The sequence below is a fragment of the Actinomycetospora chibensis genome (assembly GCF_028737215.1).
GTDB lineage: Bacteria > Actinomycetota > Actinomycetes > Mycobacteriales > Pseudonocardiaceae > Actinomycetospora > Actinomycetospora chibensis.
On record NZ_JAQZAM010000002.1, the window covers coordinates 230,687 to 286,350 of the forward strand.

At 73.8% G+C, this 55,664-nt stretch carries 59 protein-coding genes (2 of these 59 running past the window's edge); 32 read left to right on the plus strand and 27 right to left on the minus strand.

Annotated features, from left to right (window positions below; genetic code table 11):
* Positions 1-205, plus strand: partial view of a serine/threonine-protein kinase gene (locus tag PH189_RS03555; protein ID WP_274187370.1) — the end only. Its footprint begins 1,208 nt before the window's first position; the window shows 205 of its 1,413 coding nt (coding positions 1,209-1,413); its start codon lies beyond the left edge, outside the window; it ends in the stop codon at positions 203-205.
* A 2-nt stretch (positions 206-207) separates the two neighbouring features.
* Positions 208-2,154 carry a Stk1 family PASTA domain-containing Ser/Thr kinase gene (pknB, locus tag PH189_RS03560; RefSeq protein ID WP_274187371.1) on the plus strand — a complete coding sequence of 649 codons (1,947 nt, stop codon included), beginning with the start codon at positions 208-210 and terminating at the stop codon, positions 2,152-2,154.
* Between the two features lie 9 nt (positions 2,155-2,163).
* Here pknB and PH189_RS03565 read toward each other — a convergent pair whose 3' ends face one another.
* The gene (locus tag PH189_RS03565; RefSeq protein ID WP_274187372.1) at positions 2,164-2,814 is read right to left on the minus strand and encodes an aminodeoxychorismate/anthranilate synthase component II; all 651 of its coding nucleotides are present in this window, start codon (positions 2,812-2,814) and stop codon (positions 2,164-2,166) included.
* A 78-nt stretch (positions 2,815-2,892) separates the two neighbouring features.
* Here PH189_RS03565 and crgA point away from each other — a divergent pair, with 78 nt between their 5' ends.
* Positions 2,893-3,147, plus strand: a complete 255-nt coding sequence (gene crgA / locus PH189_RS03570) for a cell division protein CrgA (protein WP_116708157.1) — start codon at positions 2,893-2,895, stop codon at positions 3,145-3,147.
* A 52-nt stretch (positions 3,148-3,199) separates the two neighbouring features.
* Entirely contained in the window at positions 3,200-3,748 is a 549-nt protein-coding gene (locus PH189_RS03575) for a PH domain-containing protein (RefSeq protein ID WP_274187373.1), read from the plus strand.
* Here PH189_RS03575 and PH189_RS03580 read toward each other — a convergent pair.
* Together PH189_RS03580 and PH189_RS03585 are read right to left on the minus strand one after the other, a co-directional pair.
* Positions 3,662-4,369, minus strand: coding sequence for a rhomboid family intramembrane serine protease (locus tag PH189_RS03580; protein WP_274187374.1), 708 nt, complete (start codon positions 4,367-4,369; stop codon positions 3,662-3,664). The two genes, PH189_RS03575 and PH189_RS03580, sit on opposite strands and share 87 nt — an antisense overlap.
* Before the next feature lie 202 nt (positions 4,370-4,571).
* Positions 4,572-5,096, minus strand: coding sequence for a peptidylprolyl isomerase (locus tag PH189_RS03585; protein WP_274187375.1), 525 nt, complete (start codon positions 5,094-5,096; stop codon positions 4,572-4,574).
* Between the two features lie 133 nt (positions 5,097-5,229).
* Between PH189_RS03585 and PH189_RS03590 the strand changes: the two genes are divergently transcribed.
* Positions 5,230-6,021, plus strand: a complete 792-nt coding sequence (locus PH189_RS03590; protein WP_274187376.1) for a hypothetical protein — start codon at positions 5,230-5,232, stop codon at positions 6,019-6,021.
* A gap of 92 nt (positions 6,022-6,113) precedes the next feature.
* Here PH189_RS03590 and PH189_RS03595 read toward each other — a convergent pair whose 3' ends face one another.
* On the minus strand, positions 6,114-7,550 hold the full coding sequence (locus tag PH189_RS03595; protein WP_274187377.1) for an alpha/beta hydrolase: 1,437 nt from the start codon (positions 7,548-7,550) through the stop codon (positions 6,114-6,116).
* Positions 7,547-7,831 (minus strand): hypothetical protein, encoded by a 285-nt coding sequence (locus tag PH189_RS03600; RefSeq protein WP_274187378.1) that lies wholly within the window; start codon positions 7,829-7,831, stop codon positions 7,547-7,549. The genes PH189_RS03595 and PH189_RS03600 overlap by 4 nt, the downstream gene beginning before the upstream one ends.
* 120 nt (positions 7,832-7,951) lie before the next feature.
* Between PH189_RS03600 and mug the strand changes: the two genes are divergently transcribed.
* From mug to PH189_RS03630, 6 genes are all read left to right on the plus strand, one after another.
* The gene (mug, locus tag PH189_RS03605; RefSeq protein WP_274187379.1) at positions 7,952-8,509 is read left to right on the plus strand and encodes a G/U mismatch-specific DNA glycosylase; all 558 of its coding nucleotides are present in this window, start codon (positions 7,952-7,954) and stop codon (positions 8,507-8,509) included.
* A gap of 29 nt (positions 8,510-8,538) precedes the next feature.
* On the plus strand, positions 8,539-9,522 hold the full coding sequence (locus PH189_RS03610) for an NADPH:quinone reductase (protein WP_274187380.1): 984 nt from the start codon (positions 8,539-8,541) through the stop codon (positions 9,520-9,522).
* A 92-nt stretch (positions 9,523-9,614) separates the two neighbouring features.
* Positions 9,615-11,369 (plus strand): GMC oxidoreductase, encoded by a 1,755-nt coding sequence (locus PH189_RS03615; protein ID WP_274187381.1) that lies wholly within the window; start codon positions 9,615-9,617, stop codon positions 11,367-11,369.
* Positions 11,370-11,552: 183 nt separating this feature from the next.
* Positions 11,553-12,266 (plus strand): dipeptidase PepE, encoded by a 714-nt coding sequence (gene pepE / locus PH189_RS03620; RefSeq protein WP_274187382.1) that lies wholly within the window; start codon positions 11,553-11,555, stop codon positions 12,264-12,266.
* Positions 12,267-12,318: 52 nt separating this feature from the next.
* On the plus strand, positions 12,319-15,273 hold the full coding sequence (locus tag PH189_RS03625; RefSeq protein ID WP_378015012.1) for an FAD-binding and (Fe-S)-binding domain-containing protein: 2,955 nt from the start codon (positions 12,319-12,321) through the stop codon (positions 15,271-15,273).
* A gap of 6 nt (positions 15,274-15,279) precedes the next feature.
* A complete protein-coding gene (locus tag PH189_RS03630; RefSeq protein ID WP_274187384.1) occupies positions 15,280-15,600 on the plus strand; it encodes a DUF5313 family protein in 321 nt (106 codons plus the stop codon).
* A gap of 40 nt (positions 15,601-15,640) precedes the next feature.
* Here the strand turns inward: PH189_RS03630 and PH189_RS03635 are convergent, their stop codons facing one another.
* Positions 15,641-17,104 carry an alpha/beta hydrolase gene (locus PH189_RS03635; protein WP_274187385.1) on the minus strand — a complete coding sequence of 488 codons (1,464 nt, stop codon included), beginning with the start codon at positions 17,102-17,104 and terminating at the stop codon, positions 15,641-15,643.
* Positions 17,105-17,124: 20 nt separating this feature from the next.
* On the minus strand, positions 17,125-18,648 hold the full coding sequence (locus PH189_RS03640) for an ArnT family glycosyltransferase (RefSeq protein WP_274187386.1): 1,524 nt from the start codon (positions 18,646-18,648) through the stop codon (positions 17,125-17,127).
* 119 nt (positions 18,649-18,767) lie between these two features.
* Here PH189_RS03640 and PH189_RS03645 point away from each other — a divergent pair, with 119 nt between their 5' ends.
* From PH189_RS03645 to PH189_RS03655, 3 genes are all read left to right on the plus strand, one after another.
* Positions 18,768-19,517 carry a BglII/BstYI family type II restriction endonuclease gene (locus PH189_RS03645; RefSeq protein WP_274187387.1) on the plus strand — a complete coding sequence of 250 codons (750 nt, stop codon included), beginning with the start codon at positions 18,768-18,770 and terminating at the stop codon, positions 19,515-19,517.
* A gap of 77 nt (positions 19,518-19,594) precedes the next feature.
* Complete coding sequence (locus PH189_RS03650; protein WP_274187388.1) at positions 19,595-20,287, plus strand: MT-A70 family methyltransferase; 693 nt, start codon at positions 19,595-19,597, stop codon at positions 20,285-20,287.
* Positions 20,288-20,438: 151 nt separating this feature from the next.
* On the plus strand, positions 20,439-20,678 hold the full coding sequence (locus tag PH189_RS03655) for a helix-turn-helix domain-containing protein (RefSeq protein ID WP_274187389.1): 240 nt from the start codon (positions 20,439-20,441) through the stop codon (positions 20,676-20,678).
* On the opposite strand, the gene PH189_RS03660 is transcribed toward PH189_RS03655, so the two are convergent.
* On the minus strand, positions 20,675-21,238 hold the full coding sequence (locus PH189_RS03660; protein ID WP_274187390.1) for an ester cyclase: 564 nt from the start codon (positions 21,236-21,238) through the stop codon (positions 20,675-20,677). The genes PH189_RS03655 and PH189_RS03660 overlap by 4 nt on opposite strands.
* An 83-nt stretch (positions 21,239-21,321) precedes the next feature.
* On the opposite strand from PH189_RS03660, the gene PH189_RS03665 reads away from it, so the two are divergent.
* Positions 21,322-21,939, plus strand: coding sequence for a hypothetical protein (locus PH189_RS03665; RefSeq protein ID WP_274187391.1), 618 nt, complete (start codon positions 21,322-21,324; stop codon positions 21,937-21,939).
* Between the two features lie 19 nt (positions 21,940-21,958).
* Here PH189_RS03665 and map read toward each other — a convergent pair whose 3' ends face one another.
* Together map and PH189_RS03675 are read right to left on the minus strand one after the other, a co-directional pair.
* Positions 21,959-22,744, minus strand: a complete 786-nt coding sequence (gene map, locus PH189_RS03670; protein ID WP_274187392.1) for a type I methionyl aminopeptidase — start codon at positions 22,742-22,744, stop codon at positions 21,959-21,961.
* A 108-nt stretch (positions 22,745-22,852) separates the two neighbouring features.
* Positions 22,853-24,334, minus strand: coding sequence for a flavin-containing monooxygenase (locus PH189_RS03675; protein ID WP_274187393.1), 1,482 nt, complete (start codon positions 24,332-24,334; stop codon positions 22,853-22,855).
* A 248-nt stretch (positions 24,335-24,582) separates the two neighbouring features.
* Here PH189_RS03675 and PH189_RS03680 point away from each other — a divergent pair, with 248 nt between their 5' ends.
* The 6 genes from PH189_RS03680 to PH189_RS03705 all read left to right on the plus strand — a co-directional run bounded on the left by PH189_RS03680 (position 24,583) and on the right by PH189_RS03705 (position 29,724).
* Positions 24,583-25,224, plus strand: coding sequence for an AraC family transcriptional regulator (locus tag PH189_RS03680; RefSeq protein ID WP_274187394.1), 642 nt, complete (start codon positions 24,583-24,585; stop codon positions 25,222-25,224).
* A gap of 10 nt (positions 25,225-25,234) precedes the next feature.
* Positions 25,235-25,612: a VOC family protein gene (locus tag PH189_RS03685; protein ID WP_274187395.1), complete on the plus strand. Its 378-nt coding sequence runs from the start codon at positions 25,235-25,237 to the stop codon at positions 25,610-25,612.
* Positions 25,613-25,660: 48 nt separating this feature from the next.
* Positions 25,661-26,068, plus strand: coding sequence for a thiol-disulfide oxidoreductase DCC family protein (locus tag PH189_RS03690; RefSeq protein WP_274187396.1), 408 nt, complete (start codon positions 25,661-25,663; stop codon positions 26,066-26,068).
* Between the two features lie 129 nt (positions 26,069-26,197).
* A complete protein-coding gene (locus PH189_RS03695; protein WP_274187397.1) occupies positions 26,198-26,608 on the plus strand; it encodes a VOC family protein in 411 nt (136 codons plus the stop codon).
* Between the two features lie 56 nt (positions 26,609-26,664).
* On the plus strand, positions 26,665-28,533 hold the full coding sequence (locus PH189_RS03700; RefSeq protein WP_274187398.1) for a helix-turn-helix domain-containing protein: 1,869 nt from the start codon (positions 26,665-26,667) through the stop codon (positions 28,531-28,533).
* A 147-nt stretch (positions 28,534-28,680) separates the two neighbouring features.
* Positions 28,681-29,724 carry an alcohol dehydrogenase catalytic domain-containing protein gene (locus PH189_RS03705; RefSeq protein ID WP_274187399.1) on the plus strand — a complete coding sequence of 348 codons (1,044 nt, stop codon included), beginning with the start codon at positions 28,681-28,683 and terminating at the stop codon, positions 29,722-29,724.
* Positions 29,725-29,796: 72 nt separating this feature from the next.
* Here the strand turns inward: PH189_RS03705 and PH189_RS03710 are convergent, their stop codons facing one another.
* Positions 29,797-30,399, minus strand: coding sequence for an amphi-Trp domain-containing protein (locus tag PH189_RS03710; RefSeq protein ID WP_274187400.1), 603 nt, complete (start codon positions 30,397-30,399; stop codon positions 29,797-29,799).
* Between the two features lie 150 nt (positions 30,400-30,549).
* Here PH189_RS03710 and PH189_RS03715 point away from each other — a divergent pair, with 150 nt between their 5' ends.
* Positions 30,550-30,795: a hypothetical protein gene (locus tag PH189_RS03715; protein ID WP_274187401.1), complete on the plus strand. Its 246-nt coding sequence runs from the start codon at positions 30,550-30,552 to the stop codon at positions 30,793-30,795.
* Between the two features lie 418 nt (positions 30,796-31,213).
* Here PH189_RS03715 and PH189_RS03720 read toward each other — a convergent pair whose 3' ends face one another.
* The 4 genes from PH189_RS03720 to PH189_RS03735 form a co-directional block, all read right to left on the minus strand.
* A complete protein-coding gene (locus tag PH189_RS03720; RefSeq protein ID WP_274187402.1) occupies positions 31,214-32,089 on the minus strand; it encodes an HTD2 family dehydratase in 876 nt (291 codons plus the stop codon).
* Entirely contained in the window at positions 32,086-33,273 is a 1,188-nt protein-coding gene (locus PH189_RS03725) for a CaiB/BaiF CoA transferase family protein (RefSeq protein WP_274187403.1), read from the minus strand. The genes PH189_RS03720 and PH189_RS03725 overlap by 4 nt, the downstream gene beginning before the upstream one ends.
* Positions 33,274-33,324: 51 nt before the next feature.
* On the minus strand, positions 33,325-34,080 hold the full coding sequence (locus PH189_RS03730; protein ID WP_274187404.1) for an enoyl-CoA hydratase-related protein: 756 nt from the start codon (positions 34,078-34,080) through the stop codon (positions 33,325-33,327).
* Between the two features lie 80 nt (positions 34,081-34,160).
* Positions 34,161-34,493: a VOC family protein gene (locus tag PH189_RS03735; RefSeq protein WP_274187405.1), complete on the minus strand. Its 333-nt coding sequence runs from the start codon at positions 34,491-34,493 to the stop codon at positions 34,161-34,163.
* A gap of 64 nt (positions 34,494-34,557) precedes the next feature.
* Between PH189_RS03735 and PH189_RS03740 the strand changes: the two genes are divergently transcribed.
* Positions 34,558-35,028 carry a GNAT family N-acetyltransferase gene (locus PH189_RS03740; RefSeq protein ID WP_274187406.1) on the plus strand — a complete coding sequence of 157 codons (471 nt, stop codon included), beginning with the start codon at positions 34,558-34,560 and terminating at the stop codon, positions 35,026-35,028.
* Positions 35,029-35,136: 108 nt separating this feature from the next.
* On the opposite strand, the gene PH189_RS03745 is transcribed toward PH189_RS03740, so the two are convergent.
* The 5 genes from PH189_RS03745 to PH189_RS03765 all read right to left on the minus strand — a co-directional run bounded on the left by PH189_RS03745 (position 35,137) and on the right by PH189_RS03765 (position 40,173).
* Complete coding sequence (locus tag PH189_RS03745; protein WP_274187407.1) at positions 35,137-35,898, minus strand: SDR family NAD(P)-dependent oxidoreductase; 762 nt, start codon at positions 35,896-35,898, stop codon at positions 35,137-35,139.
* Positions 35,899-35,923: 25 nt separating this feature from the next.
* Positions 35,924-36,961, minus strand: a complete 1,038-nt coding sequence (locus PH189_RS03750; protein WP_274187408.1) for a transketolase family protein — start codon at positions 36,959-36,961, stop codon at positions 35,924-35,926.
* Positions 36,958-37,836 carry a transketolase gene (locus PH189_RS03755; RefSeq protein WP_274187409.1) on the minus strand — a complete coding sequence of 293 codons (879 nt, stop codon included), beginning with the start codon at positions 37,834-37,836 and terminating at the stop codon, positions 36,958-36,960. Before PH189_RS03755 ends, PH189_RS03750 begins: the two co-directional genes overlap by 4 nt.
* A gap of 27 nt (positions 37,837-37,863) precedes the next feature.
* Positions 37,864-39,273, minus strand: a complete 1,410-nt coding sequence (locus PH189_RS03760) for an MFS transporter (protein ID WP_274187410.1) — start codon at positions 39,271-39,273, stop codon at positions 37,864-37,866.
* Positions 39,274-39,513: 240 nt separating this feature from the next.
* A complete protein-coding gene (locus PH189_RS03765; RefSeq protein ID WP_274187411.1) occupies positions 39,514-40,173 on the minus strand; it encodes a GntR family transcriptional regulator in 660 nt (219 codons plus the stop codon).
* 374 nt (positions 40,174-40,547) lie between these two features.
* Here PH189_RS03765 and PH189_RS03770 point away from each other — a divergent pair, with 374 nt between their 5' ends.
* The 6 genes from PH189_RS03770 (at position 40,548) to PH189_RS03795 (ending at position 45,828) form a co-directional block, all read left to right on the plus strand.
* Positions 40,548-40,886, plus strand: a complete 339-nt coding sequence (locus PH189_RS03770) for an ArsR/SmtB family transcription factor (RefSeq protein ID WP_274187412.1) — start codon at positions 40,548-40,550, stop codon at positions 40,884-40,886.
* Positions 40,887-40,909: 23 nt separating this feature from the next.
* On the plus strand, positions 40,910-42,355 hold the full coding sequence (locus PH189_RS03775; protein WP_274187413.1) for an ABC transporter substrate-binding protein: 1,446 nt from the start codon (positions 40,910-40,912) through the stop codon (positions 42,353-42,355).
* A gap of 131 nt (positions 42,356-42,486) precedes the next feature.
* Positions 42,487-44,043, plus strand: coding sequence for an amidase (locus PH189_RS03780; protein ID WP_274187414.1), 1,557 nt, complete (start codon positions 42,487-42,489; stop codon positions 44,041-44,043).
* A 56-nt stretch (positions 44,044-44,099) separates the two neighbouring features.
* The gene (nthB, locus tag PH189_RS03785; protein WP_274187415.1) at positions 44,100-44,795 is read left to right on the plus strand and encodes a nitrile hydratase subunit beta; all 696 of its coding nucleotides are present in this window, start codon (positions 44,100-44,102) and stop codon (positions 44,793-44,795) included.
* Between the two features lie 8 nt (positions 44,796-44,803).
* A complete protein-coding gene (gene nthA / locus PH189_RS03790; protein ID WP_274187416.1) occupies positions 44,804-45,412 on the plus strand; it encodes a nitrile hydratase subunit alpha in 609 nt (202 codons plus the stop codon).
* Positions 45,409-45,828 carry a nitrile hydratase accessory protein gene (locus tag PH189_RS03795; RefSeq protein ID WP_274187417.1) on the plus strand — a complete coding sequence of 140 codons (420 nt, stop codon included), beginning with the start codon at positions 45,409-45,411 and terminating at the stop codon, positions 45,826-45,828. Before nthA ends, PH189_RS03795 begins: the two co-directional genes overlap by 4 nt.
* A 33-nt stretch (positions 45,829-45,861) precedes the next feature.
* Here PH189_RS03795 and PH189_RS03800 read toward each other — a convergent pair whose 3' ends face one another.
* From PH189_RS03800 to PH189_RS03825, 6 genes are all read right to left on the minus strand, one after another.
* Positions 45,862-46,419: a hypothetical protein gene (locus tag PH189_RS03800; RefSeq protein WP_378015007.1), complete on the minus strand. Its 558-nt coding sequence runs from the start codon at positions 46,417-46,419 to the stop codon at positions 45,862-45,864.
* Between the two features lie 44 nt (positions 46,420-46,463).
* A complete protein-coding gene (locus tag PH189_RS03805) occupies positions 46,464-47,258 on the minus strand; it encodes an FAD:protein FMN transferase (RefSeq protein ID WP_274187419.1) in 795 nt (264 codons plus the stop codon).
* Entirely contained in the window at positions 47,255-47,734 is a 480-nt protein-coding gene (locus PH189_RS03810) for an FMN-binding protein (RefSeq protein ID WP_274187420.1), read from the minus strand. The genes PH189_RS03805 and PH189_RS03810 overlap by 4 nt, the downstream gene beginning before the upstream one ends.
* Before the next feature lie 6 nt (positions 47,735-47,740).
* Positions 47,741-49,150, minus strand: coding sequence for a ferredoxin reductase family protein (locus PH189_RS03815; RefSeq protein WP_274187421.1), 1,410 nt, complete (start codon positions 49,148-49,150; stop codon positions 47,741-47,743).
* 65 nt (positions 49,151-49,215) lie between these two features.
* The gene (locus PH189_RS03820; protein ID WP_274187422.1) at positions 49,216-50,640 is read right to left on the minus strand and encodes a HAMP domain-containing sensor histidine kinase; all 1,425 of its coding nucleotides are present in this window, start codon (positions 50,638-50,640) and stop codon (positions 49,216-49,218) included.
* Positions 50,637-51,338 (minus strand): response regulator transcription factor, encoded by a 702-nt coding sequence (locus tag PH189_RS03825; protein WP_274187423.1) that lies wholly within the window; start codon positions 51,336-51,338, stop codon positions 50,637-50,639. Before PH189_RS03825 ends, PH189_RS03820 begins: the two co-directional genes overlap by 4 nt.
* Positions 51,339-51,390: 52 nt before the next feature.
* Here PH189_RS03825 and PH189_RS03830 point away from each other — a divergent pair, with 52 nt between their 5' ends.
* From PH189_RS03830 to PH189_RS03840, 3 genes are all read left to right on the plus strand, one after another.
* Positions 51,391-52,632 carry an AI-2E family transporter gene (locus tag PH189_RS03830; RefSeq protein WP_274187424.1) on the plus strand — a complete coding sequence of 414 codons (1,242 nt, stop codon included), beginning with the start codon at positions 51,391-51,393 and terminating at the stop codon, positions 52,630-52,632.
* Positions 52,633-52,812: 180 nt separating this feature from the next.
* On the plus strand, positions 52,813-53,307 hold the full coding sequence (locus PH189_RS03835) for a hypothetical protein (RefSeq protein ID WP_274187425.1): 495 nt from the start codon (positions 52,813-52,815) through the stop codon (positions 53,305-53,307).
* Between the two features lie 203 nt (positions 53,308-53,510).
* Complete coding sequence (locus PH189_RS03840; protein WP_274187426.1) at positions 53,511-54,995, plus strand: serine/threonine-protein kinase; 1,485 nt, start codon at positions 53,511-53,513, stop codon at positions 54,993-54,995.
* A gap of 137 nt (positions 54,996-55,132) precedes the next feature.
* Here PH189_RS03840 and PH189_RS03845 read toward each other — a convergent pair whose 3' ends face one another.
* On the minus strand, positions 55,133-55,664 hold the 3' portion of the coding sequence (locus tag PH189_RS03845) for a LysR substrate-binding domain-containing protein (protein ID WP_274187427.1). Its footprint extends 365 nt past the window's final position; the window shows 532 of its 897 coding nt (coding positions 366-897); its start codon lies off the right edge, out of view; its stop codon occupies positions 55,133-55,135.

The following is a 55,664-nucleotide window of genomic DNA, read 5'->3' on the forward strand; positions in this document are numbered from 1 at the left end:
CGTGTCGGTCAACCCCGTCGACTACGTCGGGCGACCGGCGTCGGTGGCGGCGGCCGCCCTGCAGGACTCCGGACTGGAGGCGGAGGTCGGCACCGTGCTCGGCGGCGAGCCGAGCGACCCGTCCCGGTGCCGGGTGCTCTACCTGTCGCCGACGGGTGACGTTCCGCGCGGTGAGACCGTGTCCGTCACCTGTCAGGAGTTCTGAGGATGACCACCCCGCGGCTGCTGTCCGAGCGCTACGAGCTCGGACCGGCGCTCGGCTACGGCGGGATGTCCGAGGTGCACGGGGGGCGGGACGTCCGTCTCGGCAGGGACGTGGCCATCAAGGTCCTGCGCGCCGACCTCGCGCGCGACCCCCAGTTCCAGATCCGGTTCCGTCGCGAGGCCCAGAACGCGGCGGCGCTGAACCACCCGGCGATCGTGGCGGTCTACGACACGGGCGAGGCGCCCACCGACGACGTCCCGCTGCCCTACATCGTCATGGAGTACGTGGCGGGGCGGACGCTTCGCGACATCGTCAAGACCGAGGGCCCCATGGAGCCCTTCCGCGTCTGCGAGGTCCTCGCCGACGTCTGCGCGGCCCTCGACTTCTCCCACCGGCACGGGATCATCCACCGCGACGTGAAGCCGGCCAACATCATGATCACGCCCGCAGGCGCGGTCAAGGTGATGGACTTCGGCATCGCGCGCGCCCTCTCCGACGCCCAGCCCGCCGTCACCCAGACCGCCGCGGTGATCGGCACGGCCCAGTACCTCTCGCCCGAGCAGGCCCGCGGGGAGTCGGTCGACGCCCGCTCCGACGTGTACGCCACCGGCTGCGTGCTCTTCGAGCTGCTCACCGGCCGGCCGCCGTTCACCGGCGACTCCCCGGTCGCGATCGCGTACCAGCACGTGCGGGAGGACCCGCCGGCCCCGTCGGAGATCAACCCGCGGGTGCCGCCGGAGCTCGACGCGATGACGCTGAAGTCGCTGGCCAAGAACCCGGCGAACCGCTACCAGAGCGCCGACGAGATGCGCGAGGACTTCTACCGCGTCCTGTCCGGCGAGCGCCCCGGTGCGCCCATGGTCATGACGGCCGAGGAGCACACCGAGTACATGACCGGGAGCCAGCCGGTCGCGCCGTACGACGGCGGCTATGGCGGTCGCGACGACGAGGTCGACGAGTTCGAGCAGTGGCAGGCCGAGCAGTCGGAGGCCCGGCGCAAGCGCGGCCGCCGACGGGCGATCGCTTTCGCCGCCGTGCTCGCGCTGCTCGCCGCGCTGGCGGGCGTGTACTTCCTGTTCTCGCCGTCGGCCAACACGATCGCGGTGCCGACCGTGGTCGGCCAGCCTCAGGCCGCGGCGCTGCAGTCGCTGTCCACGGCGGGGCTGCGACCGACCGTCGTCCCGGTCGCCTCCCCGCCCGACCAGGTCGGCCAGGTGGTCACCACCAACCCCACCGAGGGCATCGAGGTCGCGCCGGGCAGCGTCGTCGAGCTGCGCGTCGGACGTGGCCCCGACCCCGTCCAGGTCCCCGACCTGCAGGGACAGACCGCCAACGAGGCCCAGGCCACCGTCCAACGTCTCGGGCTGAGCCTCGCCCCGGTGCCTCAGCAGCGGGAGGTCGACGACGAGAACCAGGTCGGCCGCGTGCTCTCCCAGGAACCCTCGGCCGGGCAGTTCCTGACCCCGGGCACCCCGGTGCTGCTGACCATCGGCCGGCAGCGCGAGACGTTGCGCGTGCCCGACGTCGTCGGTCAGACCCGGCAGACGGCGACCACGACCCTCGAGGGCGTCGGACTCCGGGTGACCGTCTCCGAGGTGGACGACAGCCGGCCGGCGGGCACGGTCACCGACACCTCGCCGGGCGCCGGCGCCACGGTGTCGCGCAACTCGAGCGTCACGCTCGAGGTCTCCCGCGGGAACACGGTGTCCATGCCGTCGATCGTCGGGCAGACGCCGTCGGAGGCCGCGCAGACCCTGTCGCAGGCCGGCTTCAACGGCTCGATCTCGCAGACCTCGCAACAGGTCTCCGACCAGTCGCAGGTCGGCAAGATCCTGAGCCAGAACCCCACGGCGGGCAGCGAGGCCGAGGCGGGCGCCACCATCCAGGTGGTCGTCGGCTCCGGGGGCAGCGACGGCGGCTTCGGCGGCGGGCTCTTCCCCGGCAACTGAATCCCCGGGTCAGGCGGGCGGGGCGGCTGCGAGGGCCAGCGCACGCAGGCCCTCGGTGAGGTCGTGCACGACCCCGTCGTCGACGGGGTGGCCGCAGGCGTCCATCCAGGTGGCGAGCAGCCGGTGGCCGTCCTCGGTGAGCACCGACTCGGGGTGGAACTGCACGCCCTCGAGCGGGAGCTCGCGATGGCGCATGGCCATGAGCACCCCGTCCTCGGTCCAGCCCGTGGGCTCCAGCTCGGCGGGCAGCGTGTCGGGCCGGACCGTCAGCGAGTGGTAGCGCGTGGCGGTGAAGGGGGTGCGCAGGCCGGCGAGCACGCCGGCGCCCTCGTGGTGCACCAGCGACGTCTTGCCGTGCCGCAGCTCCGGGGCGCGCTCGACGACGGCGCCGTGCACCGCGCCCAGCGCCTGGTGGCCCAGGCACACCCCGAGGACGGGGCGGGCGACGGCGGCGCAGCGCCGGATGACGTCGTTGCTCGCGCCCGCGTCGTCGGGGGTGCCGGGCCCCGGACTGATCAGCACGCCGTCGACCTCGTCGACGAGGTCGACCACGCCGTCGGCGTCGTTGCGCAGCACCACCGGGTCGGCGCCGAGCTGCGCGAGGTACTGGACGAGGTTGTAGACGAAGCTGTCGTAGTTGTCGACGACCAGGACGCGCATACCCCGAGCGTACGGGCCCGGGAGGCCGGGCCGGGTGCACTAGACTGCGGTGAGCAATCCCGCCCGATCGGAGCCGACGTGCCCAAGTCCAAGGTCCGCCGCAAGCCGGCCTACACCCCGCCGCCGAAGGCCGGGCCCGCCCCCGCAGGTCCGTCGCACCCGGCGTACGTCGTGGTCATGCTCGGCGTCGGCCTGCTCGGGCTGGCGTGGCTGGTGGTCAACTACCTCGCCTCCGAGTCGATCCCCTTCATGCAGGACCTCGGGCCCTGGAACTTCCTCATCGGCTTCGGCCTCATCGTGGTCTCGCTGCTGATGACCATGAAGTGGCGCTGAACCACACCGATGTGATTCGTCCACCGCTGTGGACACACCCTGTGGACACGTCGTGAGTGAGCCGTCGCAGTGGGCGGCCCCGTGGACCGCCGTCGTCCTGGGTGCCGTGGCGGCGCTCGGGCTCGGGGCGTGGGCCGTCGCGGCGACGGACCCGCCCGGGCGCCTGCTCGTCGGGCTCGCCGCCCTCGCGGTCCTGGCCGTGACGGCCGTGGGCGCGTTCGCCCGACCCCGGTTGCGGGTCGACGACGCGGGCCTCGCGCTGCGCGGGGTCACCGGCACGCGCCGGTGGCCGTGGGAGCACATCGACGCGGTGCGCGTCGTGCGGATGCGGCGGATGGGCCTGCCGGCGGCGTACCTCGAGGTGGAGGCGCGGGACGGCGCCCCGGACGCCGTGCCGACCGACCGGCTGCTCGTGCTCGGCCGCCTCGAGCTCGGCACCGATCCGGTGGACGTCGCCGAATCGCTGCAGCGCCACCGGGCCCGCGCGGGACGCCGGGCGGCGGGCCGGCCCGATCTAGAGGGTGAGCACCCGGAGCGCGATGAGGACGACGAGCACGGCGGCGATCCCCCCGACGGCCCAGAGCCCGGCCCGCGGGTCTGAGCGTGCCGGTCCGTGCACCAGCGCGGCGGCGACGAGCAGGCCGGTGACGAGCCCGCCGAGGTGCCCGAGCACCGACAGCCCCGGGATCGTGAAGGTCAGCACGACGTTCAGCCCGATGGTCAGCAGCGCGGGCGTCGGCGAGAGCTGGAGTCGGCGCAGGACCACGACGAGCGCGCCCATCAGGCCGAACACCGCTCCGGAGGCGCCGGCGACGGGTCGGTCCGGGTCACCGAACAGCATGATCGCCGTGGACCCGCCCAGCAGCGAGACCCCGTAGAGCAGCGCGTACCGGAGCCGCCCGAGCACGAGCTCGAGGTCCCGGCCCAGCACCCACAGCGCGAACATGTTCACCGCGACGTGCAGCGGACCGATGTGCAGGAAGCCCGCGGTCAGCAGGCGCCACCACTGCCCGGCCGCGACGTCGGCGGGCACGAGCCACGTCGCCTCGACCCACGGCGACGTGTAGTTCTCCCACGCGCTGCCCGCCGAGAGGGCCGTCAGCACGAAGACGACGACGTTGACGGCGACGAGGGTGATCGTGACGACCGGCGTCGCATCCGGACGGGCGCGCCCGCCACCGACGGTGCGCGGGGCCCGCGTCGTGCGGGCGGCCTCCGCCACGCAGTCGACGCAGTGCGCGCCGACCGGGGCCGCGCGTAGGCAGTCCGGGCACGCAGGACGCCCGCACCGGGTGCAGGCCAGGGCGGTGGGCCGGTCGGGGTGCCGCACGCAGTACGGCGCCGCGTCCGGTCCCGCCGTGGGCCGGGATCCCGGGGATCCCGGGGGTCCCGGCACTGTCACGGCGTCCTCACGACCGAGCTCCTCAGTCGATCTCGACCGAGGTGATGACGATGTCCTGCACCGGACGGTCGCCGGGGCCGGTCGCGGTGGCCGCGATCGAGTCGACGACGTCGCGCGAGGCCTGGTCGGCCACCTCGCCGAAGATCGTGTGCTTGCGGTTGAGCCAGGTTGTCGGCGCCACCGTGATGAAGAACTGCGAGCCGTTGGTGCCCGGCCCCGCGTTGGCCATCGCCAGCAGGTAGGGGCGGTCGAAGCGCAGGTCGGGGTGGAACTCGTCGGCGAACTTGTAGCCGGGCCCGCCACGGCCGGTGCCCGTGGGGTCACCGGTCTGCAGCATGAAGCCCGCGATGACGCGGTGGAAGATGGTCCCGTCGTAGAACGGGCCGGAGCTGCCACCCTTGGCGTTGGGCTCGGTGTACGACTGCTCGCCGGTGGCCAGGCCCGTGAAGTTCGCGACGGTCTGGGGCGCCTCGTTGGGGAACAGCCGCACGGTGATGTCCCCGTTGGAGGTGTGCAGCGTTGCGGTCGGGGTGTCGGCGGAGGTCACGGGCCCATCGTGCCACTAGGACTGTGAGCACCTTCGAATGGAGTAGCGGGTGTGACGTCCCGGCGGGTCGGGCACCTGCACAAGTGGGGCCGGGGCATCATGGCCGCCCCACCGACGAGTGAGGTGACGTTTCTTGAGCAGCAAGACACTGATCGGCGCCAGGGAGGACCTGGACGATCTGCGCAAGGAGGGCCGCAAGGCCCGGAAGAAGGCCGAGAAGCGCGCCCAGAAGGCCGCTGACCAGGCCCGCAAGGACCGCGAGAAGGCTCGCAAGCAGGGCCAGAAGAAGCGCGCCGAGGTCCGCAAGGACGTCCGCAAGGCCGCCGACGAGGCCCGCCAGCGGGTGCTCGACGCCCGCGCCGAGGCCCGCCAGCGTGCCGAGGAGGCGCAGGAGGAGGCCCGCAAGCGCGCCCAGGAGGCCCGCGCGGAGACCCGCAAGCGCGCCAACAAGGCCGCGAAGGACGCCCGCAAGCAGGCCCAGGCGTACGCCAAGGACGCCCGCAAGCGCCTCGAGCAGTCGGCCGTGCCGACCTCGGCGGACGAGCTGCGCGACCTCGGCGAGACCGTGCGCGGCCAGCTCGAGGAGGGCCTGACCTCGGCGCGCAAGGAGCTCGCGGCCCGCATCGAGCCCGAGGAGCCCACGAAGCGCCGCCGCTGGGGCCTCTGGCTCGTCGTGCTCGCCGTGCTCGGCGCCGGCATCGCCGTCGTGGCCACGCGCCGCGAGCCGGAGCTGCCGCCCCCGCCGCCGCCGGCCCCGCGCCCGAAGCCGGCCACCTCGGCCGGCCCGGTCTCCGGTGCGACGCCCACGTCGCCCGCCGCGAGCGCCCAGGAGATCCCGACCCACACCGCCACCGACGCGGTGAGCGGCACCAGCCCGAACGGCGCGGTCTCCTCCGACAAGCCCGCCACGGGCGGCAAGGACTAACCCGCCCCCCGCAGCACGCTCGTCGGCACGGCACGGCCCGTCCCCGGTCCCTCCCGGACCGAGGACGGGCCGTCGGCGTGCACGCACCCGGCTCACCCGCCCACCAGGCGACGCAGCCGATCCCCGGCGCCGACCCCCCGGTCGAGGACCGCGTCCTGCGGCCGACCACCGACCACCGCGGCCACGTTCGCCGCGCTCGTGGTGCCCGGCGTGAGGTAGGCGCCGTGGCCGCGTGACTCGGCCAGCACCCGCCCGTCGGGCAGCACCACCTCGCGCGCCGAGAGCCCGGTGACGCCCGGCATCCGGTTGGGATCCGGGCCGAACCACGCGGTGTCCGCGACGGGGTCGCCTGCGGCCTCCACCACCCACGCGTGCCCCGGCGGGCGACCCGGCACCTCCCCGACGCCCGGGCTCCCGAGGTACACGACGTCGTCGACGCCCTCGGCGCCGCCCGGCGCCCCCTCCGAGGACAGGGCGGCGGCGGTGACCACCGAGCCGTACGAGTGCCCGATCGCCGTCACGTGGGCCTCGCGCCCCGGCCGGGCGGCGTCCAGTCCGTCGAGGAACGACGCGAGCCCCGGGGCACCCTCCTCGGCGGGCGCCCGGCCGAGCACCGACCGGTCCGGATCGGCCACCTCGTGCGCCTGCGGCGCGTCGTAGCCGTACCAGGCCACCGCCGCGGTGCCCGGCCCCGCCGCGGCGGCCAGCGCGTCGAGCTCCCCGAGACGGCCTGGCAGCTCGTCCACCCCGGTGGTGAAGCCGGCGGTGAACACCCCGACGTGGGCGGCGGCGTCGACGTCGCCGCGTGCGACGGCGGCGCGGACGCCCGACCCGCCGTCCGCCGGGGCATCGACCTCGAGATCCAGCAACGCCCGGCCCGGCGCGTCGACCGCGGCGGCCACCGCCCCCAGACGCGCGAGCCGCGCCCGGACCTCGTGCAGCTCCCATCCGATCGACGCCAGCTCCACCGGGTCCGCCGTGCGCACGAGCCGGTCCCGCACCGCCTGCTCCTCGCGCCGCGCGTCCTCCCGGGCGCCGGCGAGCACCACGCGGTTGGCGCGGTCCCGGACCGCGGCCGGGAGCCCGTCGAGGCCGCCGACCAGCGCCGGGCGCTCGCGCTCGAGGACCGCCCGGGTGTCGGGGTCGAGCCCGGCCCACCACCGGGCGACCTCGCCGGGCTCGGGCCCGCGCCCGCCCGTGACGCCGGTCGGCGGCGGGCCCGCGGGCGTGTGTCCGGCGCCGTCCAGGGCTCCGGCGAGCGCGGCGTCCACCACGGCCGGCGGCACGCCACCGGCCAGGGCCACGGTCGCCGTCCCGAGGGCGGCGAGCACGCCGTCGACGTCGGCGAGCAACGCGGCGTGGCGCTCCCGCAGCGACGTCCGCGCGCCGGCGGCCGCGCCCGCCGCCGCACCCCGCCATCCGGGCACCGGCCCCGCGAGCACCTCGCCGGCCCGGGCCAGCGCCGCCCGCGCGACGGCGAGCCGCGCGGCTGCGGCGCCGGGCAGCGCCGTGGTCAGGGTGGTGGTCACAGCGCGCCCGGCCCGGCGAGGACGGCCGCCGCGTCCTCGTCGCCCCGCGAGTAGGCCCCGGCCGCCGCGGCCAGCGCCTCCCCGTGGGCGACGACGTCGGCGCTCCACAGCGCGACCGCGACCTCCCACCGGTCGGCCAGCGCCGCGGCCGCCGGACCCGCCCGTCCCCCGGGGAGGACCTCCGTGCTCCGCACCGCCCCGGCCGTCGCCGTCACGGGGACGGCGAGCGCCACTGCGACGCACGCCCGCCCCGCTCCCTGCAGCTCCTCGGGCCGCACCACCGGCCCGTCCTGTTCGTCCACACCGGTTCCGACGCAGGGCCGCCGCAGGCGGATCCGGGGCCTGTCCGGCCTGGGGACGCATCCGGGCGATGGGGACGGCGGGCGGCGATACTCGGGCCCGTGCCCGTCCCCACGCCCGCGGAACTGGAGGCCGCCCGCGACCGCCTCCTGCCCGACGTCCTGCCCGGCCCCGACGACCCGGCTCTGCGGGTGCTCTTCTGCGGCATCAACCCCGGGCTCGTGTCCGCGGCCACCGGGCACCACTTCGCGCGCCCCGGCAACCGCTTCTGGCCCGCGCTGCACGCGTCCGGGTTCACCCCGCGCCTGCTCGCCCCGGCCGAGCAGGGGCTGCTGCCGTCCCTGGGCCTGGGCATCACCAACGTCGCGCCCCGGGCCACCGCGCGGGCCGACGAGCTCGACGACGCCGAGCTCGTCGCGGGCGGCGAGCGGCTGCGCGCCCTGGTCGCGGAGCTCCGCCCGGCCTGGCTCGCCGTCGTCGGGATCGGGGCCTACCGCGTGGCGTTCGGCGAGCGCCGGGCCGTCGCGGGCCGGCAGGAGCGCACGCTCGGCCCGACGGGGCTGTGGGTGCTGCCCAACCCCAGCGGGCTCAACGCCCACCACACGCCGGCGACCCTGGCCGCGGCGTTCGGCGCGCTGCACGAGGCGGCGGCCGGATAGCCCGGACGGTTCCGGGGCACAGGTCCGTCATGAAGGCTGCGATCTACCGCCGCACCGGTCCGGCCGCCGAGGTGCTCTCGGTCGAGGACGTCGAGACCCCCGAGCCCGGCCCCGGTGAGGTCCGGGTCCGCATCACCGGCTCCGGGGTGAACCCCACGGACTGGAAGACCCGCGCGGGCCTCACCGGGCAGGACCCCGAGGACTTCCAGATCCCGCACCAGGACGGCGTCGGCGTGGTCGACGCGGTGGGCGAGGGCGTCGACACCCCGGCCGTCGGCGAGCGTGTGTGGCTGTTCCTGAGCGCCTTCGGCAACCGCTACGGCACCGCCGCCGGGTACTCCGTGCTGCCCGCCGCGCATGTCCGCCCGCTGCCCGGGGACGCGCCGGACGAGCTGGGCGCCTGCCTCGGCGTACCGGCCGTGACCGCGGCGCACTGCCTGCTCGTCGGCGGCAGCGGCGACCGCGGGGCCCTCGCCGGCCGGACCGTGCTCGTCGCGGGCGGGGCCGGGGCGGTCGGGCACTACGCGATCGAGCTGGCCAAGCACGCCGGCGCCCGCGTCGTCACCACGGTGAGCTCGGACGAGAAGGGCGAGCTCGCCCGCGCGGCCGGCGCCGACCTCGTCGTCAACTACCGCGAGCCGAACGCCGTCGACCAGGTGAAGGGCTTCACCGACCACGTCGACCGCATCGTCGAGGTCGCCCTCGGCGCCAACCTCGAGCTGGACCTCGCGGTGGCCGGGGCGGGCACGGTCATCGCGGTCTACGCCAACGAGCCGGACGACCCGGTGATCCCGACCCGCCGCTTCATGGTCGCCAACGCCTCGATCAGCTACGTGCTGCTCTACGGCGTGCCGGACGACCAGCTGCGCGCCGCCGTCGCCTGGACCGCCGACGCCGCCGGCTCCGGCGCGCTCTCGCCGCTGCCGATCACCCGCTACGGGCTGGACGACATCGTGGCCGCGCACGAGGCCGTGGAGAACGGCGCGGTGGGAAAGGTCCTCGTGGTGCCGTAGTCGTGCCCTGGCCGTTCCCCGACCACGTGACGAGCAGGACACTGTGTACCTGTGACCTTCTGTCACAGCTACCGGCGGGTTACCTTCCCGGGATGCCACTACGCCCGGAGGAGCACCCCTCCGATCCCTACGACGTGCTGGTCGTGGGTTCCGGCTTCGGGGGCAGTGTCACGGCGCTGCGGCTCGCGGAGAAGGGCTATCGGGTCGGCGTCCTCGAGGCGGGTCGCCGGTTCACCCCCGAGACGCTGCCGGCGACGTCGTGGGACATCCGCAACTTCCTCTGGGCCCCGCGCCTGGGGTGCTACGGCATCCAGCGCATCCACGTGCTGCGCGACGTCCTCGTGCTCGCCGGAGCGGGCGTCGGCGGCGGCTCGCTGAACTACGCCAACACGCTCTACCGGCCGAAGAACGACGCGTTCTACTGCGACCCGCAGTGGGCGTCGATGACCGACTGGCGCGACGAGCTCGACGCGTTCTACGACCAGGCCACGCGCATGCTCGGCGTCGTCACGCAGCCCTCGGTGACGCCGTCGGACGAGGTGATGCGCCAGGTCGCGGCCGAGCGCGGGCGTGCGGACACGGTGGCGCCGACGCAGGTCGGCGTGTACTTCGGCGAGGGCCCGGGCGTGACGTCGCCCGACCCGTTCTTCGGCGGCGCCGGCCCCGAGCGCACCGGCTGTCTCGAGTGCGGCGAGTGCATGACCGGCTGCCGTCACGGCGCGAAGAACACCCTGGAGACCAACTACCTCGCGCTGGCCGAGCGGGCGGGCGCGACGGTGCACCCGGAGACGACCGTGCGCACGGTCCGCCCCACCGCGGAGGGCTACGCCGTCGAGACCCGGGCAACGACCTATCGGCGTGCTGGTCTGACGCGGGGCCGGACGACCTACCGCGCCGAGCACGTGGTCTTCGCGGCGGGCACCTGGGGCACCCAGACCCTGCTGCACCGCCTGCGCGACACCGGCGTGCTGCCCCGCGTGTCGCGGAAGCTCGGCGAGCTGACGCGCACCAACTCCGAGGCGCTCGTCGGAGCGATGGCCCGGCGGGCCCCAGAGCGCGGCGGGCCCCGCGACTTCACCCGCGGGGTCGCGATCACGTCGTCCTGGCACCCCGACGAGGACACGCACATCGAGCCCTGCCGGTACGGCTACGGCAGCAACGCCATGGGCCTGCTGACGACGCTGATGACCGACGGCGGCGGGCGGGTGCCGCGCGCGCTCAAGCTCCTCGGTGCGATCGCCCGGCACCCGCGCACGTTCGCCCGCTCGCTGGACAAGCGGCACTGGTCGGAGCGCACGGTGATCGCGCTGGTCATGCAGTCGCTCGACAACTCGATCACCGTGCGGCGCCGCTTCGGCCGCCTCGTCTCGCGGCAGGGCCACGGCACCCCGAACCCGACATGGATCCCGGCCGCCAACGACACCGTCCGGCGGATCGCCGAGATTATCGACGGCGACCCGGGAGGCACGTGGGGCGAGGCGGTGAACATGCCGATGACCGCGCACTTCATAGGCGGCTGCCCGATCGGCCCGTCCCCGGAGACCGGGGTGGTCGACGGGTACCAGCGGCTCTATGGGCACCCCGGCCTGCACGTGGTCGACGGCTCGGCGCTCTCGGCGAATCTGGGCGTGAACCCGTCGCTGACCATCACCGCGCAGGCCGAGCGCGCCATGGCGTTCTGGCCGAACAAGGGCGAGCGCGACCCCCGCCCCGAGCTCGGCGCGCCCTACCGCCGCGTCGACCCGGTGCCCCCACGTGCCCCGGTCGTCCCGCCCGACGCCCCGGGCGCCCTGCGCCTCGTGCCGCTGGGCACCCCCGCCGTCCCACCCCGCGCGCCTGTGCCCTGACCCCGGGTCGGCGTGGGGCCATGCTGACGTCAGATGTCAGGAAAGCCCCCACGATCTTGTCGGGGCCCATCGAGTCGGGGTCCGTCTCGAGCTGGTGAAACTGACGTCGAACGTCGGCACGGCCCCCAGGCTGACACCACCCCGTGCGTCGGCCCGGCGCGGAGAGCGGCCAGGATCGCGGCCGTGCCCGCCGACGTCCTGCTGTTCTCCAACTCCCGCCCGCCCGGCGCCGAGGTCCCGTTCGCGCACGCCGCCGAGCCCCTGCGCCGGCACCTGGGCGAGCGCGTCGTGTGGTTCCTCCCCTGGGCCGGCCACGACCTCGACGCCTACACCGGCTTCGTCGGCGACGCCCTGCGCGAGGTCCTCGGGCCCCTCGACGTCCGCGGCCTGCACGCCGAGCCCGATCCCGCGGCGACGATCCGCGACGCCGACCCGGACCGCGAGACGGTGTTCGGCGGCGGCGGCAACACGTTCCGGCTGCGCCGCCGCGTCGGCGACAACGGCGTCCTCGCCGCCCTGCGGGACCGGACCGACCTGCGCTACGCGGGCGCCAGCGCCGGCTCCAACCTCGCCTGCCCGACGATCATGACGACGAACGACATGCCGATCGTCGACCCCGGCGGTCTCGACGCCCTGGGCCGCATCCCGGTGCAGATCAACCCGCACTACCTCGACCCCGACCCGCACTCGACGCATCGCGGCGAGACGCGCGAGGAACGCATCCACGAGTTCCACGAGGAGAACGCCGTCACCGTCGTCGGCCAGCGCGAGGGCGCCTGGCTGCACGGGACGGACACCAGCCTGACCCTCGACGGCTACACCGCCCGGCTCTTCCGCCGCGGCCACGAGCCCGCGGAGCTCGCGATGGGCACGGACCTCACATGGCTGACCACCTGACCGGAGAGGCGGAAGGCCGGAGCTCGGAGCAAACTGGGCCGCGATGACCACGATGCGTCGCTCGTCCTCCGATTCCCTGCTCGCCGAGGAGCTGCGCTCGGTCGTGCGCGGGCGGGTGCGGTTCGACACCTCGAGCCGGGCGATGTGGTCCGCCGACGGGTCGAACTACCGCCACGTCCCGATCGGCGTGGTGCAGCCGGTCGACCTCGACGACGTCGAGGCGACCGTCGACGTCGCCCGCCGCTACGAGGTGCCGCTGCTGCCCCGCGGGGCGAGCACGAGCATCGGCGGGCAGGCGGTCAACGAGGCCCTCGTGGTCGACTTCTCGCGCCACCTCGACCGGGTGCTCGAGATCGACCCGGAGGCCCGCACGGCGCGGGTGCAGCCCGGTGTCGTCCTCGACGACCTGCGCGACGCCGCCCGTCCGCACGGCCTGACGTTCGGGCCCGATCCCTCGACGCACAACCGCTGCACGCTCGGCGGGATGATCGCCAACAACGCGTGCGGGTCGCACTCGGTCGCGTGGGGCAAGACCGTCGACAACGTCCGCGAGCTCGACGTCCTGCTGGCCGACGGGACGCGCATGACCGTCGGCCGCACCCCCGACCTCGCCGCCGCCGCGCGACGGCCCGGCCGCGAGGGCGCGATCTACCGCGAGCTCACCGCGCTCCGCGACCGCCTCGGGACCACGATCGGCGCCGAGCTCGACGCGCCCGGGATGACCCGCCGGGTCAGCGGTTACAACCTCGAGCAGCTGCTCGACGAGCACGGCGTCGACCTCGCGCGCGCCCTCGTCGGCACCGAGGGCACCTGCGCGACGATCATGGGCGCGACGGTCGAGCTGGTGGAGTCGCCGCCGGTCCGGGCGCTGTGCGTCCTCGGGTTCCCCGACGCGTACATCGCCGCCGACCACGTCATGCCGATCCGCGAGCACTCCCCGCTGACCATCGAGGGCATGGACGTCGGCGTCATCGGCGCGCTGCGCGCGAGCCGTCCCGACGACCGCACCCACGAGCAGCTGCCCGAGGGCAAGGGCTGGCTCTACGTCGAGACCGGCGGGGCCGACCGCGCCGAGGCCGAGGCGAAGGCCGAGGCGATCGGGCGGGAGATGGCCCGCTTCGGCGCGAGCGTCAAGGTCGTCGCCGACCCCGGCGCGATGCGCGCGCTGTGGAAGATCCGCGAGGACGGGTCGGGCATCGTCACCCGCTCCCCCGGCGGCGGCGAGGCCTGGCCCGGGTGGGAGGACGCCGCCGTCCCACCCGCGGTGTTCGGCGCCTACCTGCGCGAGTTCGACGCACTGCTCGGCCGTCACGGCCGGCGTGGGGCCTACTACGGGCACTTCGGCGACGGCTGCCTGCACGTGCGCATCGACTTCGACCTGCTCACCCGCGCGGGGCTCGCCAACTTCCGCGCGTTCATGCTCGACGCGGCCGACCTCGTGGCCGCGCACGGCGGCTCGGTCTCCGGCGAGCACGGCGACGGCCAGGCCCGCGCCGAGCTCCTGGAGCGCACCTTCTCCCCGACCATGATCGAGGCGTTCGGCGCGTTCAAGGCCGTCTGGGACCCCGAGGGCCGGATGAACCCGGGCCGGGTGGTCGAGCCCCGCAGGCTCGACGACGACCTCAAGGTCTTCGTCGGCACCCCGACGATCGGCCCGCGCACCGAGCTCGCGTTCGCCCACGACGGCGGCAGCTTCACCACCGCCACGCGCCGCTGCATCGGCGTCGCCAAGTGCATCTCCGACTCGGGCGGCTACATGTGCCCGAGCTACCGCGTCACCGGCGAGGAGGCGCACTCCACGCGCGGCCGCGCCCGGATGCTCTTCGAGATGGCGTCGGGGCAGCTGGTGCCCGACGGCTGGCGCTCCACCGAGGTGCGCGACGCCCTCGACCTGTGCCTGAGCTGCAAGGCCTGCCAGCGCGACTGCCCCGTGGGCGTCGACATGGCCACGTACAAGGCCGAGTTCCTCTCCCGGCACTACGAGGGCCGTGCGCGCCAGCGCCCGCGCAGCCACTGGTCGATGGGCTACCTGCCGCGCTGGCTTCGCCTCGCCGACGCCGTCCCCGGTCTGCCCCGGCTGGCCAACGCCCTCGCGCGCAGGCCCGCCCTCGCCGCAATCGCGAAGCGCCTCGGCGGCATCGCCCCCCAGCGCGACATCCCGCCGCTCGCGCCCCGGTCGTTGCGTCGGCTCGTCGGGCCGCACCCGGCTCGCGCGGACAGCTCGAAGCCACGGTTGCTGCTGTGGCCGGACACGTTCACCTCGGCGTTCGACCCCGAGCTCGCCCTCGACGCGATCGCCGTCCTGGAGCACCTCGGTTACCACGTCGAGCTGCCCACCGAGAGCGTGTGCTGCGGGCTGACCTGGCACACCACCGGTCAGCTCGACACGGCGCGCGCGGTGGTGCGCCGCAGCCTCGCCGTGCTCAAGCCCTGGCTCGACGACGGCGTCGCGGTCGTCGGCCTCGAGCCGTCGTGCACCGCGGCGCTGCGCCAGGACGTCGTCGAGCTCCTCGGTGCCGACGACGAGGACGCGCGGCGCCTGGCGGCCTCGACGCGCACGCTCGCCGAGGTCCTGGCGAAGCACCTCGACGAGATCCGGGACGGCGTCGTCGCCCCCGGCGGGCGGGCGATCGCGCAGGTGCACTGCCACCAGTACGCCGCGATGGGCTTCGACGACGACCGCGCGGTGCTCGGCGCCCTGGGCGTCGAGACCGAGGTGCTCGACGCCGGGTGCTGCGGGCTCGCGGGGAACTTCGGCTTCGAGCAGGGGCACTACGAGGTCTCCACGGCCTGCGCGGAGCGGGGCCTGATGCCGGCGGTCCGGGCGGCCGACGCCGACACCGCCGTGCTCGCCGACGGCTTCTCCTGCCGCACCCAGATCCGCCAGCTCGACGACACGGGCCACGAGCCGGTGCACCTCGCCCACCTGGCGGCGACGGCGTTGGGCCTCCGGCCGCGTGAGCGGGAGTCCGTGTCGGGGCACGGGCGAGCGCTCACGGGGCCGTAGGCCACAGTGGTCCGCCCCGGCGTCTTCCGCTGGATCGGCTACGCCTTCGGGGCGCGCCTGCCCAACCGCTTCGCGCCGTGGGTGCTGCACGACCTCACCGCGCGCACCTGGTTCCTGCGCCACCTCGCCCGCACGACCGTGCAGGCCACCCCCGCGGCGCTGCTCGCGCTGCTGCCGGGCCCGGTGTGGCTGAAGGTGGCGCTGCCGCTGTTCGTGCTGTTCTCGTCGCTGTTCATGGCGGCGCTGTTCTCGCCGATGGTGCGCGAGAAGCGGCTCTACCAGCACGGTTACCTGCCGGAGGTCGTGCTGCGGGAGCCGGACCAGTAGCTCATGACGGACCCGGCCCGAGGCGCTGCGCCGAGGGGTTCTACAGCCCCGCCGGGCACTGATCGGGCGGGGCGACGCCCGGGTCGAGCAGGTAGGCCGTGTACGCGTCGGCGGCGCACCGGCTCGGCGCATCGAGCGTGGTATGGCCGATCGCGTCGACCACGAGGACGTGCGCCGCCGAGAGCTGGGACGCGGTGGCGCGGGCGTCGATCAGCGGCGTGGTCGGGTCGTAGCGCGAGTTGACCATCAGCGCCGGCGCGGCGAGGGGCGCGTTCCAGGGGCCCAGGTACCGGTCGGGGTCGACGGCGGGCCAGTCGACGCACATCGCGTGGTTGAGCGCGGTCGACGCCCCGACGATCGGGTGGGCCGCCTGCTCGGCGACCACGGCGGCGTCCATGTCGGCGGCGGACGGCGTGACGGCGTCGGTGCACTGGATCGCGAGGTAGGACGGCGAGTGCTCGGGTGCCCAGGGGACGGTGGCGAGGGGGATCCGCCCGCCCGACGGGGGCGCGCCGGGCGCCAGCGCGGCGAGCGAGCGCATCAGTCCGGGCAGCCGGCCCTCGGTCTGCAGGGCCCGGTCGATGCGGGCGATCAGCTCGGCGTGGGTGGTGCCGGCGGCCGAGGCGGCGACGACGTCGGTCGCGCGGGCACGCGCGTCGGGGCCCAGCGGGCAGGCCGGGCCCGCGGCGCACCGGTCGAGCGCGACCCCGAACGCCTCCTCCCAGGCCTCGCTGACCCCGGCCCGCACGTCGACCGGCCGGCGCTCGGTGCCGGGCGCGCCCGCGGCGTTGGCGACGAGGTCGAGGCTGCCGTCGAGCACCATCGCGCGGGTGTGCGACGGGAAGAGGTTCGCGTAGGTCGCGGCGGAGTACGTGCCGTAGGAGTAGCCGTAGAGGCTCAGCTGCTCCTCGCCGAGGGCCTGGCGCAGGAGGTCGACGTCCCGCGAGGCGTTGGCGGTCGAGAGGTGGCGGAGGCGCTCGCCGGTCGCGGCGAGGCAGGCCCGGCCCGGCTCCGCGGCCGAGGCCCAGAACTCCGGCGTCCGGGCGGGGCCCACCGGTGCCGGGACCCGGTCGCCGCCGAACGGACCGCAGTCGACGGGCGCCGACGCCCCCGTGCCCCGGGGATCGACGGCCAGGATGTCGAAGCGCGCCCGCAGCCCGTCGAAGCGCTTCGAGAGCCGGCGCAGGCTCGACACCGCCGGCGTGCCCGGACCGCCGTAGTTCACGACGAGGGTGCCGACGCGCGCCGCCGGGTCGGTGGCGGGCAGGCGGACGGCGGCCAGCGAGATCGTCCCGCCGGCCGGCTGCCGGTAGTCCAGGGGCACGGTGACGTCCGCGCACTGGAACGCGCCGCCGCAGCCGCGCCAGTCGACCGTCGGGACCGGGGCGCCGTTCGTGCCCATCGGCGGCGTGCCCGGGGCGGGGGCGCCGCGCGACGGGGCGCCGCCGCACGCGCCCACCAGGGCGGCGACGACCAGGACGACGACCGCCGCGGGGGACCTCACCCGCCCATCATGCGACGTGTCTACTGCATGTCCATGATCGACGGCCACAGCTCCGACCAGGGCGCCCGGGGCGTGCAGAGCGCGAGCGGCACCACGCCGTTGACCACGCCGTTCGCCGTGGGGTCGACGTGCGGGGGCAGCGGCGTGATCGTGCGGCAGAAGCCTGCGGCGCCGCGCACCTCACCCACGAGGATCGCGGCGGTCGCCGTGTCCGGGGGCGGACCGAAGAACCCGTAGCCGCGGTGCCCGCTGTAGACCTCGGGCAGGCCGGCGGCGGGGCCGTACCGGTCGAGCGCGGACGCGAACCAGTACGAGAAGGCGAGCACGGTGGTGCGCGACCGCTCGGCGGGCGGCACGGACCGGTACGCCGCGCCGGTGTCGGCCGCGAGGCTCTGCCAGCCGACCTGGCCCGCCGTGAGGAAGTCGCCCCGTTCGACGCGGTACGACGCCGGCCCGATCGGGAGGGAGAGGACGGCGACGACCAGCCCGGACGCGATGAATGCGGGCACCGAGACCGACCAGGACCACCAGCGCGCGGGCGTCCGGCCCTGCAGCGCGACGGCCCCGGCGGCGAGGAGGACCGCGGCCAGCCCCATGACGTAGTACGGCCGGCCCCCGACGGCGATCATCGCCGCGGTGGTGACGACGGACCCGATGCCGATCGCGCGCCACGGCCGCAGCGCGTCGGAGCGCAACAGCGCCCACAGCCCGAGCCCGGCGAGCACCACGCCGGGCACGAGCCCGACGTCCCAGGCGGCGAAGGGCAGGAAGCACCAGCGGTTGCCGGTCAGGCCGCCCTCGCCGGCCACCACGGCGCCCATCCGCAGCTGCGGCCAACCGTGCGCGGACTGCCAGAGCAGCGTCGGCACGGTCGACGCCGCGGCGAGTGCCAGCGCGACCCAGAGCATCGGGCGCCCGAGCAGCCGGCGCGGCCCGGCCACGAGCACGCCGACGGCCAGGCCCGTGACGAGGAGGGGGACGAGGAACTTGGCGAACAGGGCCACCGCGAGCACCGGGCCGGCGGCGAGCAGGAGCAGGTCGTTGCCGGTGCGCACCCAGCGCACGACCAGCCAGAGCAGCAGGGTCCACAGGACCGGGTCGAGCGTCGAGGTCGCCAGCAGGTGGCCGGTGGCCAGGAAGAACGGCGAGATCGCGACCGCCGCGCCGGCCAGGAGCTGCGCCCGGCGCCGGCCGCCCATCTCCCGGGCGAGCAGTGCGCCGAGCACCACGTGCCCGGCGCTCGCGAGCGTCGCGGGCAGGCGCAGCACGACCAGGTTGCCGGGGGCGAGGTGGTCGAGGGCCGCCGCGAGCCACGGCACGAGGGGCGGCTGGTCGGCATATCCCCAGGCCAGGTGCCGGCCGGCGGCGAGGAAGTAGAGCTCGTCGCCGAAGGCGCCGTACCAGGCCGAGGAGACCCCGTGCATCAGCGCGAGCGCGCCCGCGAGCAGGAGCACCGGGCGCCACGCCACCCGGACCGGAGCCGGGTCCGGGGCCTCGTCGAGCGCATGGGGCGCGACGACCGGCTGCGGGGCGGTGGTCGTCACGGCGCCCCCACTCCCGGCGCCCCAGCTCGCTGTGCGCGGTCGTGACCCATCCGAGGGACCCTAGGCGACACGCTCCCGCAGGCCGGACTCGGCAGACCGTGGTGCCAGAATGTCGGGCGATGGAGCTCACCGGCAGCTGGACCACCGCGCTGCCGGCCGCCGTCGCCGAACGCTACGAGCTGCGCGAGACGCGCAACGCCGCCGCGGTCCTCGCGGCCACGTGCCCGGACGAGGTCGCCGAGCTCTGCGCGGTGCTCACGGGCTTCACGCTCACCACCGCCGACCTCGTCGAGGCGGGGGGCAACGAGTCGCGGCTGGCCGCACGCCTCAACGCCGCGTTCCGCGAGCGCGGCTGGCGCGAGGGCCGCGTCGACACCGTCGTGACGTCCCGCCTGCAGGTGCAGCCGTGGCACCCGGCCGGCGAGCACGGCGTGACGGTGCGCGAGAGCGAGGTGTTCAACGAGGGCTACAAGGTCGACAACGTCAAGGGCCGCGTCGCCCTCGACGTGGAGTGGAACGCCAAGGACGGCAACCTCGACCGCGACATCGGGGCCTACCGCGCGCTCTACGACGCCGGCCTCATCGACGGCGCGGTGCTGCTGACCCGCACTCACGACGACCTGCGCGAGCTCGCGCGGGAGCTCGCCCGTGCCGCCGGGCGCAGCGACGACGAGGTCCGCAGCAGGCTCTCGACGTCGACCACCACCCACCTGGGCAAGCTCGGGTCGCGCATGACCCGGGGCGACGCCGGCGGCTGTCCCCTGCTCGCGGTGGCGATCTCCCGTCGCTGCTGGGATCCGGCGCCCGGCGAACCGGTCCGCCACCAGGCCCCGGCGCCGCTGATGCTCACCGACGGGCTCGTGCCGTGAGCAGCGACGACACGGCGCTGTCGGGGGCCGCCGCTAGCGTCCCGCCCGCCCCGATCCCGGCGAGGAGGTCCGAGACGATGACCGCGGCGGTGGACGTCGAACCGAACGACGAGAACCCGACGGCGACGCGCGCCCGGCGCGCGGAGCCCCTGCGTGTGGACGCCGCCCCGCTGGAGAGCGTGGCGCTGCCCCGCACGGCGGGCGGCTTCTCCTGCGTGTACGCCGACCCACCGTGGCGGTTCACCAACCGCACCGGCAAGGTCGCGCCCGAGCACCGGCGCCTCGACCGCTACGACACCATGAGCGCCGCGGACATCGCCTCGCTCCCCGTGTCCGACGTCGTCTCCGCCAACGCCCACCTCTACCTGTGGGTGCCCAACGCGCTGCTGCCCGAGGGCCTCGCGGTGATGCAGGGCTGGGGCTTCCGCTACGTCAGCAACCTCGTCTGGGCCAAGCGACGCAAGGACGGCGGGCCCGACGGGCGCGGCGTCGGGTTCTACTTCCGCAACGTCACCGAGCTGATCCTCTTCGGGGTGCGCGGGTCGATGCGGACGCTCGATCCGGGCCGCCGGCAGGTCAACATGATCGAGACGCGCAAGCGGGAGCACTCCCGCAAGCCCGAGGAGGCCTACGACCTCATCGAGGCGTGCTCGCCGGGCCCGTACCTCGAGATGTTCGCCCGCTACGCCCGTCCAGGGTGGTCGAGCTGGGGTGCCGAGTCGGCCGAGGAGGTCGCGCCCCGCGGGCGCCAGTACCCCGCTTACAGGTAGTACAGGTTCGGACGGTTTCGGGCACCGTGGGTCACCAAGATCCGCCAACGGGCGTACCTTGATCTCGTTCGCAGTACGCGTCCGACCGCTTGACTCAGCAGTAATCCCCGGTAGTGGCGACGTTCGGCCACTCGCTGTGATACTCGCCCGTATGGCGAAGACACCGGAGCTGGCGCGCAACCAGCGGGTGACGGGGACGGAGCGCACCAAGCTCGGGAACGAGCTGCTCAAGCGGTATCAGAAGGGTGCCAGCATCCGGGAGATCTGCTCGGAGACCGGCTACAGCATCGGCCGGGTCCGCAGGCTGCTCGTCGACGCCGGCGTGGAGTTCCGCGGCCGCGGCGGGACGCAGGGCCGCAGCCGCCGGGAGACCGGCACCAAGAGCGCCTAACCCCGCTTCGACCCCCGCCGTCGCGCCATCAGGTTGAAGCCGCGCTTCGCGGCGGCGTCGAGACGCGAGCCGTCGGCGGGCAGGAGGCCGATCTGACGGGCGAACTGCATCTGGTCGAAGACCACGAAGTTGCTCGCGATGAGGCCGTCGTCGAACGTGAAGTGGTCCATCCCGTCGAGGTCGACGTGCGAGCCCGTGGCCGCGATGCCCTCCCACTCGCCGCCGCTGTGGTGCCCGGTGAGCTGCCAGCGCATGAAGACCTCGTCCCCGTGCTCCGCCAGACCCTGGATCGTCAGCGTGAGGTCGGGGACCGCGGCGAACACCTCGATCCACCACGCCTCGAGCTCGTCGACGCCGCGCACGGTGCGCGGGGGGAAGCGGACGCGGATGCCGTCCGCCCACACCTGACGCATCGCCGCCGCGTCGCGGGCGTTGATCATGTCCACGGTCCAGCGCACGATCGCGCCCGGCGAGCCGCCGGCGGGCGGCGTCGCCCGCGGCGGGTCGGGCGCCGGACGCCCGGTGGTCGACGGCACAGCAGACGAATCGGACTCGCTCACGACGCGGGAGCGTAGACCGAGACCCGGTGGGGCACCTCCTGGTCCGGACTTCCCCGCACCACCATCACAGAGGACGACCACGAATGACTTCGCAGATCGCCGCGCAGTGGGTGTCGGCGGTCGGCAGTGCCGGCTCGCTGCTCGGCTTCGCCGCCTACGTCTGGATCATGCTCCTGAACCGGAAGGACCAGGTCGAGGTCCGGCAGGAGCAGCAGGCGCAGGGCGTCACCGCCTGGCTCGACGAAGGCACCCGGCACGACCGCGACGAGGACTACGTCCTCATCGTCCACAACGGGGGTGACTCCCCGGTGTTCCAGGTGCGCTGCCTGTTCAGCCTGCCCTCCAGCGACGAGCAGCACAGCATCTCGATGGCGCTCCTGCCCCCGGCCAGCGACGAGATCCACTCGCTGCCCTTCGGCTCCGGCGAGGTGGACCGCGAGGAGCTGTACTCCGCACCGGCCGTGCCGGAGATGCGGTTCACCGACTCCCACGGGACCCACTGGGGCCGCGACAGCAACGGGATGCTGCACCGCCTCGACCGCCGCCACGTGCGTCGCAAGCCGTCCTCGGACGGTGGCGAGGACGCGGCCCGCGACGACTCCGAGTGGGAGCAGGCGCACCGCGAGCGGGCGGACGCCCCGCGCGAGGGCGCGTCCCAGGGCGACTCGCCCCAGGACGACCGGGCGGCGAGCCAGTCCTGAGGTGTGCCCTCCGGGCACCTCAGGCCAGCGTCAGGACCCGCGGCCCGTCGTCGGTGATCGCGACGGTGTGCTCCACGTGCGCCGCCCGGCTGCCGTCGGCGGTCCGCAGGGTCCACCCGTCGGCGTCGTGGACGTAGTCGTCCCCGCCACCGGCGTGCAGCATCGGCTCGATGGCGATGACCAGACCCGCTCGCAGCCGCATGCCGCGCCCGGCGCGGCCCTCGTTCGGCACGTGCGGCGCCTCGTGCATCGCGCGCCCGATGCCGTGGCCGCCGTGGTCGGCGAGCATCCCGTAGCCGGCCGCGCGGGCCACCGTGCCGATCGCGGAGCCCAGGTCGCCGAGCTTCCCGCCCGGCACCGCGGCGTCGATCCCGGCCTGTAGGGCCCGCTCGGTCGTGGCGATGAGCGCGACGTCGGCCGGGTCCGGGTCGGGTCCCACCACCAGGCTGATGGCCGCGTCGCCGCACCAGCCGTCGAGGAACGCACCGCAGTCGACGCTGAGCAGGTCGCCCTCGGCCAGCCGATGGGGCCCGGGGATGGCGTGGACGACCGCGTCGTTGACGCTCGCACAGATGACACCCGGGAACGGGCTGGGCGCGAAGTGGGGGTGGTAGTCGAGGAACGCCGGCACCGCGCCCGCGTCCTTCATGACGTCGTGCGCCACACCGTCGAGCTCCTCCAGCGACGTGCCGACCGTGGCGGCGGCCCGCACCGCGTCGAGGCAGCGGGCGACGACGCGTCCCGCCTCGCGCATCGCGTCGACCTCACCGGAGGTCTTGAGCTCGATCTCGGAACGCCGCAACATCCTTCCGACCCTAGACAACAGCCGGATCCGGGCCCGTAATCACAGGCGTGTAGTTCGTCCCCAGTGTGGACAGACCCTGTGGACAACTCGTTCGTCGCGGGTAGTCGGTTAGCGATCGATGAAGTCGTACTCGGCCGGGTCGAGCCGGGCGACGGCCCGCACGTACTGCTCCATGTACTTCGGCCAGTTGGCGACGATGCGGCCCGACTCGTCGCGGTACCAGGAGTCGCACTGCGTCCAGGCCGTGCCTTCGAACTCGGCCTGGAGCCGCCGGTCGAACGCCTGCTCGACGTCGCGGCGCACCTCGACCGCCGCGGCCCGGCGGCGCGCGGTCTCCTCGAGCGCCTGGCGCACGTACGCGACCTGCGCCTCGAGGAAAACGATGATCGAGCCGCCCGAGGTGTTGGTGTTCGGGCCGTAGAGCACGAACAGCGACGGGAACCCCGGCACGGTCATCCCCAGGTGGGCGTGGGCGCCGTCGCTCCACTCCTGCTGCAGCGTCCGCCCGTCCCGGCCGACGACGTCCATCGGGAACATGAACTCGGTCGTCCTGAAACCGGTACCCCAGATCAGCACGTCCGCGGGGTGGTGACGACCGTCCTCGGTGCGCACGCCGTCAGGCTCGATCGACGTGACCCGGTCGGTGACGAGCTCGACGTTGTCGCGCTCGAGCGCCGGCAGGTAGTGCGAGCTGAACAGGATCCGCTTGCACCCGAAGGTGTAGTCCGGCCACGCCTTGCGCCGCACCTCGGGGTCGCGCAGCTGCCGGCGCATGAACAGCGTCGAGTACAGCTTTCCGAGCCGCCCGACGGTCGAGGGGTGGCGGATCATCACCGTCAGGGACTCGAGGTAGCCCTTGAGGAAGAAGCGCCGCGCACGCATCACGCCGGGCACGCGCCGGAAGACCTCCCGCAGCGCCGGGGGGTAGGAGCGGTTCTTGCGCGGGAAGAACCAGTTGCCGCTGCGCTGGAACACCGTCATCGTCCCGACCTCCGGGGCGATGGCCGGCACGAACTGGACCGCGCTCGCCCCCGTGCCGACGACCGCGACGCGCTTGCCGTGCAGGTCGACGTCGTGGTCCCAGCGGGCGGAGTGCATCGTCGGCCCGGCGAAGTCGTCGGCGCCGGGGATCGGCGGGATCGCCGGGGTGTTGAGCTGGCCCGTGGCCAGCACGACGGCGTCGGCCTGCCAGCTGCGCCCGTCCTGCGCCTCGACGGTCCACGTCATCGTCGCCTCGTCGAGCCGGACCGTGGAGACCAGGACGGACGGCTCGAACACCTCGCCGAGCCCGTACTCCTTCGCCACGCCCTGGAGATACTCGAGGATCTCCGGTTGCGGGGAGCACAGCCGCGACCAGTCGCTGCGCTGGGCGAACGAGAACGAGTACAGGTGACTCGGGACGTCGCACGCCGCGCCCGGGTAGCTGTTGTAGAACCAGGTGCCGCCGATCTCCGGCGCGCTGTCGAGGATCACGACGTCGGTGATGCCGTGGCTGCGGAGCTCGATCGCCGCGGCGATGCCGCCGAAGCCCGCGCCGACCACCACGACGCGTGTGCGCGTCCCCTGCTGACTCCCGTTGCGTCCCGTCACGGGCCGGACGGTATCCGTTCGGCCCCGCTTTTGGCAGGCTGCCAACATGACCTCACCCGCGGGGCGACCGCACCCGTCGCTCGCGGGCGTGGTGCGTCTACGAGGGCTACGACGAGCTCGCGACGGCGGCTCCGCTGCGGCGGCGCGAGGCACCGCACGGCGCCTGCACGCTGATCCTGTCCTGGGCCGATCCCCTCGAGACCTCCGGTCCCGGTGGGAGCACGCGGCAGGCCGCGTTCCTCGCCGGCATGCACGACAGAGCCGTGCTCACCGCCTTCGCCGGCCACCAGGAGGGCATCCAGGTCGACCTGGCCCCGCTCGGCGTCCTGCGTCTGCTCGACCGGCCCGTTTCGCTGCTGACCAACCGGATCACCGCACTCGACGACCTCGGGGTGCCGGCCCTCGCCGAGCTGCCCGGACGCCTCGCCGAGACACCGGGCTGGCCGGACCGCTACGCCCTGGTGGACGCCGAGCTGCGCCGACTCCTCGACCGTTCGCACACGCGGCCCGACCCCGAGATCGTCCACACCTGGAGGCGCCTGAGCACGGCCCGCGGCCGGGTGGCGGTGGCGACCCTCGCCGACGAGACCGGCTGGAGCCGCCGGCACCTGCTGACCCGCTTCCGCGGCCAGGTCGGGCTCACGCCGACCACCGCCGGGCGCGTGCTGCGGTTCCGGGAGGCGGCGCGGCTGCTGGTCCCCGGGGCCCGGGACCGGCACAGGCCGTCCTCGGCCCGGATCGCCGACGTCGCTGCGGCGTGCGGGTTCGCCGACCACTCCCACCTCGTGCGCGAGTTCCGCGACCTCGCCGGGGTGACCCCCACCCGGTACGTGCAGGAGAGGCTCAGCGGGTTCCCGGACGTCCAAGACGCGGCGGGTGCGGCGACCTAGCGTCGTCGCCATGAGCGTCTTCCCGACCCTGCGCTACCAGGACCCCGACGCGGCGATCACGCTGCTGCGCGACGCGTTCGGCTTCACCGTCGCCGCCGCCCACCGCGACGAATCCGGCACGGTGCAGCACGCCGAGCTCGTCCACGACGGCGGCGCCGTGCTGCTCGGGCCCCGCCGGGAGGGCGACCGGTTCGCCACCGGGCGGGCCGTCATCTACGTCGTCGTCGACGACGTAGATGCCCACCACGGCCGCGCCGTCGCGGCCGGGGCGACGGTCGTCATGGAGCTCGTCGACCAGGACTACGGCTCCCGCGAGTACGCGGCCGTCGACGACGAGGGCAACGTCTGGTCCTTCGGCACCTACCGGCCCGGCACCCCGGCATCCTGATCCCCGCGGCCACCCTCGTCGTCGTCCTGGGCGCGGGATGATGAGGGCATGAGCCACCCCGATGCCGCGACCGGCCGCCTCGTGTTCGACGGGCAGTGCGGCTTCTGCACCCGCTGCGTCGGCTGGCTGCGGGCGATCGACCGCCACGGCCGGATCGACGTGCAGCCCTACCAGGCGCCGGGCGTACCCAGGTCGATCGGCGCCACCGTCGAGCAGTGCCAGGACGCGGTGCAGTGGCGCGGCGCCGACGGGGTGCGCCGCAGCGGCGCCGAGGCGGTCAACGCGGTGCTCTCCGCCGTGATCGGCACGGGAGCGCCGTCGACCCTGTACCGGGCGACCTCCGGTGTGCAGGAACGCGCCTACCGCTGGGTGGCCGCGCACCGAGGGCGTTTCCCCGGCATGACGCCCCACTGCCAGACGCACCCGGCGGAGTGCGCCGGTACTGGTCCTGAGTAAGGACTTTCCAGTACAGTCCCGGGATCAGGTGGATACCCGCCCTCCGCCCGTTGCGGCGGTTCCACCCCGTGGTCGCACGGCGCTACCTTGGCCCGCTCGTCCTGGTCCCTCGAGCCCCTGGAGAACGTCGTGGGCGTCCGTCTCAACCCGTACCTGCACTTCGACGGCAACGCCGCGGAGGTCGTCGCGTTCTACACCGACGCCCTCGGCGGCACGTCCAACGTCATGACGTTCGGATCGATGGGCATGGAGGGCCCGGACGCCGACAAGATCATGCACGGCCAGATCGAGACCGACAGCGGCATCACGCTGATGGTGTCGGACTTCCCGCCCGGCGTGACCCGGGAGTCGGGCAACGACGTCACCATCTCGCTCTCCGGTGACGACGAGGCGACCCTGCGCGGCTACTGGGACAAGCTCTCGGCCGACGGAAAGGTCGAGACCCCGCTGGAGAAGCAGATGTGGGGCGACATCTTCGGCGCCTGCGTCGACCGCTACGGCGTGAGCTGGCTGGTCGACATCGCAGCCCCGACGAGCTGAGTCCTGGCTGGCTGAGACCTGTTCTCCGGGCCGCCCGGCGACCTACGGTCGCTCTCGTGACCGGGGCGCGCGAGGTGGAGGCGGCGCGCTGGCGGTTCCTGCGCGGTGGCGCAGCCACGATCGGTGACAGCGCGGTCCGCGCGGTGGTGCTGGCCTCCTGGGAGCGCTCGCGGGCCCACGCCGTCGACACCGAGCGCCTCGGGGCGTCCTTCGTCGGCCACGGCGGTCCTCCGGCGACACCGCTCGAGGCCGCCGGCGCCGTGCTCGACGAGGCGCACGCCGACAACCCGGAGTTCGCCGGGTCGCTGCTGCTCGTCGACGCCGACGGCCTCGTCCGGGTCCGGCGCGACGGCGACCCCGCGCTCTCGGACCTGCTCGACGCCGTGCGCCTGGTGCCCGGCTACCGCCACGCCGAGGCGGCGGTGGGCACGACGGCGGCGACCCTCGCGCTGCACGAGGGGACGGCGCTCGCCGTCGAGGGTCCCGAGCACTTCCACCCGCAGCTCAGCTCCCTGGCCGCCGCGGCTGCTCCCGTCGGGACCGGCCGGCCCGACCTGGCCGTGGTCGTCGTCCGCCACGCCGCCGACGGCGCCGCCGACCAGCTGCCGTGGGCGCGGGCGCTCGCGCGGCGGGTGGACGACCAGGGCACCCGCCGGCGGCGGGCCCGGGTGCTCGCGCTGCACGACGCCCTCGACGCGGCGGGCGCGGACGGCGCGCCCTGGGCGGTGGCCACCGACGGCGACGTCGTGCTCGCCAGCAGCGGCGTCCGCCGCGTGGCGCCCGAGGACCAGCAGTCCCTCAGCGACCGCGCGCTCGCCGCGCTGGTGATCGACGAGCCGCCCCGGCCCCACCACGTCGACCTCCCGTCCGGGACCTGCGCGGAGGTCGCCGTGCACGAGATCCGGGCCGACGGCGTACCCGTCGGCTGCGTGCTCACCGGCGGACCGGCCGAGCACGACGAGGCCCCGGCAGCGACCGAGGCGCGCCGCCGGCAGGGCTCGCACGTGGCGCCGACCGCCCGCCGCGACTTCGCCGCGCCCCTGCGCGACGACCGCTCCGCCGCGGAGCGCACGCACGCCGAGGCCCGGGTCCGCGCCAACCGCGAGCTGCTCAGCCCGTACCTGCGGGCGCGCCAGGAGGTCGTCGCCAACCTGGGCCACCGGCGCCACCAGGTGCTCCTCGGCGAGACCGGCGTCGGCAAGCGCACGCTGGCCCTCGAGCAGTTCCACCGGCTGCACCCGGACGGCGCGGTCACGGTCGTCGAGTGCGCCAGGATCGGCGACACCCCGGCGGCGACGGATCCCCTCGCCGGGCTCGCGGAGGCGTCACCGTCCCGGCCCCACCTCGCTCTGCTGCGCGGGATCCAGGCCCTCGGGCCGGTCGCCGCGCGTCGGCTCGACGAGTCGTTGCGTGTGCTGGTGGCCCGCACCGACCCCGTGGTCGTCGTCGGGTGCCTCGACACCGCGTCGGTCGACGCCACCCGTCCGTACGGCCTGCTCCTGCGCCATTTCCACGAGACCGTGCGGGTGCCGGCCCTGCGCTACCGGGCCGACGAGCTCGGCGACATCGCGCAGTCCGTGCTGCGGACGATGACCACCGGGCGCTCGCTGCGCCTGTCCCACCAGGTGGTGCGCGTGCTCGAGGGCTACCCCTGGCCGGGCAACATCAACGAGCTCGAGGACGTGCTGCGCTACGTCGTCGCCCGCAAGCCCGTGGGCGTCGTCCAGGCGCCGGACCTGCCGTCCCTGTGCTTCACGAGCCGCGCCCCGAAGCTGTCGATGCTCGAGACCGCCCAGTGCGACGCGATCATCCAGGCCCTCTACGAGGCCCGCGGCAACCGCTACCGGGCGGCGGCCATGCTCGGGATCGCGCGTTCCTCGCTCTACCGCAAGATCGACGCCTTCGGGATCAGCTACATCGCCTGATCGGCACTGTCCCGGTTCCCGGTCAGTGATCCACACCGGACGCGCGCCCGTGACGCGGATGGTCCCGGAATGGGACAGGCGCCTGTGTCCTGCGCCACTAGCGTCGGTCGACGGACGACGCGGCAAGCCAACGAAGGCGGCACACACATGAAGGCACTGGTCTACCACGGTCCGGGCAACAAGGCCTGGGAGGACGTCCCCGACGCACGGGTGGAGGAACCCACCGACGTCGTGGTCAAGGTCGAGACCACCACCATCTGCGGGACGGACCTGCACATCCTGCAGGGCGACGTCGCCGCGGTCACCGACGGACGCATCCTCGGCCACGAGGCCGTCGGCACCATCACCGAGGTCGGCGACGCCGTCCGCGGGTTCTCGGTCGGCGACCGCGTCCTCGTCCCCGCCATCACGAAGTGCGGGCGCTGTGAGTACTGCCAGCGAGGCATGCCCTCGCACTGCCAGACCGTCGGCGGCATCGGCTGGATCTTCGGCCACCTCATCGACGGCACCCAGGCCGAGTTCGTCCGCGTCCCCTACGCCGACACCTCGCTCTACGCGGTGCCGTCGGGGGTGAGCGACGAGCAGGCGATCTTCCTCGCCGACTCGCTGCCCACCGGCTACGAGGTCGGTGTCCTCGCCGGTGGCGTGCGCCCCGGCAACACGGTCGCGGTGGTCGGGGCCGGCGCGGTCGGCCTGTCCGCCGTCCTGACCACCGGGCTGTGGGGCGCGTCGAAGGTCATCGCGATCGACTCGAACAAGTTCCGGCTGGAGAAGGCCCTCGAGTTCGGCGCGACCGACGCCGTCGAGGTCGGCCCGGGCACCGTCGGCGACGTCATCGGCCTCACCGACGGGCTCGGGGTCGACGTCGCGATCGAGGCCGTCGGCTACCCCGAGACGCTGCTCACCGCGGCATCGCTGGTCCGGCCCGGCGGCACCATCGCCAACGTCGGCGTCCACGGCACGCCGGTCGAGCTGCCCATGCAGGACATGTGGATCTCGAACGTCACCCTGACCATGGGCCTGGTCGACACCGTCTCCATCCCGACCCTGCTGAAGATGGTCGCCTCCGGGCGCATCCCGGCCGAGAAGATGGGCACGCACCGCTTCACGTTCGACCAGTTCGACGAGGCCTACGACGTGTTCGCCAACGCGGCGGCCAACCTCGCGCTCAAGGTCGTCATCACGCCCTGAGCGGGTCCGCCCGCAACGGCGCCGTCACGCGTCCCCTCCGCGTGGCGGCGCCGTCGCGCGTGACGGGACGGTTCAGCCGTCGCCCTCGGCGGGGGCCTTCGCCGAGGTCTTCCCGGACGCCTTCGCCGGCGCCTTCGCCGGGGCCTTCCCCGCGGTCTTGGCGGGTGCCTTCGTCGCGGCCCTGGTCGTCGACCGAGCCGTGGACGCGGCGTCGTCAGTGGCCGACGTGGCGGTGTCGGTAGCCGCGTCCACCGGGCCCTCCGGCGACGCCGTCACCGAGGCGCTCGCGGCGGGGGTGGACGCCGAGGTGGACGGCGAGGTGGACGGCGAGGTGGACGGCGAGGTGGACGGCGAGGTGGACGCCGGGGTGGAGGCTGCGGACTCGTCCTCGGTGTCCTCCTCCTCCTCCTCGTCCTCGTCCTCGTCCTCGTCCTGGGGCGCCGACCGGGCGCTGCGGCGCCACGACAGCTCGATCTCGAGCTCCACCTCGTCGCCGTCGATCTCGACCTCGATCTCGAGGTCCATCTCGTCCGCGACCGGCACGGTGAGGACCGGGCCGGACAGCGAGAGCTCGGCGGATCCCCCCTCGCGGATGGCGTCGGCGAGGTCCGCCAGCCAGTCGGCCACCTCCTCGCGCGACAGCGTCACCTCGTGCTCGACCTTGACGTCCGACATGCGCCGTCCCTTCCTCGGGGCGCCGGTCGGTCCCGTGCGCCGTCTCCGGGTCCAGCCTCCCGGATCGGCGCCGCGGTGGCATCCAACGGCTGAACTGCTCCTCGAGCGGGCACCCCCGCACCAGGACGGCCGACGACCTGGGGAGGGCGCATGGCCGAGGACACCGCAGACGACCGGGGCGACGACGCGACGCCACCCTCGGACGACGTCGAGGCCGCGCTCGGCGCGGCGGTGGACGACGCCCTCGCCGACGAGGTCCGACGTCAGAAGAGGCGGTTCGTGCAGGGGCTCATGGACCTGGACCGCCACGAGGGCGTCGGTCGCGACGACGGCCGGCGCAACGACAGCACCTACCGCGACCTCGACCCGGGCCGTCGGGACGACCCGGAGGCCTGACGCCGGGCCCGGACGACCGCGTTCGAGGGCGCCGAGCACGTCGTCGACCGAGACCTGGGTCTGCCCGGACGCGGCGCTGGGGGTGGGCGGGCCGCGACCACGTCCGGCTGCTCGGCGAGCACCCGTGTCCAGCGCCGTTGCCATGAGTCCCGGTCGAACGCCTCGCTCACGGTTCCTCCTCGCCGACGACCGATCCGTCGACGCCACCGTGCCCCCGCCGGGGACGAGGGGCGAGGAAGCTTGCCGTTCCGGCAAGCGCCGGCGTCAGCTCCAGCCGCGGGCGACCGCGAGGAGGCTGAGACCGCGCCCCTCACGACGGAGGGCGAGCCAGGTCCGCAGGGTCCGCATGGGTGCGGAGGGTGCCGGGGAGCCCGGTCGGTGTCCATCGAACAGGTGTGCGACCGGTCCGTGCGGTCGCCTACCCGCGGACGGTGCCTGTGACCGACGGCGACGTCCCGGGCACGCCCGCCTCGAGGGCGAGGCCGTCGTCCGGCTGGTCGGCCGCCGGCCCGGCGACCACGTGCTGGCCGGCGAAGACCGGGCGGCTCAGGCGGAAGTCGAACCGGCGCACCGGCTCCGTCGGGCGGTGCCGGCGCGGCACCTCGAGCAGCTGCAGGGCCAGCAGCGGCCCGTGCACCACCAGGCCGGGGTAGCCCTCGACCTGCGTGACGTACGGCAGGTCGTAGTGGATGCGGTGGGTGTTGTAGGTCAGTGCCGAGAACCGGAACAGCATCGTCTCGCTCGGCGTGAGCGTCACCGCCTCCGCTCCGGGGGTGGGGGCGGGCTCGTCGGGGGTGTCGAGCGCGAGGCCGCGGGCCTCGCCGGGCGGCTGGGAGCGGTAGACGACGTCCTGCTCCTCGGTGAGGATCGTCGTGCCCGCGCGCACGAACTCGTGCCGGACGGTCACCAGCAGCATCTGCCCGCTGCGGCCGGACTTGACGTCGCAACGCGCCAGAGTCGAACGGCGCTCGAGGGTCTCGTCGACCCGCATCGGCGCGTCGATCTCCAGCCGGCCGCCGGCGATCATCCGCCGGCGGTGCGGCAGCGGGGGCATGAAGTGGCCCTGGGCCGGGTGGCCGTCGTCGCCGAGCTGGTCCTGACGGGGATGGTCGAGGAACCCGAACCAGTGCCACAGCGGCGGCAGGTCGTCCCCGCTGCCCGCGACGGGGGGCAGGTCGAACAGGCCGGACACCGCGCCGACGGTCCAGGCGTCGGTGGAGCCGGAGGTGACCAGCGGCTCGGGGGACCACCCGCGGACGAGCTCGGCGAGGTCGGGCGGGGTCGGGGCGCTCATCGGTGCTCGGCCTCCGAGGCGTCGGTCGCGCGCAGCCACGCGCGCACCTCGTCGTCGTGCTCGCCGACAGCCGGGACACGGGCCGGCGGGGAGGGCCACCCCGCCGTGACCGGGGGCCGCAGCATCTCGATGTCGCCCCGCGGGGTCCCGACGGTCATCCAGCGGTCGCGCGCCTGCAGCTGGGGGTGGTCGGCGAACTCGTCGAGGGTGCGCTGGCGGACGTTGGCGATGCCGGCGACATCGAGGCGGCGCTCGGCCTCGGTCACGTCGAGACCGGCGAAGACGCCCTCGATCGCCGCGTCGAGCTCGGCACGGTGCTCGGCGCGCGCCGCGTTGCCGCGGAAGCGCGGGTCCTCGGCCAGGTCCGGGCGCTCCAGCACGTGGGTGCACAGGGCGGCCCACTCGCGCTCGTTCTGCACCCCGATGGTGATCACGTGCCCGGAGGCCGTGGAGACGGGGCCGTAGGGCGCGATCGTCGCGTGCGCGGCGCCGGCCCGGCTCGGCGACGTGCCGCCGTAGCGGGCGTAGAGCTCCGGATAGCCCATCCACTCACCGAGCGCCTCGAGCATCGACACCTCGAGCGACCGTCCGCGGCCGGTCCGCTCGCGGTCGTAGAGGGCGGTGAGGATGCCGGTGTAGGCGTACATGCCGGCCGCGATGTCGGCGATGGAGATGCCGGCCTTCACCGGCGCTTCCGGGGTGCCGGTGATCGAGACGAGCCCGGCGTCGCACTGGATGAGCAGGTCGTAGGCCTTGCGGTCGGAGTACGGGCCGCCGGCCCCGTAGCCGGACACGTCGCACGCGACCAGGCGGGGGTGCTCGGCCGCGAGGGTGTGCGCGTCGATCCCGAGACGCCGCGCCGCGGCGGGGGCCAGGTTCTGGACCACGACGTCAGCGCGCGCGACGAGCTCGCCCAGCGTGCGGCGTCCCTCGTCGGACTTGACGTCGAGGGTGATCGAACGCTTGCCCCGGTTGAGCCAGACGAAGTGGCTCGACTGCCCGCGCACGGTGGTGTCGTAGCCGCGGGCGAAGTCGCCGTCGCTCGCGCGCTCGACCTTGATGACGTCCGCGCCCAGGTCGGCCAGCTGGCGCGTCGCGAACGGCGCCGCGACGGCCTGCTCCACCGCCACGACGACGATCCCCGCGAGGGGACCGCCCGCCTCCGTGTGCCCCTGCGGGCTCATCGTGCTCCTCTCTCGGCCTCGCCCCGGCCGGGGCGAGGCAGGCCAGGTGGCTCAAGGTGTCGGGTCGCTCCAGACCGGCGGGCGCTTCTCGGCGAAGGCCGCCAGGCCCTCACGCTTGTCGGGTCCCTCGGCGATCCGCACCTCGGCCCGGTGGGTCGCCGCCCAGCCCGCGTCCTCGGCCTCGGACCACTGCTCCTCGAGCGCCGCCAACGTCGCCGAGACCGCGGTCGGCGAGGCCACGCAGATCTTCTCGGCGAGCTCGAGGGCCACCTCGATTGCGGTGCCGGGCTCGGCGAGCCGGTTCACGAAGCCGATCTCGTGGGCCCGCCGCGCGTCGAGGCGCGCACCGGTCAGCAGCAGCTCGCGGGCGACGTTGAGCGGGAGGCACCGCATCGCGCGAGCCAGGGCGCCGGAGTTCGCGACGAGGCCCCGCCGGGTCTCGGGGAGGCCGAAGGACGCCGTCGCGGAGGCCACGACGAGGTCGCAGGCCATGGCGATCTCGAAGCCGCCGCCGAGCGCGAGCCCCTCGACCGCCGCGATGGTCGGCTTGGCGTGGCGGCGCCGGATGATGCCGTAGGGACCGCCCCGGGGCGTCGGCTCGCCGGGGCCGGCGACGATGTCGGTGCCCGCGCAGAACACCTCCCGCGTGCCGGTCAGGATCGCGACCCACAGCCCGGGATCGTCCTGGAACCCGTTGAGGGCCGCGTCGATGCCTCGCGCCGTCGGCCCGTCGATCGCGTTGCGCTTCTCCGGTCGCTCGATCCGGACGACGAGGACGCGGCCGTGCCGGTCGGTGCTGACGGTCATCGAGTGCCTCCCTCGTCGAACGGGGCCGGGACGGGTCGGTACCTGCTGATCTCGATCAGATTCTGGTCCGGGTCGCGGACCTAGACACTGCGGATCGGCCCGAGGGCCCCGGTGCGGTCCACCGGGCCCTCCTCGATCGGGACGCCATGGGCGGCGAGGCGCGCGATCACCGTCTCCAGCGCGTCGTCGGTGACGAGGCACAGGTCGGCGCTGCCGGGGGTCGGGCGGAGGGCCTTGGGCTCGAACTCCTGCCCGGCCCGGTGCAGGTTGATCTTGTTGCGGCCGAAGGCGAGCGCCCGGCGCCCGCCGCCGAAGGTCACCGGCTCCATCCCCAGGGCGTCGACGTAGAAGGCGATCGTCGCGTCGATGTCGGCGACGGTGAGCACGACGTGGTCGAAGCCCTGCAGCGGCATGGTCGTCCTCCCTCCGGAGGAGCGCGGGCCGCTCGTCCGTCGACGCGGGTAGTGTCCCCCGCCCGTGGGAATCCGCCGGATCGCTCCGACCGACGTCGGGACCGTCACCGAGCTGGTCCACGAGCTGGCCCGGTACGAGAAGGCCGCCGACCGGTGCCACCTCACCCCCGAGCAGCTCTCCGCGGCGCTGTTCGGCGAGCACCCCCACCTGTTCGGCCACGTCGCCGAGCAGGACGGCGCCGTGGTCGGGTGCGCGCTCTGGTTCCTCAACTACTCGACGTGGGACGGCGTCCACGGCATCTACCTCGAGGACCTGTTCGTGCGCGCCGACCACCGCGGCTCCGGCCTCGGCAGGGCGCTGCTGGTCGAGCTGGCCGCGGAGTGCGAGCGGCAGGGCTACTCGCGGCTGCAGTGGTGGGTGCTCGACTGGAACACCCCGGCGATCGAGTTCTACCGGTCGCTCGGGGCCGAGGCGATGGACCAGTGGGTCGTCTACCGCGTCTCGGGTGACCCGCTGCGCGCGCTGGCGCGGTGACCGACGCTCACGGCCCGCCCTCCCCCGTCCCGACGGCACCCGTCCCGGGCGTGCGCGCGCGCGGAGAGCCCGGCGGCCCCCCGGCGCCGGGCTCCCCGCGGTGGCGGGTCAGTGGATGTGCGAGCCCCCGTTGACGTCGTAGGTCGCGCCGGTGATGTAACCGGTCTCCTCGCGGCAGAGGTAGGTGATGAGGTCGGCGACGTCGTCGACGCGCCCGTTGCGCCCGACGGGGATGCCGGCGAGCAGGGCGGTCTTGCGCTCGCCCTCGAGCGCGCCGCCGGTGATGTCGGTGTCGATCAGCCCGGGCGCGACGCTGTTGACGGTCACGCCGGACGGGCCGAGCTCGCGGGCCAGGGCGCGGGCGAAGCCGAGCTGCCCGGCCTTGGCCGCGGAGTAGGCGACGCCGCCGAAGACGCCGCCGCCGCGCTCGGCGGAGACCGAGGAGAGGAAGACGATGCGCCCGAAACCGCGCCCGGCCATGCCGGGGGCGAGGCGACGGGTGACGTTGTAGGCGCCGCGGACGTTGACGTCGAACACCCGCTCCCACTCCGCGTCCGTGACCTCGAGGAACGGCACCGGCGACGTGATGCCGGCGTTGTTGACCAGGGCGCCGACCGGCGGCAGGGCCTCGGTCACGGTGGCCAGGGCGCTCTCGACGGACGCGCCGTCGGTGACGTCGCAGGCGGCCCCGAGGGCGGCGACGCCGTGGGTGGCGGCCACGTCGTCGGCGGTCTCCTTGGCACCGGCCTCGTCGAGGTCGAGCACCGCGACGTTCCAGCCGGCGGCGGCGAGGGCGTGGGTGGTGGCGCGGCCGATGCCGCGGCGGGATCCGGCGCCGGTGACGACGGCGGTCATGTCGGACATGGGCATGGGAGTCTCCTGGAGCTCAGGGATGTCAGGCGGAGGGCGGCGAGGGGTCGGCCGGCCAGGGGGCGCGGTCGTTCAGCTCGGCCTTGATGCGGGCGACGACGGCGTCGGTGGACAGGCCGTAGCGGTCGTGGAGGGTCGGGAGGGCACCGGCGGCGAGGAACTCGTCGGGCAGGCCGATCTGGCCGAACCGAGTGGAGACCCCGCCGAGTGCGAGGGACGTACCGACCGCCTCCCCCAGACCGCCGATGACGGTGTGGTTCTCGCAGGTCAGGACCAGCCGGTCGGGGCGTGCGGCGCGGACGATCGCCTCGCGGTCGAGCGGCTTGATAGTCGGCACGTGCAGGACGGCGACGTCCACGTGGTCGGCCTCGAGGCGGGCGGCGGCCTGCAGGGCCCGCATCGTCATCAGACCGGTGGAGATGAGCAGGACGTCCCGGCCGGTGCGCAGCTCGGCGGCCTTGCCGAGCTCGAAGCGGTAGTCGTACTCGTCGAGAACGGTGGGCACCGACCCGCGCAGCAGGCGCAGGTAGGTGGGGCCGTCGTGGTCGGCGAGCGCGGGCACGGCCGCCTCGATGTCGACCGAGTCGCAGGGATCGACGATGGTGAGGTTGGGGCAGCCCCGCAGGATCGCGAGGTCCTCGGTCGCCTGGTGGCTCGGTCCGTAGCCGGTCGTGAGGCCGGGCAGGCCACCGACGACGTTGACGTTGAGGCCGGGCTCGGCGATGTCGAGGCACAGGAAGTCGTAGGCGCGCCGGGTCGCGAAGACCGAGTAGGTCGACGCGAACGGGACCAGGCCGACCTCGGCCATCCCGGCTGCGGCGCCCAGCAGGACCTGCTCGGCCATGCCCATCTGGAAGAACCGGTCCGGGTGGGCGGAGCGGAAGACGTGCATGTCGGTGTACTTGGCGAGGTCCGCCGACAGGCCGACGATCTCGGGGCGGTCCTCGGCGAGCGCGGCGAGGGCGTGCCCGAACGGCGCGGGGGTGGTGCGCTGGTCGGGGTCGGCGAACGACGCGATCATCGCCGAGGTGGTGAGCTTCGTGCGGGGGGTCGCGGTGGTCATCGCGTGTGTCCTTCCAGGAGCTGGTCGCGGGCGGTCTGCCACTCGTGCTCCTCGACCCGCAGGAAGTGCGCCTTCTCGCGGGTCTCGAGCATCGGCACGCCGCGTCCGGGGCGGGTGTCGCAGAGCAGGACCGACGGCGCGGTCGGGGCGTCGGTGAGCTCGTCGACGGCGGTGACGAGGGCCGCCACGTCGTTGCCGTCGACCCGACGGACCGACCAGCCGAAGGCGCGCCACTTGTCCTCGAGCGGATCGATGCGCAGGACGCCGGCGGTCGGGCCGTCGGCCTGCAGGCCGTTGACGTCGACCACGGCGAGCAGGTTGGACAGACCGTGGTGGGCGCAGGACATCGCGGCTTCCCAGGTGGAGCCCTCGTCGAGCTCGCCGTCGGAGAGCAGGTTCACCACGCGGGCCGCGTTCCCGAGGTGGCGCAGGCCCAGCGCCATGCCGGTGGCGACGCCGAGCCCGTGGCCCAGCGAGCCGCCCGAGATCTCCATCCCGGGCGTGTACGAGGCCATGGCGGACATCGGCAGTCGCGAGTCGTCGGAACCGTAGGTCTCGAGCTCCTCGGCGGGGATGATGCCCGCCTCGGCGAAGGCGGCGTAGGCGGCGATCGCGTAGTGGCCGATGGAGAGCAGGAAGCGGTCGCGCTGCGGCCACTCCGGGTCCTCCGCGCGGAAGCGGAGCAGGTCGCCGAACAGGACCGCGAGCACGTCGGCGACGCCGAGCGCCTGGCCGATGTAGCCCTGGCCCTGCACCTCGCCCATGTCCAGGGCATGGCGACGAATTCGGTAGGCGGCGTCGCGGAGCCGCACGATGCGGTCGGGGTCGGCCGCGGCGGAGGTGCCGGTGGGTGTGGGGCTGGTCAATGAGGTCATGGGGTCCTCCTTGGTGGGACGGGGCCGTCAGCGGCCGGAGGCGGTGGACTCGGCGGACGCCGCCTCGCCACGGACCGGGGAGGCCAGGGCCAGGGACCGCTCGAGGGCCTCCACCTCGGCGCGCTCGCTGCGCCCCCAGGTCTCGCGGGTGAGCAGCGTCGCGGCGACGCCGAGCAGGCCGTAGACGGTGATGAGCAGGGCGGGGCCGATCCAGCCGAAGCCGGCGAAGAGTGCGGTGGCGATGAGAGGGGTGAAGCCGGAGACCACGGCGGACAGCTGGTAGGCCAGCGAGGCGCCGGTGGTGCGGGTGCGGGCGGCGAACAGCTCGGAGAACCAGGCCCCTTGCACGCCGGCGAGGGAGTTCTGGCAGATCGCGTAGCTGACGACGAAGGCGAGGACGACGGCCACCGCGGTGCCGGTGTTGAGCAGCAGGAACAGCGGGACGCCCCAGAGCAGGGTCACGATGGTGCCGAAGAGGTAGACCGGCCGGCGCCCGACGCGGTCGGTGAGCGCGCCCCAGCCGATCGTGGCACCGATGCCGAGCGCGGAGGCGATCATCGTCGCGGTGAGGCTGATGCTGCGGTCGGCGAGCTCCTCGCTCACCAGGTACGACAGGACGAAGGTGACGGTGACCGCGTAGCCCGCGGTCTCGGTCACGCGCAGGCAGAACGCGCGCAGGATGTTGCGCCAGTCGGTGCGCAGGACCTCGGTGAGGGGGTTCTTCGCGATGTTGCCCTCGTCCTTGAGCTCCTCGAACTCGGGGGACTCCTCGACCTTGAGCCGGATGATGATCCCGACGGCGATCAGGATCGCGCTGAGCAGGAAGGGCACTCGCCACGCCCAGTTGCCACCGAGGGGCACGCTCGCCAGGAAGGCGAGGTTGGCCAGCAAGAGGCCGACCGGGAAGCCAGCCTGGGTGATGCCGGTGTAGAGACCTCGTTTGCGCCACGGAGCGTGCTCGAAGCACATGAGGATGGCCCCGCCCCACTCGGCGCCGAAGGCCAGGCCCTGGACGACGCGGACCAGGACGAGCAGGACACCGGCCCACACACCGATCTGGTCGTACGTGGGCAGGGCGCCGATGAGGACGGTCGCGACGCCCATCAGCAGCAGCGACGCGACGAGCACCGGCTTGCGGCCGATCTTGTCGCCCAGGTAGCCACCGATGATCCCGCCGAGCGGGCGGACCGCGAACCCGATCCCCAGCGTGGCGAACGAGAGCAGGGTCCCGGACAGCGGGTCGTTCGCGGGAAAGAAGACGGTGTTGAAGTACAGGGCCGCGGCGATCCCGAAGCCGATGAAGTCGTAGGTCTCGATCGTGGCGCCCACCGAGGCGCCGATCGCGACGCGCTTCCGGGAGGCGGTGCCCTCGATGGGGTGGCGGGTGCTGGGACCGGCCGGCCCGGGGTCGGCCGGGGGCACGTTCCGTTCGGTCATGGTGATCTCCGCTGATCGTGTGGACTCGACGGGGTGACTGCCGCGCGTCGGCCAACCCCAACAGTCGACTGTTAACAGTCGTCTGTTGGAGATGAATGGTGGGGTCGAACGAGCGCTCTGTCAACAGTCAGCAAAGGCCGGATTTGCGCGGTTGACCTGCGATGATCACACACAGCTCTCGGCGAGATCGCCGGAGCGCGGCGTCAGGCGATCTCCCGGAGATCGACTCGGACGGGAGGGTCAGACCGCGTCGTCGGCCGCGGCGAAGTGGTCGGCCGCCGCGGCCATGTGCTCCTCGACCACCGAGAGCGCGGTCGCGAGCTCGCCGCTCTCGATCGCGTCGATGATCGGGGCGTGGCGATCGCCGGCCATCATCACCGGCGAGCCCTCGGCGTCGCCGTTCATGATCGTCACCCTGATGCGGCCCTCGAGCGCGCGCCACGCCTCGACCAGCATCGAGTTGCCCGCGAGACGGCACAGCAGGAGGTGGAAGCCGAGATCGGCCTCCACGCGGTCCGCGAAGTCGCCGCTGCCGAGGTCCTGCAACGCGTGGCGCAGCGTGTCCGCGGCCTCCTGCCGGCGCGGCGAGTTGATGATCTCGGTGACCGCTAGGCCCTCGAGCGCGGCACGGACCTTGAACAGCTCGCGCACCTCGGTGGCCGACAGCCGGTTGACCCGGAGCATCCCGCGATTGCCCGCGGTGACCAGGCCTTCCTGCTGGAGATGTCGCAGCGCCTCGCGGACGGTGCCCCGACTGACGCCCAGGTGGCTCGCGAGCTCGACCTCACCCAGGTGGTCACCCGGGCGGTAGCCGCCCGAGGTGATGGCCGAGCGCAGCGCAGCCAGGGACCGCTCGCGCAGCGTGCTGCGATCGAGGCTTGACAGCGGCTCGACGGTCACGGGGCTCCCTCACGCACGTACCGATCCTACCGCCGGCTGCCGACATGCAGGGTGATGACTGTCGACAACCGTCACCATCGCCACGCGCTCCGGCCTCGGCCATGCCTGGACGGAGCGACCTCGCCCTGCATGATCCTCGGCGGGTTCGGGGAGCGCATCGACCGCTCCGAGCTCGCCGTCGTGCACATGAACGTCTCCTCCCGCCGAGCCACCTCAGGGGCAGCATCGGAGAAGCGCCACCGGCAACGACGCCCTCGGAGGCGTCTCGTCGACGTCCATCGCCACCCTCGCGCGCTCGTCGCGCATCCCGGACGGGGGACGGACGGCTCGGCGTGGAGACGTGGACACCCATCGACCGGTGTTAGAGTCCGGCCGTGGAGTCCGAGAACCTCGCGTTCGACGCGCTGTCGGACCGTGTGCGGCGCCGGATCCTGAGCGCCCTGGGCGACGAGGGCGAGCTGACCGTCACCGACATCACCGAGCGCGTGGGAGCGGTCGGTCGCACGACGATCTCGAGCCACTTGCGCGTCCTGCGCACCTCGGGAATCGTGCGGGAGCGCCGGGTCGGACGGAATCGCTACTACTCCCTCGACACCGACGGCGCCGTCCGTGACGCCTTCACCTACCTGCAGTCGATCATGCGAGAGAGCGTCGACGATCTCCCGCGGGCGACGTCCTCGGCGCCACGGGAAAGTGACCGCGGCGTCGGCTAGCACCTGAAAGCCTACGGGGCCCGATGTACACGACCGTCGCCGCCGAGCAGACCGTGGCGCTCGCCCCGCACGAGGTCTTCGCGCTGTTCGGGTCGGCGCACGCGACGGGATGGCTGTTCAGTGCGCGGTGCGACGCCGTGACACCGGGCGCGATCGTCTCCATGCAGTTGCCCCTCGACGAGCGCGGCGGGACCCGAGGTGTCGACATCCTCGGACGCCTGGCCCGGGTCGTGCCGGGTGCGATGATCGACATCGAGCACACCCAGCCGTGGCGGGGGCGGATCAGCCTGCGCTTCCGGCCGGCGGGTGCCCGCCGTACCCGGGTGCAGGTCCGCGCGAGCGTGCCGCTCGAGGGTGTCCAGTGGCTGCTGCACCGGCGGGGCCTCCCGCTGCCCGAACCCGCGGACGACGGGGCGATACGCCTGGGCGTGATCACCTCGGCATCGGGCACGGGGGCGGTGTACTCGATGTCGGCCGAGCTCATGGCCGAGCTCGCCGTCGACGAGATCAACGCCGACGGCGGGGTCGCGGGCCGTCGGGTGCGGCTGGTGGTCGCCGACGACGCCACCGACGCCGACCAGGCCGCCGACGAGGCCCGGCGCATGGTGCGGCTCGGATGCCGCGTCGTCTTCGTCAACAGCACCTCGGCCAGCTTCGACGCGGTCCGGCGCGCCGTCCGCGGACGCCGGATCCTGGTGGTGCACACGGTCGTGAACGAGGGCGGTGGCGTGTCCCCGACCGTCGTCCGTCTCGGCGAGCGTCCACAGGCCCAGCTCGACGCCCTGGCGGCACCGGTGATGCGACGGGCCGACGCCCGACGGTGGTTCTTCGTCGGACAGACCTACGTCTGGTCGCACGGAGCACACGCCGCGGCCCGACGTGCGGTGTCGCGGGCAGGAGGACAGGTCGCCGGCGAGGACCTCGCCCCTCTCGGCACCACCGACTTCTCGGACACCCTGGAACGCATCCAGCTCTCCGGTGCCGACCTCGTGCTCAGCACGTTGGTCGGGGCCGACGAGGTGGCCTTCGAACGGCAGAGCGAGGCGGCCGGGCTGCGCGACGCGACCCGGACCGTCTCGCTCGTGCTCGAGGAGTCGACACTCGCCCACATCGGCCCCCGCGCGAGCGTCGGGCTGCAGACGGCGCTGAGCTACTTCCAGGACAACCCGCTCCCGGGCAACGCCGACCTGCTCGCCCGCTATCGCGCCGCCTACGGACCGTGGGCGCCGCCGGTGACGTCCCTGTCGGAGACGGTGTACGAGGCGATCCACCAGTACGCGCGGATCCTGCACGTCGATCCCGAGGGCGACGCCGCCGAGCACGGTCGCGCGCTGTCGCGACGGCGTCGCGGGTCGCGCGGGGACGCCATCGGGTCCCGGGACCTGGTCGCCCCCGCGCTCTACGTCGCCGAAGCCGGTCCGTCCGGGCTGGAGATCGTCGAGGCGGTGCGGGAGAAGGCCGGGGCGTGACCGTGGCCGACGGCGCCACGGCACCCGTCGACACGTGATCGCAACGCGTAGATGCGTCGCTGAGTATTGACGTGTCTTTCCAGCACTTCCTAGGGTCGGTTCTCCCCCGTCCGCTGCTCGAGGGAGCTGCCATGTCCTTGCCCGTCCCCGACAACGCCGCACTCGAGGGGGTGGCCGCCGGCTACCGACTGGGCCTGGACCAGGCGCAGCTCGACGAGTACGCGCCGCTCGTGGCGGGCCTGCTGGGCTCCTGGGACGCCGTCGCGGAGCTGTACGAGGCGGAGGCCCCGGTCACGCCGCAACGGGAGTGGTCGCGGCCCTCGGACGCGGAGAACCCGTTCCACGCGTGGTCCGTGCAGACCTCGATCACCGAGACCACCGACGGCCCGCTGGCCGGCCGGACGGTGGCCGTCAAGGACAACACCGCGGTCGCCGGCGTCCCCATGACGAACGGTTCGAGCACCTTCGAGGGCTACGTGCCCAGCGAGGACGCGACGATCGTCCGGCGCCTGCTCGGCGCGGGCGCCACGATCGCGGGGAAGGCGGTGTGCGAGGACCTCTGCTTCTCCGGCGGCTCGCACACCGCGGTGTCCGGGCCGGTGCAGAACCCGTGGAACACCGCGCACAACTCCGGTGGGTCCTCCAGCGGCAGCGGCGCCCTCGTCGCCGGCGGCGTCGTCGACCTGGCGACCGGCGGCGACCAGGGCGGCTCGGTCCGCATGCCGGCCGCCAACTGCGGGCTGGTGGGGCACAAGCCGACCTGGGGTCTCGTGCCCTACACCGGCGCCTTCCCCATCGAGGCCACCATCGACCACCTCGGCCCGATCACACGCACCGTCTCCGACGCCGCGCTGATGCTCTCCGTGATCGCCGGGCCGGACGGGCTCGACCCCCGCCAGCCGCGCGACCTCGTCCCGCAGGACTACCTCGCGGCGCTGGCCGAGGGTGCCCGTGGGCTGCGGGTCGGCGTGCTGCGCGAGGGCTTCGGGCGTCCGGAGTCCGAGGAGGTCGTCGACGGGACGGTGCGGAACGCGATCACCGTCCTCGGCGACGCCGGGATGAGCGTCTCCGAGGTCTCGGTGCCGTGGCACCTGCACGGCGCGAAGATCTGGGACGTCATCGCCACCGAGGGCGCCACGTCGCAGATGGTCGACAACTACGGCTTCGGGCTCAACTGGAAGGGTCACTACGACCCCGAGCTGATGGACCACTTCGGCCGTCGGTACCAGGAGGACGGCTCGCAGTTCTCCGAGACCGTGAAGCTCGTCCTGCTCGCCGGGAAGTACGGGCTGAACACCACCCACGGACGGCACTACGCGATGGCGCGCAACCTCGCGCCGAAGCTCACGGCCGCCTACGACGCCGCCATGGCCGACGTCGACGTCCTCGTCATGCCGACCCTGCCCATGCGCGCCACGGCCATCCCGCCGCAGGACGCCGGCATCACCGAGGTCGTCGCCCGCGCGCTGGAGATGCTGGGCAACACCTGCCCCTTCGACGTCACGGGCCACCCCGCCTGCTCGGTGCCGGCCGGGCTCGGGGACGGCCTGCCGGTCGGGATGATGATCGTCGGACGCCAGTTCGAGGACGCCACCGTCCTGCGTGCCGCCCACGCCTTCGAGCAGGCCGTCGGCGGCTTCCCGGCCCCGACGCCGCAGGCCGCCACCCCGGTCGCCACCGGCGCCTGACCGTCCGATCACACCCGTCCCGATCAACCCCGTCCCGGCCAACCCCAGGAGAGTCGATGAGCAGCGGAGTCCATGATCTCGGTGGCCGTGAGGGGGTCGGCGCGATCAACCCGACACCCGCCGAGCCCGTGTGGAAGGCGGAGTGGGAGAAGCACGCCCACACCTTGTTCCCGCTGGCGTTCCGGGCCGGGTTCTTCGGCGTCGACCAGTTCCGCTTCGGCATGGAGCAGATGGACCCGGACGAGTACCTGAACACCCCGTACTACGAGCACTGGGTCCATTCGGTGGTCCACCACGGCGTCCGGCACGGCCACTTCGACGCCGACGAGCTCGACCGGCGCACGCAGTACTACCTGGACAACCCCGACGCGCCGCTGCCCGAGGGCAAGGACGCCGAGGGCGAGCTGGTCGCGTTCATCGAGGGCATCATCCCGGTCGGTGCACCGGCCGGGCGCGACACCGGCAAGGCGGCGAAGTTCTCGGTCGGCGACCGCGTCACCGTCATCTCCGACGCAGCCGAGGGCCACACCCGCCGGGCGAGCTACATCCGTGGCAAGACCGGCGTCATCGACCTGGCCCACGGCGAGATGATCTATCCCGACACCGCGGGCAACGACAGGGGCGAGTCACCGGAGCACGTATACACCGTCCGCTTCACCACCGAGGAAATCTGGGGCGCCGAGGAGGGCGAGCCCAACGGCTCGATCACCTTCGACGTCTGGGAGCCCTACATCGTCCCCGCGAGCAAGTGAGGTCCGTCGTGAGCGCACCCGAGAAGGCCACCGACCACCAGGCGGAGATCGCCGCCCGGGTCAAGGCCATCGAATCCATCATGATCGAGAAGGGCCTGATGACCACCGAGGCGGTGGACAGGCTCGCCGAGATCTACGAGAACGAGGTCGGTCCCCAGCTCGGCGCCAAGGTCGTGGCCAAGGCCTGGACCGACCCCGAGTTCAAGTCCCGGCTGCTCGAGAACGCCAGCACCGCGTGCGCGGAGCTCGGGATCAGCGGTCTGCAGGGCGAGGACATGGTGGCCGTCGAGGACACCGACGACGTCCACCACGTGATCGTCTGCACGCTGTGCTCCTGCTACCCGTGGCCGGTCCTGGGGCTGCCGCCGAACTGGTACAAGATGCCGCCGTACCGCGCCGCCATGGTGAAGGCGCCGCGCAAGGTGCTGCGCGAGGAGTTCGGCTACGACGTGCCCGAGTCGGTGGAGATCCGCGTGTGGGACTCCAGCTCCGAGCTGCGCTACTGGGTGCTCCCCCAGCGGCCGGCCGGCACCGAGGACTTCACCGTCGAGCAGCTCGAGGCCCTCGTCACGCGGGACTCGATGATCGGCGTGGGTGCGCCGAAGGCCGCCGCGTGACCGCCCCGGAGCGCGAGGGCACCGAGGTCGGCGACGCCCGCCGGCGCGTCCAGACCCTCGTCGCCGGGCTCCCGGGCGGCGAGGAGCAGGCGTCCTTCCGCGAGCCGTGGGAGCTCCGCGCCTTCGCCCTCGCGGTCGCCGCGTACCACGCCGGGCAGTACGAGTGGTCGGAGTTCCAGCTCTCGCTGATCGAGTCGATCCGGCGGTGGGAGGACGACGGCGCGAACGCCTCCGACGAGCCGTGGAGCTACTACGAGCACTGGCTCACCGCCCTCGAGACCGTGCTCGCCGGGAGTGGCCTGCTCTCCGAGGCCGACCTCGACGACCGGACCAGGGCCGTCCTCGCCACCCCGAAGAACGCGAACCACCACGAGGCGCACCGGGAGCCCGTCGCGGTCGACCCTGCCTCGCGCTGACGGGATCCGAGGGGCCCCGCCCCGGCGGGTCGGTCATTCACCGTCCGGCGGCGGGCCTCCACCGGGCGGGAGCTGGGCCTGCTCGGAGAACTGCCCGGTCCACGCGGCCTGGGCCCCGGAGTCGCCGATGCGGTACACGGTCAGCACCGATCCCGCGGCGACGATGACGGCGATCAGCGCCACGACCACCGTCACCGCGGCGTCGCCACGGGACCGGCCGAGACCCCCTGTGGCGCCGCGGACGGCCCGCGCGCCGCGATCCTCGAGGACCTGGCGGGCCAGGAGTCCCAGCGCCACCAGGGCGAGCCCGGTCGCCCACGGCAGCATGTAGTCCCCCAGCTCGGTGTGGGCGCGCACGAGGGGAGTCCGGGCCACCCTCTGCTCGAGCCACTCCCCCGCCTCCGAGGTCAGCGGCACCGCGACGAGCGCGAGGACCGCGAGCACCGCCGTCGGCCACACGAGCCGCGCCCGGGCCGCCGGCCACACCGCGACGAGCACCACGAGCAGCGCGCTGAGCGGGATGAGCACGACCACCGCGTGGACCACCAGGATGTGGGCCGGCAGCCCATTGATCGTCGACACACGGGGCATCGTCGCGGCGCTCGGAGCGTGCGCCAACGACAGCACGGCGGTTCTTACCGAGCTCCCACCCGCGGGATGCGAGCAACGGTCCCGTCGCTGGCGACGACGAGCCCGCTCCGCCCGACGCGACGACCGAGCCATTCCGCGGCATCGGCCCCCAGGGCGAAGGCGGCGGTGGCGTCGACATCGGCCACGGTGAGCGTCGAGGCGATCACCGTCACCGCCGCGATCCCCGTCGGCGGAAGCGCTGTGCGGACGTCGATCACGTGGGCGCCGCGGTGGGCGGTGCCGGAGGTCGCCACGGCACCGTCGCGCACCGGAACGGTGGCGAGGAGGCGACGGGGGTCGTGGGGATCCTCGATCCCGATGCGCCAGGGCAGATCGGGGTCGAGGGCGCGGCCGAGGACGTCGCCGCCGGCGCCGAGGCAGAAGTCGGTGTCGTCGAGGGCGCGCAGCGCGGCTGCGGCACGCTCGACCGCCCATCCCTTGACGACGCCGCTGGGGTCGAGGTGCCGTTCGCCGTCGGGTCCGGGGAGCCAGACGGAGAAGGCGCCGTCCGTCGCGCGTCCGGCGCGGTCGGCGATGTCCAGCACGTCGTGCAGTTCGGACGGCACGCCCGGGTCGCCGAGACCGACCTCGCTCCGGTTGATCCGGGACACGACCGAGTCGCGCCGATACGTGCTGAAGACGCGATCCGCCTCGCGCAGGGTGGCCATCACCGCACGCCAGGCCGAGCGCCCCGTGGTGTCGTCGGCGTGCCGGCCGCGCAGGGCGAGGCTGATCGGCAGGCCCATGACGTGCTCGACGTACCGGGTGATGCGCGGGCGGGCCGGCGTGGGCGCGGTCATGCCCGGTGGGCCTGGTCGAGGGCGCTCTGCAGCGACTCGAGGTAGCCGGTGCTCGTCACCGTCGCTCCGCTGACCATGTCGATCTGGGCGGTCTGCGCCTGGATCGTCTCGTCGACGAGCTGCGGGATCGCGTCCGCGTTGATCTCCCGGTCCTTGGCGTTCCCGTCCGGGTACTGCACGACGTCGACGGCGGTGATCCGCCCGTTCGCGACCGTGATGCGGGTCTGGACCGGCCCCCAGCGGGTGTCGGCGGTGCTGCCGGTGAACGTGCCGGCGGCGGGCAGGGCGGTCGAGCCCGAGCTCGAGCCTGCGGTCGTCGTGGGGCTCGGGGTGGTGGCCCGGGCGGTCGTCGAGGGCGTGGCCGAGCCGCCGGCCGCTTCGTCGTCGGGGAGCGTGGACGAGGTCGAGGTCCTGTAGCCGAAGAGCAGGACGAGGGTGCTCACGGTGGTCAGGAACCACAGCAGGATGCGTCGCATCTCAGGTCACCAGTCGAAGGTCTCGGTGTGGACGCGGTCGGTCGGGATGCCGGCCGCGGTGAGGGTCCGACGGACGAGGCGGGTCCACGGGTCGGGGCCGCAGACGTACACCTCGCGCTCGGCGATGTCGGGGACACGGGCCAGGAGGGCGCTGAGGTCGCTCCCGCCCCCGACGCCGTCGCCGAGCCAGGAGTTGCCGTCCCTGCGGGGCCCGGGCAGCGGGACGAGCCCGACCCCGTGCTCGCGGGCGAGCACGGTGAACTCGCGGGGGAACAGCGGCTCGGCGGTGAACCGGTGGAGCACCACGACGTCGCGTCCGGACAGGCCGAGCTCCTCGGCGAGGGCCCGCAGCGGGGTGATCCCGACCCCGGCGCCGATGAGCGCGACCCGTGGTGCCGTGCCCGCGCGGTCGGTCAGCCGCCCGTAGGGCCCTTCGACGAGCACGCGGGCGCCCACCCGCAGCCGGCGGAGGGCGCGGCTGCCGTCGCCGAGGTCCTTGACGGTGATGCGCAGGTGACGCCCGTCCGGCGCCGCGGAGAGCGAGTAGGGGTGCGCCCGGGTCCAGCCGGGACCGGTGAGGAAGCGCCAGGTGAAGAACTGGCCGGCGCGGGCGTCGAGCTCGTCCAGGTGGCGGCCGACGAGGCGCACCGACAGGCATCCGTCGCCCTCGTCGACGACCGAGGTGACGGTGATCCGGTGGCGCACGCTGCGCCGCAGCGGGACGCCGATCCGCCAGACGAGCACCGAGCCCGCGGCGAGACCCCAGAGGGTCCACCAGAACACGGTCCGCGCGGCCGAGGCCAGGAACTCCTGGCCGGTCCAGAGCTGGTGGGGCAGCGCGAGCCCGACACCGAGGTAGGCGTAGAGGTGCAGCAGGTGCCATGTCTCGTAGCGCAGCCGGGCCCGGGCGGCGCGCACGCTGGTCACGACGACCATCACCAGGCAGGCCGTCCCGGCGACGGCCAGGAGCATGCCCGGATAGTCGACGGTGAGGTCCCAGGCCTCGCCCGGGACGCGGGTGAGGTCGCCGGCGGCGTAGCCCCAGGTGATCAGGCCGATGTGGGCGAGCATCCCGGTGAACGAGGTGAAGCCGACCAGTCGGTGGACACGCGCGAGGCGGTCCTGGCCGAACGCCTGCTCGAGCAACGGCACGCGCGCCATGAGGACGACCTGCGCGAGCAGCAGCAGCGACGCGAGCAGCCCGGTCACCCGGCCCAGCGAATCCAGCCCGCTCGCCCAGCCACCGAGGTCGGTCAGTCCGCTCCCGGTGGCCCACCAGAACACGACAAGGGTGAGCGAGGCGGCGAGCACGGCCTCGGCGGCGGTCCGCACCCGGCGGTCCCGCACGGCGGAGGGCGTGCGCGCGACGTGCCGGGAGGACCTGCCGACAGGGGCACGGTGGAGGGTGGCGGTCACGGACTCCACGGTGTCGACGCAGGGTGAAGCGCCGACGTGCCCTGGTTCGGAGTCGGGTAAGGACCCTAGGCGCGAGACGCGGCTCCCCCGGTGCGCTCGGCCGGCAGGAGGCGATCGGCGGCGACCGAGAAGCCCACGGTCGTCCCGCCACCGGACGGGGTGGACACGAACGCGCTCCCGCCGTGCCCCTCCGCGACGTCGTGCACGATCGCGAGCCCCAACCCGGAGCCGGGAAGCCCACGGGCGGTGTCGGCGCGATAGAAACGGTCGAACACCCGCGCGGCGTCGCCGGGCGCGATGCCGGGACCCTGGTCGGTCACGGTGGTCGTACCGCGGCGTATCCGCAGGAGCACATCCTCGGTGCCGTCGGCATCGAACTTGACCGCGTTCTCCAGCAGGTTGCCGATCGCGCGCTCCAGCGCACCGCGGCGCCCACGGACCCGCGAGCCGTCGTCCTCGAGCGTGATGGCACGCCCGCTGCGGCGACGCACCCGCTCGGCGGCGCGATCGGCCACCTCGGCGAGGGCGACATCCTCCTCGGGCTCCTCGCTCTGCCGCGAGAGCGCCAGCTCGACGAGCTCGTCGACAAGGTGCGACAGCTCCCGGGTCTCGCCCTGGACGTCGGCGACGAGGCGGTCCTGGGCCTCCGGGGAGAGCTCATCGAGCCGGCGCAGCACGCTCGTGTTGGTGCGCAGGCTGGTCAACGGGGTGCGCAGCTCGTGGGCGGCATCCTGCACGAGGCGGTCCTGGGCGTCCCGGGCCGCCGCGAGACGGGCGAGCATCGTGGTGAACGAGCCCGCGAGCCGGCCGACCTCGTCACGACCCGCCACCGGCACGGCGACGTCGATCTGCCCGTGGTCGGCGATCTCCTCAGCGGTGGCGGTCAGGCGCACGAGTCGGCGGGTGATCCGTCGCGCCAGCCACCACCCGACACCGGCGGCGACCGCGGTCACGGCGACGCTGATGAGGGCGATCTCGGTCGCCAGGCCGGCGAGGACACGCCGCGACTGATCGATGTCGATCGCGACCTGCAGCGCCCCCCGACCGCTGCCGAGCGCCGTGGTCAGGACGCGGTAGGCCCCCCGACCGAGGTCGACCTCCGTGGTCGACGTCTGCCCGGCGGCGCCGCTCGACGCGAGCAGCCGGGTCGGCTCGTCGACGGGCAGCGTCACCCGCCGACCCCCGACGAACGTGACCGCGCCCTCGGGTGCCACGCGCTGCGCGGTGAGAGTCGGTCCCTCGGCGCGCGGGTCGGGCCGCCCGGGCTCGTCGCCGTCCAGACCGTCGCGGTCGACCGGGGGCGACGGCGGCAGGGCGGAGAGGACCGCCGTCTGGCCGCGGATCAGCGCTGCGGTCACCGCCGCAAGAGACCGATCGGTCTCATCGGTGGTGCGCTCGCCGGCGGAGTGGTAGCTCAGCACGCCGACCAGGCCCGCCACCACCGCCGCGACGAGTGCGAACGCCAACGCCAGACGGGTCCGGAGGCTCACGGCTCGCGCACCGCGTAGCCCACGCCGCGGACCGTGTGGATCAGTGCGGGCGCCCCGACCGCGGTCAGCTTGCGCCGCAGATAGCCGATGTAGACCGCGAGGTTCTTCGAGTCCGCACCGAAGTCGTAGCCCCAGATGCGGTCGTAGATCGTGGCGTGGTCGAGCACGATGCCCTCGTTGCGGACCAGCAGCTCCATCAGATCGAACTCGGTCTTCGAGAGCTCCAGCTCCTGCACGCGCCACCACACCCGCCGGGCCCCCGGGTCGACGCAGAGCGATCCGACCCACAGCCGGGAGCCGGCTCCCCCTTCCGCGGAGTCATCGGGGGTGCAGGACGCCCGACGGAGCAGGGCCCGGAGACGAGCCAGCAGCTCGTCGAGCTCGAACGGCTTGGGGAGGTAGTCGTCGGCGCCGGCGTCCAGGCCCGCGACCCGGTCCGGGGTCTCGACGCGGGCGGTAAGCATGAGAACGGGGGTGCGGTCGCCCTCGGCGCGCAGGACGCGGCAGACCGCGAGCCCGTCGACGTCCGGCATCATCACGTCGACCACCAGCGCATCGAAGGCGCTGCGCCGCGCCCGGGTCAACGCCTCCACCCCGTCGGCGACCGTCGCCACCTCGTAGCCCTCGAGCTCCAGAGCGCGCGCGAGCGACTCCCGGATGGCGCGGTCGTCATCGGCGACCAGGACGCGCTGCGGCACCCGTCCATCCTGCGGCCCGGACGGAGGTGTCCGCACGACCCGCCTCGAACTCATGGCGCTGATCGTCGTGGTCTCCGACCTCGTGGGCGTGGATCTGCTCGGGAAGGGCGTCTACCGGCTGACGACCCGGTGGGACGCTGCGCGGATGACCGCCTCACCGGATCCCGCGTTCCCCGAGGACGACCCGACCGCGCTCGCGGGGTCGCCGTCGACGAACGGGACGGCCCGGCCGCCGCGGTCGCCCGGCGGCATGCCGCGGGGGTTGGTGCTGCTGCTGGGGGCGGCCGCGTCCGTAGTCGCCGTCGCCGGCATCCGCGCCGCCGCCTGGCTGATCGGTCCCGCGCTCCTGGCGCTCATGATCGTCATTGCCGCCCACCCGGTGCAACGGTGGTTGCGGCAGCGGGGATGGCCGGGATGGGTCGCCACGCTGGCCCTGATCCTGGTGATCTACGCCGGCCTCCTCGCGCTCGTCGGCGTGCTGCTGGTGTCGGTCGGGCAGCTGGCGACGGTCCTGCCGCAGTACACGGCCCAGTTCAATGCCCTGGTCGCGTCGGTGGAGAAGGCGCTCGCCGGCCTCGGCATCGGGCCCGAGCAGATCCAGGCGGCGACCAGCTCCGCCAGCCTCAGCTCGGTGATCGGCGCCGTGGGCGGGGTGTTGTCGAGCCTGGGCGGTGTGCTCGCCGTGATCGTGCTGATCCTGGCGCTGCTGCTGTTCTTCATCGCCGACGCGGCCACCTTCGGCCGGCGCCTGGACAGCATCGCCATCGACCGTCCGGACGCGGTGCGCGCCCTGGCGGGCTTCGCGAGCGGCACGCGCAGCTATCTCGTGGTCACCACCGTGTTCGGGTTCATCGTCGCGGTCCTCGACGGCATCGCCCTGGAGATCATGGGGGTGCCGCTCGCGATCCTCTGGGCGATCCTCGCGTTCATCACCAACTACATCCCGAACATCGGGTTCTTGTTCGGCCTGGTGCCGCCCGCGCTGCTCGCCCTGCTCACCGGCGGCTGGCCGCTGCTCGTCGCCGTCGTCGTCGTGTACTGCGTGCTCAACCTGGTCATCCAGTCGCTGATCCAGCCCCGGTTCATCGGCAACTCGGTCGGGCTCTCGGCCACGGTCACGTTCGTGGCCCTGCTGTTCTGGGCGTGGGTGCTCGGACCGCTCGGGGCGTTGCTGGCCATCCCTCTGACGCTGCTGGTCAAGGCGCTGCTCGTGGACGTCGATCCCCGCGCCCGGTGGGCCGACGCCCTCCTGCGCAGCACCGCCGAGGACCCACCCGCGACAGCGGAGGCCTGAACGCCGGCGCCCAGAGGGTCGCGAAGTGGAGCCGCTTCGCCAGGCGGTCCCACCCGAGGGCCGTCGCCCGGGAGGTCGGAACGAGGTGTCGGTGCCGGCAGGGCGAGACTCCGATCCCGCGGTGTGCGTCGACGCCGATGCCACGATGCCGGGGGAGAACTCGGTGATCCTGGAGACGGTATGAGCTGGCAACTGCTCCTGGAGTTCGTGGGATCGACCGCGTACGGCGTGCTGTCCTCAGTGATCCCGATCTTCAACAGCGAGCTCTACGTCGTGGCGTCCCAGGTCGGAGGGTTCGCCGAAGAGGTCACGGCGGCGACCGGTTGTGCCCTCGGACAGAGCATCGGGAAGGTCGGCACGGTCGTCGCACTGCGGCGGGGCGCCACCTTCGGGTGGGTCCGGCGGATACGCGACCGGCCCCGCACACCGGCCGGACAGGTCCGGACGACGTTGCGGGGCTGGTCGGACCGCATGATGGGGCTCATCGGTGAATCCCGGTGGGGAGTGGCGATCGTCTTCCTCTCGGCCTGCGTGTTCATCCCGCCGCTGTATCCGCTGACGCTCGCCGTGGCGGGAACGCGGATGTCGGTCATCGCCTTCGGTCCTGCTGTCCTCGCCGGGCGGATGTTGCTGTTCCTGGCCATAGCTTTCGGGGTGTCTGCGCTGGTCCATTGATCGGGTCGCAGGAACGAGTGGCGGCACGACGCAGGGCGCACCGTCCGGCGGAGTGCCCATCGCCGGCGGCCATCCGGCCGGTCGTGGCTCGGCCCGTTCGACCACACATCCGAGGCTCGGCCGATCTCACCCGATCGAGGTAACGGAACGGTCACGACGAGCGATATCCGATGAGGTCATCCGTGGGTTGCTGAGGGAGGGCGATGTCGACGCCAACGACGGTGCCGAGTACCTCGGCGACCATCGAGCCCGGACGCCTCGTGGCCGGTCGCTACCTGCTGCTCGCCCGGGTGGGACGCGGCGGGTCCGGCTCGGTGTGGCGGGCGCACGACCAGCTGCTGGACCGCGAGGTCGCGGTCAAGCGGCTCCACGGCGGACAGGCGATCGAAGCGGTGCGACCCGGGACGGTGCGGGAGCGGGCGCACCGCGAGGGCCGGGTCGCGGCCCGTCTGCACCACCCGCGTCTGGCCGCGATCTACGACATGACCGAGCTCGACGGCGAGGTCTGCCTGGTGATGGAGTACGTGGCCGCGCCTTCACTGGCCGACCTGCTCGATCGGGAGGGCCCCCTCCCCGCCGGCCGCGTTGCGAGCATCGGCCTGCAGATCGCCGAGGGGCTCGCCGCGATGCACCGGACCGGGATCGTGCATCGCGACATCAAGCCCGCGAACATCATGATCGGACCCGACGACACGGTCACCGTCACCGACTTCGGGATCGCGGTCTTCGGCAGCGATCCCGGCATGGACAGCCACCTCGTGGCCGGCACCCCCCACTACATGGCCCCCGAGCTCGCTCTCGGAGGGGTGCCTACGACCAAGGCCGACATGTTCTCCCTCGGCGCCACCCTCCACGCCGCGCTCGCCGGCGCTCCACCCCGGCCCGGTGCGAGTGATGTCCTCGAAGGTCTCTGCGAGATCGCCCCGGATGTTGTCCGGCCCGCACGTCGCACCGGGCAACTCGGCGTGATGCTGCGGGCCCTGCTCGATCTCGATCCGGTGCGACGACCCGGTGCCCTCCTCGCGGCGCGTCGGCTCGCCGAGGTCGCCTCCGCGGTAGGCCCGGTCGGTGCCGATCTGCGGTCCTTCAGCGCACTGGGCCCTGGCCCGACGGCCACCTCCGAGTTGACGGCCGAGGACGGAGACGGAGACCGCGGAACATCGAGCAGCCCAGCAGCTGTTGGCGGGGCCCGGGCCTCCGATGACGTGGACGACGCCACCCCCGAGAACTCGCAGGCCTCGGCCGGTCTTGCCGGTCGGCACCGGGTGGTCCGGGCAGCGTGGCGACGCCCGTCGCGCCGGGTCGTGCTCGGGACGGGGCTCGCCGGCCTCCTCGGCGTGATCGGGATCGTCGGTCTGGCTACCGAACCCGAGCCCCTGGCGACGCCGTCCCCAGCGCCCTCTCCCGGGCAAGCAGCTCTTCCCTCCTTGCCGCTCGCGGCGGCGCCGATCGTGCCCGCCACCCCGAGCACCGCCGCGTCGACACCGTTCGACGAGGTCGCCTCGGCCGCGCCGCCGAGGTCCGAGAGACCCTCACCGGCTTCGGCCCAGGTCACAGTGGGCGACGACCAGGAAAGGGCACCCACCGAGAGCCGCGAGGGGGGCAACGGGAACGACAAGAAGGACGAGAAGAAGGACGACAAGAAGGGTGACCGCGGAAGCGGAGGCGGACGCGGTCGCGGCAACTGAGTGAGCACTTCGGCCGGCGCCGCTTCGAACTGCAGGCTGCGCTCGTCCTCACCCGTCATCTCGGCGGTGCCGTGGTGTGCACCAGTAGCTCCCATGTCGTGCCACGCCGCCGAGGAGACGCCGCACAGGGAACTCGATCAGCCGACGTCGCCCTCGGCGACGCGGGGCAGCGCGGGCATGTCGTCGTCGAGACGGGCGAGCCAGAGGAGGAAAGCCCGGGCTCGCGCGGTCGGGGTGGGTTCTTCGAGCGGTCGTAGCAGGTAGTGGGCCTGGCGCATGGGGAAGGACTGCGCGAGGGCGACGCTGACCCGCCCTGCGCGGACGGCGGTCCGGGCGAAGCGTTCGGGGACCGCCGCGGTGGCATCGCCCGCGATCACGAGCTCGAGTGCGGCGATGGTGGTGTCGACGGTGGTCGCCTGCCCCGCGGGTCCGCTCGTCGGGGCGGACGGTAGGACGCGTTGCCAGACGTCGTCGAAGCCGAGGACCTGGATGCGGGGTCGTACGGCGAGGTCGGTGGCGTCACGGATCGGACCCCAGCGGACGAGGTGGCCGGGTCCGTGGACGACGACGGCGTCGTCGTGGTGCAACAGCTGGGCGTGAACGCCGGGCCAGGCACCGCGGCCCTGGTGGATGTCGAGGTCGACCTCGCCGGGGGTGAGGGCCTCCGAC

What these genes read in the sequence shown, in the direction of transcription:
- pknB (WP_274187371.1), top strand. Translation starts at nt 208, where the DNA reads ATGACCACCCCGCGGCTGCTGTCCGAGCGCTACGAGCTCGGACCGGCG.
- PH189_RS03565 (WP_274187372.1), bottom strand. Translation starts at nt 2,814, where the DNA reads ATGCGCGTCCTGGTCGTCGACAACTACGACAGCTTCGTCTACAACCTC.
- PH189_RS03610 (WP_274187380.1), top strand. Translation starts at nt 8,539, where the DNA reads ATGAAGGCTGCGATCTACCGCCGCACCGGTCCGGCCGCCGAGGTGCTC.
- PH189_RS03615 (WP_274187381.1), top strand. Translation starts at nt 9,615, where the DNA reads ATGCCACTACGCCCGGAGGAGCACCCCTCCGATCCCTACGACGTGCTG.
- PH189_RS03625 (WP_378015012.1), top strand. Translation starts at nt 12,319, where the DNA reads ATGCGTCGCTCGTCCTCCGATTCCCTGCTCGCCGAGGAGCTGCGCTCG.
- PH189_RS03645 (WP_274187387.1), top strand. Translation starts at nt 18,768, where the DNA reads ATGGAGCTCACCGGCAGCTGGACCACCGCGCTGCCGGCCGCCGTCGCC.
- PH189_RS03650 (WP_274187388.1), top strand. Translation starts at nt 19,595, where the DNA reads ATGACCGCGGCGGTGGACGTCGAACCGAACGACGAGAACCCGACGGCG.
- PH189_RS03655 (WP_274187389.1), top strand. Translation starts at nt 20,439, where the DNA reads ATGGCGAAGACACCGGAGCTGGCGCGCAACCAGCGGGTGACGGGGACG.
- PH189_RS03665 (WP_274187391.1), top strand. Translation starts at nt 21,322, where the DNA reads ATGACTTCGCAGATCGCCGCGCAGTGGGTGTCGGCGGTCGGCAGTGCC.
- map (WP_274187392.1), bottom strand. Translation starts at nt 22,744, where the DNA reads ATGTTGCGGCGTTCCGAGATCGAGCTCAAGACCTCCGGTGAGGTCGAC.
- PH189_RS03680 (WP_274187394.1), top strand. Translation starts at nt 24,583, where the DNA reads ATGCACGACAGAGCCGTGCTCACCGCCTTCGCCGGCCACCAGGAGGGC.
- PH189_RS03685 (WP_274187395.1), top strand. Translation starts at nt 25,235, where the DNA reads ATGAGCGTCTTCCCGACCCTGCGCTACCAGGACCCCGACGCGGCGATC.
- PH189_RS03690 (WP_274187396.1), top strand. Translation starts at nt 25,661, where the DNA reads ATGAGCCACCCCGATGCCGCGACCGGCCGCCTCGTGTTCGACGGGCAG.
- PH189_RS03705 (WP_274187399.1), top strand. Translation starts at nt 28,681, where the DNA reads ATGAAGGCACTGGTCTACCACGGTCCGGGCAACAAGGCCTGGGAGGAC.
- PH189_RS03710 (WP_274187400.1), bottom strand. Translation starts at nt 30,399, where the DNA reads ATGTCGGACGTCAAGGTCGAGCACGAGGTGACGCTGTCGCGCGAGGAG.
- PH189_RS03715 (WP_274187401.1), top strand. Translation starts at nt 30,550, where the DNA reads ATGGCCGAGGACACCGCAGACGACCGGGGCGACGACGCGACGCCACCC.
- PH189_RS03720 (WP_274187402.1), bottom strand. Translation starts at nt 32,089, where the DNA reads ATGAGCGCCCCGACCCCGCCCGACCTCGCCGAGCTCGTCCGCGGGTGG.
- PH189_RS03725 (WP_274187403.1), bottom strand. Translation starts at nt 33,273, where the DNA reads ATGAGCCCGCAGGGGCACACGGAGGCGGGCGGTCCCCTCGCGGGGATC.
- PH189_RS03730 (WP_274187404.1), bottom strand. Translation starts at nt 34,080, where the DNA reads ATGACCGTCAGCACCGACCGGCACGGCCGCGTCCTCGTCGTCCGGATC.
- PH189_RS03735 (WP_274187405.1), bottom strand. Translation starts at nt 34,493, where the DNA reads ATGCCGCTGCAGGGCTTCGACCACGTCGTGCTCACCGTCGCCGACATC.
- PH189_RS03745 (WP_274187407.1), bottom strand. Translation starts at nt 35,898, where the DNA reads ATGCCCATGTCCGACATGACCGCCGTCGTCACCGGCGCCGGATCCCGC.
- PH189_RS03750 (WP_274187408.1), bottom strand. Translation starts at nt 36,961, where the DNA reads ATGACCACCGCGACCCCCCGCACGAAGCTCACCACCTCGGCGATGATC.
- PH189_RS03755 (WP_274187409.1), bottom strand. Translation starts at nt 37,836, where the DNA reads ATGACCTCATTGACCAGCCCCACACCCACCGGCACCTCCGCCGCGGCC.
- PH189_RS03760 (WP_274187410.1), bottom strand. Translation starts at nt 39,273, where the DNA reads ATGACCGAACGGAACGTGCCCCCGGCCGACCCCGGGCCGGCCGGTCCC.
- PH189_RS03775 (WP_274187413.1), top strand. Translation starts at nt 40,910, where the DNA reads ATGTACACGACCGTCGCCGCCGAGCAGACCGTGGCGCTCGCCCCGCAC.
- PH189_RS03780 (WP_274187414.1), top strand. Translation starts at nt 42,487, where the DNA reads ATGTCCTTGCCCGTCCCCGACAACGCCGCACTCGAGGGGGTGGCCGCC.
- nthB (WP_274187415.1), top strand. Translation starts at nt 44,100, where the DNA reads ATGAGCAGCGGAGTCCATGATCTCGGTGGCCGTGAGGGGGTCGGCGCG.
- PH189_RS03800 (WP_378015007.1), bottom strand. Translation starts at nt 46,419, where the DNA reads ATGCCCCGTGTGTCGACGATCAATGGGCTGCCGGCCCACATCCTGGTG.
- PH189_RS03805 (WP_274187419.1), bottom strand. Translation starts at nt 47,258, where the DNA reads ATGACCGCGCCCACGCCGGCCCGCCCGCGCATCACCCGGTACGTCGAG.
- PH189_RS03810 (WP_274187420.1), bottom strand. Translation starts at nt 47,734, where the DNA reads ATGCGACGCATCCTGCTGTGGTTCCTGACCACCGTGAGCACCCTCGTC.
- PH189_RS03830 (WP_274187424.1), top strand. Translation starts at nt 51,391, where the DNA reads ATGGCGCTGATCGTCGTGGTCTCCGACCTCGTGGGCGTGGATCTGCTC.
- PH189_RS03835 (WP_274187425.1), top strand. Translation starts at nt 52,813, where the DNA reads ATGAGCTGGCAACTGCTCCTGGAGTTCGTGGGATCGACCGCGTACGGC.
- PH189_RS03840 (WP_274187426.1), top strand. Translation starts at nt 53,511, where the DNA reads ATGTCGACGCCAACGACGGTGCCGAGTACCTCGGCGACCATCGAGCCC.